Source organism: Neobacillus sp. 204 (assembly GCF_046562815.1).
Classification (GTDB): Bacteria; Bacillota; Bacilli; order Bacillales; family Cytobacillaceae; genus Neobacillus.
Genome location: NZ_JBJORY010000002.1, coordinates 576,716 through 634,386 on the forward strand (window position 1 = coordinate 576,716; position 57,671 = coordinate 634,386).

The following is a 57,671-nucleotide window of genomic DNA, read 5'->3' on the forward strand; positions in this document are numbered from 1 at the left end:
TTCAAAAACTAGAGGAAGCAACGTGCCACGAAGAAAGATTATATAAAATTCTTGAGGTTTACATGGACCTTTACCCTGTCATGAATACCTATTTGTTTAGATTTTCCCCCTTAGGGTTTCTTGGGGAAGGTATTATCTTATTGAACACAGATGGGATGATGCATATTGGGGATATTCGGGATGATATCCGTTCCCTGCCAATCATTTACTCAGCAATTAATGAAAGAAAGCAAAGTATTGTACCGGAATTGAGTACCTGAAGCAAACAAGTAGTAAATACATAACCTCTTCGAGTGTACATTCGCTTGTGGTTGTACCTATCTGTTTTCGATCTGTGATTATCGGCTATATTTGCTCCAATGAGTTCGTGAAAGAATCTACGATTGATGAAAAACTTCTTTCCTCGTTTACCCTTTATGGCAAAGAAATTGGAAAATTCTTAGAGAAATCCAATAGTGTTGAGGATCCACAAGGATTAAGTAAGCGGGAACTAGAAGTCATGCGAAGAATTGCCTGGGGGAAAGAACAAGAGAAATGGCAGATTCGATGGGATCAGCGAATTAACGGTGAAACAATATGTAAAAACAGCTATAAAAAAACTGGGCGTTCAGAATCGTTCCCATGCGATTGGCGAACTTTTCCGAAGAGGAATTATTTCGTAGTAATTTGGAAGCGCTTTATTTTTTTAAGCACCTTCCCATGATTTGTTCATTGGAGAATCAGCACCCAAATGGGTGCTCTTTATTTTTTAATCATTAGGTGAGAGTGCTCCGGCTACTTCATAGCAACTTAAGTCTATCTCCGTTTGTTTTCCTAAAACAAGCTTGGCAAGTTCGGCACCAAGATATGGTCCACTTGTTAACCCTGATGCCCCTAAACCATTGGCTAAATAGATTCCTTGATAATCCGGCAACGCTCCGATTACAGGTAAAAAGCCTGGGGTGAATGGCCGAAAACCGACTCTTGTTTCAAGATAGGTGCATGCGGATAGGCCTGGTGCTACTTCTAGCGCTTTGGTTAATATCTCATTTATTCCACCAGCCGTAACACGAGTGTCAAATCCAGCCTCGTTTTCATGCGTCGAGCCCACAACGACACGGCCATTTTCAAAGGTAAGAATGTAATGATTTTGAGGAGGCATAACCACCGGCCATTGGCTTGTATCCGTGTCAGGCAATTCCAGATGGATGATTTGTGCCTTTTGCGGTTTAACTAAGAACTCAACGCCTAATGGCTGTAAAAGCTCTTTAGACCATGCTCCTGCGGTAACAATTACTTGATCTGCCCCGTATAGTTTATCTGTGGTCTTAATCCCAATTACTTGCTTTCCCTGCATCACGAGGGACGCATTTCCGTTTACAATCTTCACTCCATGTTTGCTGGAGGCGCGGAGTAACGACCCACGTAATGCTCTACCATTGACGCGTGCTCCTCCACTTACATGAACAGACCCATATTCCTCAGATAAAGGTGGGAATAGCAGTTTTGTTTCAGAAGGCGATAGAATGGAAATCTCACCGATTTCAGGTGCATCCTCGCGACGTTTTCGTGCTCGTTCCGCCATCTGTTCAAGTTTATTCATTTCTGTATGTAGACTGATGGCCCCAACCCGTTGATAGCCCGTCTCTTTCTCGCCATCAGCTTCCAATTGAGCAATTAATTCTGGATAGTAACGAGCTCCACCTTTGGCTAACTGATACCAGGCTTTGTTGCGCCGCTGTGAAAGCCAGGGACAAACAATCCCTGCCGCAGCATCAGTCGCCTGTCCAGTGTCGCTTCGATCCACTAATGTCACCTCTGCCCCTGATTTCGCAAGGTGATACGCTGTCGATGCACCCAGTATTCCTGCACCAATTACAACTATTTTCTGCATAAAACACCTATTTCTTTATTAATAACATATGATAGACAAATCTCTTTCTTCTTCGCTGAGTTTGGGTACTATAAACTGCTTTTTAAAAAAAAGACTTAATAATTTCTTGTTCATTATTACATAGCGTACAAATATATTCTATTTCTAAAGCATCCTCGCGTACCATATGCTCGGTTTCTTTGCCGCACTTATCACAATAAAGAGTTTTGGGGAATTCGATCACAACAACATCACTCACTTTTCTAAATAATGTTATAACCAACTTTTCATGAATAATATCCCCAATGATAAGTTCACTATTCGATTTTATATCCTGCCATTCTAGCCAACTCATTTATTTTAGCAAAAGTTGGCTTAATTTACTTTAGAAAACACATGAAATTTTTTGCTAATAACTAATACTACGGTTTTCAATGATAATGAAATGCACCAAAAACGGTTAAATTATATACGAGCAAGGACAACTTGCTCAAAAAACTTCGTCGGGAGTGATGTATCATGGCTAGAAACAAACTATTGGTTCCTGGAGCAGATAATGCTTTAGATCAAATGAAAGAAGAGATTGCCAACGAGTTTGGAGTTCAACTTGGTGCTGATACGACCGCACGAGCAAACGGTTCAGTCGGCGGCGAAATGACGAAGCGTCTAGTAGCTTATGCTGAACAAAACCTCCGAAATCATCAAAATCAATAACGGAGGATTTCAAAAAGAGGCTGTCCCAACAGATTTTGGGACAGCCTTTTTCCTTTTTGTGTATACAAACTTCTCCCTTTTACGTTTAAATAGAAGAAAAGATAGTCAAGGAGGAAATCATGAAGCAAAGAACAGCGATTGTTACAGGATCTTCTAGCGGCTTCGGAATGTTAACCGTGATTGAATTAGCATTAAAGGGTTTTACGGTTATCGCTACCATGAGAGATATTAATAAATCAGAGTCATTACTAACCCTTGCGAAAGAAAACACAGTCGAGGATTTCATTCATATTCAACCGCTCGATGTCACTTCTAGTGAATCCATCCATCTTTTTCAAGGCATTCTCGAGAATTATCCCCCTGTCGAGGTGTTAGTAAACAATGCAGGGTTTGCTCTTGGAGGTTTTAGTGAACAACTTTCCGTGGATGAATATCGACGACAATTCGAAACCAACTTTTTCGGAGTGATTGCTGTCACCCAGGCCGTTCTTCCATTAATACGGGCAAAAAAACTAGGCAGAATTATCAATATTAGCAGTATTAGCGGAAGACTCGGATTTCCTGGATTATCTGCTTATGTCGCATCCAAGCACGCTCTTGAGGGTTATAGCGAAAGCCTTCGCCTCGAGCTGAAACCCTTTGGGATCGATGTATCCATAATCGAGCCAGGTTCCTATCAAACCAATATTTGGGCTAGTGTGGACGGGATGGAAATCAACCCTGAATCCCCGTATACCTCTTATATGAAGAGTTTACTTGATGAAATTGAAGGAGGAAAGGCCAAGCATGGCAATCCAAGAGAAGTAGCTAAATTGGCTGCACAAATTGCCTCGCAGCAAAAATCACCCGACCTCAGGTATCCAATTGGGACGGGTGTAAAGACTATGCTAAGGTTAAGAAATTTGCTGCCGTGGAAACTGTTAGAATCAATCATTCTCAAGCGCCTAAAACCTTAATTATTCGTCGCATCAATCATAACTAAATTATTTTTACGAAGGGCTTGTTTATCGCGAATTCTGTTTAGCCTTTTTGTTTTTTCTTTTTCATAAAAATAATGAACAAGGAAGTACGAGATAATTCCAAAAATGATGCCAAAAATCGTCATTCCAATTAACACATGGACTCCTCCATGAAGGAGACTGACCACACCTCGGAAATCACCATGTATGATTTGTTCGAAAGAAAAAGGCGTCTTATGACCGATTCTTCCGTTAATAGGATAAATCAGTTTTCCAATGGTTTTGGCAAACGGCAGGAGTAGAACAGGTAAAAAGGATAGTTTTCCAATTACATTGCCGATAATGGCTGCGGGCAAGGACCCTCTCGCGATTCGAACCATTGGGAAAAACACGATATAAATAAGGGAAGCAGTTGAAAGAACAACCATTTCTAGGCCAAAGCCCATCGCAAATCCTAATGATACTTTCTTGGCACCACCTGGAGAACGAAGCAGTTTGATAAAATTCAATTTAAAAGCTCGGCCAATTCGTTGAAAAAAATGATGCTTTTTATGTTTAATGTTCATACGAATACTTCCTTTTATCGCAGATTTTCAAGACCAATTGCAGACCGATTAGCTTAGAGTTTAGTTCAATATAACCATTACCAATATCATAACACTATAAATAGAATAATTAAGCGTAAATTCATGAATTTTCAGGGAAATCATAAATTACCAAGGATAAATTTTCCTCTTTCCGACCTGTACAGGCTATAAAAAGGACTGATTCTTATTATTCCTTACTTCATAAAAATAAGCCGTGAAAGGTGATAAAAAATCACTGTTCACGGCTTTATTGTTTCCTTTATATAGGGAATATCTGATCAATTTTTTGAATCTCTTCAGCAGTTAATTGAATCTGTAACGTTTTTAGATTATGAAGTACTTGGTCAGCACGCTTAGCACCTGGAATGATCACGTCGATGCATGGACGGGACAGATACCAAGCAAGAATCACTTGGGAAACTTCCGCACCCTTTGTCGTTGCAATTTGACGAACCCGCTCAATCTTTTCCAAGTTTTTATCGTAAACGCCTTCCTGAAATTGCGGTCTTTTTCGATTCTTTTCACTAATTTCAGTTTCTTGATTATATTTACCTGTTAATAACCCTGAAGCTAACGGGTAAAAGGGGACAAAAGAAATTTGCTGTTCAGTTACGTATGGGAATAACTCCTTCTCTGCACCGCGGCTTAACAAGTTGTACTCCCCTTGGTAGACATCCACGTAGCCATCTTTATTGGCTTCTTTTAATTGATTAAGGGAAAAATTAGACACTCCGATGGCTCTAATCTTCCCTTCATCCTTTAAATGCTTTAACGCTCCAACCGCTTCGTCTTTTGGTGTATCAAGGTCGGGAAAATGAATATAGAATAAATCTATGTAATCCGTTTGAAGTCGTTTTAAACTCTCTTCAACGGCTTGTTTTAAAAAAGCAGGTGAATTATCTAAGACCATATCATTACCATTTAATTGATGTGCTGCTTTGGATGCAATGACAATTTCCGAACGATTTCCGCTTTCTTTAACAACTTCCCCAATGATTTCTTCCGATCGCCCTAAACCGTAGACATAGGCTGTGTCTAGAAAATTAATCCCTTGAGCCAGACCTGTTCGAACCAACTCCCTCCCTGCTTCTTCATTCAGGTTTGGAAAAAGATTGTGTCCCCCAACGGCATTGGTTCCGAGACCAATCGGATTGACATATAATTCTGTTTTCCCAATTCGAGCATGTTTGGCCATTAACGTCCATCTCCCTTATTTTACTAATTTGATGATAGCAAATGTTTGGATGAGAAAACAAAGTTAATCCTTTTATTTTCTATAAAAATAAAAAACAAATTTAGGAAAGAATATGGGTAAGGAATCATCAGCTGCCCATGTTGGGGTTAAAAATCGGATTGCCGTAGCCATAGGTACCTAAATAATAAGGAGGACATGATGAAAATAACAGATGTACTTGTCCATTGTTTAGAAAACGAAGGGGTTGAATACGTGTTTGGGATTGTCGGCACGGAGATTCTGGACCTCGCTGAATCCTTGTCAAAATCAACACAGATCCAATACGTGAATGTCAGGCATGAGCAAGGGGCGGCTTTTATGGCCGATGTTTATGGAAGATTATCAAACAAAGTCGGTGTTTGTTTATCAACACTTGGCCCTGGAGCGACAAATCTCTTAACAGGAATTGCCAGCGCCCAGCTCGATCATTCCCCCGTGGTTGCCCTAATTGGACAGGCTGGCATGGAACGTCACCATAAGGAATCCCATCAATACATCGATATTGTTAAAATGTTCGAATCCGTAACCAAATGGAGCGCACAAATCAATGAGTCACAAACAGCTCCGGCGATGATTCGAAAAGCATTCAAGTTCGCAAAAATGGAGAAACCTGGTTCCGTCGCCATTACTTTACCAGAGAACTTTGCGACTCAAATGATTGCAGAGAAGGCCTTACCCGTTACTCCCTTGCCTGAAAGTGTTCCTGTTAACAAGATAATAGAAGCTGCAATTGCCCTGATTAAAAAGAGTCTAAAGCCATTTGTCATCGTCGGAAACGGGGTCATCAGACAGGAAGCAGCCCAAGAGCTTCTAACCTTTATTGAGTCCCTTCATTCGCCTGTTACGCATAGTTTTATGGCAAAAGGTGTGCTTCCAAAAGAACACCCGCTTAATTTCTATACCTTTGGATTTAAGGAAAACGATGTAGTGTTGCCAGGTTTGAAAGAGGCTGATCTCTTGATTGTCATAGGCTTTGACTTTGTTGAAAAACTGCCAAAGGATTGGAATAATAAGAAACTTCCTGTTTTACACATTGATACATTACCGGCAGAAATCAATGAATATTATCCTATTGAGGTAGAATTAGTTGGGAACTTGAAGAAAACATTGCAGCTCCTAAATCAATCCGCCCTTCCGACGAAATCCTGGGTTCCCAAAGGTGAACTCAAGGAACAAATAAAGAATGTTTATCAAATGAGCCCATATCAACCCGGCACCTCTCTTCCCTTCTCGATTGAAAATATTCTCCACAGTCTTGAAGCTCACACAACAGAGGAGACGATTGTAATATCCGATGTCGGTTCCCATAAGGATTCAATTGCCCGCACCTATCAACCGAAAGGTCCAAACCGGTTAATCATTTCCAACGGGCTCGCTTCAATGGGTATCGCCATACCAGGTGCCATCGGGGCGAAACTGGCTTGTCCTAATAACCCTGTTATTTGTATTACCGGCGATGGCGGCGCCCTAATGAATTTTGCAGAAATCGAGACAGCCAAACGGCTCGGACTTTCTTTCATTATTCTTGTTTTAAATGACTCGATGTTAAAACTTGAGGTCCAGCAAATGAACAAAAAGTTTGGCGAGAATTACGGAGCAACCTTTCAAAATCCTGATTTTGTCCAATTAGCTGCCAGTTTCGGAGTGACCGGAAATCGCGCTAGGGATCTCAGGGAATTTGATAACATTCTGAAAAAGTCGCTGCAATCTTTAAACGATATCGTCTTAATCGATGTTGTCTTGGGAAAATGACCCTAGCTTGCCACCAGATAAGAAATAGGCGCTGCTCAGCATACAGGTGTAATTTGGAAAATTACTTAGGTATAGTCTTTTTTAACCTTTTTAAAAGTATTAAACCGATATCGACCCAAATCCAGTTATAAATAAAAGAAAATAAAAAAATAGCACCGGCTGTTAACAAGGAAAAGGAACTTGATACGACGGGACCTAGAACTGGGAATGTGAAAACATATAACAGGCTAAGAATACCTAAGGATAAGAATGAAGCACCAACTGCGATAATGGTTAATCTCTTATTGAAAAAGTAAAAAGCTACTCCGGTACCAAGTCCTAGCAAGCCAGTTGTAAATGGGAAAACAATCAATTCACTAGGCTGAAGAATTAGAAGCATTAAATTAGTAAGAAAATAGGCCATTGCACCAAGAGGTAGTGATAGAATCGAACATAAAAGGATCGGTGCTGTTGCAAATGGACTAATTAAATACCCCAACACAGGTAAAAAACCACCCGCTGCTTGGAGAACAGCCGCAATGCTGGCAAAAAGGGCCGCTAATACCAGCCGTTTTGGTTTGGAATAATTATTAAAAACTAGCCTTGCTGATTTAATTTCATCCGTAATCGATTTGAATAAATACATCGGTTCCACCTCGGTCTTTACATTTCACACATTACAATATATTAACTAAGTATTCTTGGTGGAACCGTTTTGCGAACTAGGAGGCTATTACACAACAATCGGAAAAAACAACTACATCTGTCATAATGTAGTTGTTTTTCAATGAAGTGCTATTAATTAGGGTGCTTGACTCCCCATTTGGCTTTCGCTTCAATCCGGCGGCGATGCAAAATCGGTTCTGTATAGCCGTTTGGTTGATCATACCCTTTAAATACTAATTCGCTGGCAGCCTGAAATGCCACTGACTGATCAAAATCGACAGCCATTGGGCGGTACGCTGGATCTCCAGCATTTTGTTGGTCTACTACCTTGGCCATCCGCTTTAAGGTTTCCATTACCTGTTCCTTCGTGCAAATCCCATGGTGGAGCCAGTTCGCGATATGCTGACTCGAAATCCGAAGGGTCGCACGGTCTTCCATCAAGCCTACATGATTAATATCCGGTACCTTCGAGCAGCCAACACCCATTTCTACCCAGCGAACAACATATCCTAGGATGCCCTGTGCATTGTTATCAAGCTCTTGCTGAATTTCCTCCGCGGACCAGTTGGTATTTTCGGCAGCAGGGATCATTAAAATCTGGTCTCTAAGATCCTGGATTTCCATTGCAAGCTTATCCTGCACTTTTGAAACATCCAATTGATGATAATGCAGCGCATGCAATGTTGCTGCCGTTGGGGAAGGAACCCACGCCGTCGTCCCGCCCGCTTGCAAGTGGCCGATTTTTTGCTTGAGCATTTCGGCCATCAGGTCAGGCATCGCCCACATTCCTTTACCTATCTGGGCTCGGCCTTTTAGTCCAGTTGCAAGTCCAACAAACACATTTGATTTTTCATAGCTTTGCAGCCAGGTCGAAAACTTCATTTCGTTTTTCCGAATAAGCGCACCGATTTCCATTGAAGTATGGATTTCATCCCCAGTCCGATCCAAAAAACCAGTATTAATAAAAACAATTCGATCCTTTACTTCACGAATACAATTTTTCAAATTCAAAGACGTCCGGCGCTCCTCGTCCATGACACCAATCTTTAGTGTATTCCGCTCAAGTCCGAGCATATCTTCAACACGGTTAAACGTTTCGTTTGCAAAAGCCACCTCATCGGACCCATGCATTTTCGGCTTTACAATATAGATAGAGCCTTTTGAGGAGTTTTGATAGTGGCCATTTGCCAAAAGAGAATGCTTAGCTATTAAACTGGTCAGGACAGTATCCATTAATCCTTCTGGTACCTCGTTCCCATCTTTATCAAGGATCGCATGACTCTTCATTAAATGCCCAACAATACGGACAAACATAAGGGACCGCCCTTTTAAAGCAAACTCCTCACCTGCTGGGGATATATATTGTCGGTCAGGCTGAAGTGAGCGAGTAATTGTCTTATTACTTTTTGTAAAAGAAGCTGTCAAGTCGCCTTTCATCAAACCGAGCCAATTGGAGTAAACAAGAACCTTATCCTCTGCATCCACGGCAGCAACGGAGTCCTCACAATCCATAATCGTGGTTAATGCCGACTCTAGGAAAATATCTTTAACGCCAGCTAAATCGGTTTTGCCAATTGGATGGCTCCGGTCGATTTGAATTTCAAAATAGAGACCATTATTTCTCAGCAAAATGGCAGAAGGTTCTCCCGGATTCCCTTGATACCCATATAGTTTGGATTCATCTTGAAGCCCTACGGTTGTGCCGTTACGAAGTAAAACGGTTAGTTTCCCTTTTTCTATCGAATATTTGACAGCTTCCTTATGGGAAAATTGTTGCAACGGAACGGCTTGATCAAGAAACCCTCTTGCAAATTCAATCACTTTTTCTCCGCGATTCGGATTGTATCCCCCTGCCCGCTTTGCACCACCGTCTTCACTAATCACATCCGTTCCATATAAGGCATCATATAGACTTCCCCACCGGGCATTGGCTGCATTTAACGCATAGCGCGCATTATCGACTGGAACGACAAGTTGCGGTCCAGCTTTTAAGGCTACTTCTTCATCAACATTTTCCGTGCTAATTTGAAAATCGGCAGTCTTCGGTTCTAAGTAACCAATTTCTCGCAAAAATGATTTATAGTTTTCAAAGTTGAAGGTTTTATTTTTCCTGTGCCAGGCATTGAGTTGATGCTGAATGTTATCCCTTCGAGCAAGTAATTGATTATTAATTGGTGTCAAATCATCAAAGAGTGATTCAAAATCAGTCCAGAACTGCTCTCCGTCCAAGCCCGTTCCAGGTAAAGCGTTTTCGTTAATAAAATGATAAAGTACATCCGCTACTTGAAGATTACCTATTTTTACATAGTTTGACATCTTTCAATTTCCCCCTTATGTAGCTTAATCTTTTACACCCGCTAATATCTTATGAATCTTTAAATCTCTTTTCTATTTTTGCACCTACCCTCCCTTCACTTGCATGCTTGGCCAATGACAGAGTAACTATACTTTTATAAAAAGAATGAAGCGCTTCCTTTATTATACAATACTTAAAACGAGAAAAAACCTTGCAGTTTGCAAAGTTCATTCAAATCTTTTAAATAAGCTGTTTAAAGATCGTTATTATAAACCCGCAGCCCGAATACACTTCGCTTTCCGCGGGTGAGCTGTGAGCCTCCTCGCTCGTACCTCGCTGTGGGGTCTCACCTTGCTCACTACTCCCGCAGGAGTCTTCGTGTATTCGGGCTGCTCAGTACTTCTACCAAGTTTTTCATCTAATTTCAAGAACAACAAACTTTTAGAAAACTGCCTATAAATAAGTATAAGGCAGCAACCGCTGCCAATTGTCTAAACCCCTTCAAAAAATTATTTAGCCGAAAGGATTTTGATTTCATTTTCCGCCTCAACCATCCTGCCAAATCGATAGCCTTCAATAAGTACATGCCGCTCATGATCACTTAGTCGACGCTTCCATTTCGTTTCTAAAAAATAGATGACTTCATTATATAAAATTTCCTGGTATTCAAAAGGTTTATTCATAAATATGTCTCCTTCCTTATCTTAATCGCCCTCTGCTTATCAGTCTTGACAATTTACAGAGAAATTAAAAATAGGATTTTTATCAACAAATTTAAGCCATCAACTTACAAGACAAAGTCAAAGGATTGGGCATGTCACGGCATCCTTTCAAAATATATTTATGCTCATCCGCCAATGGGAGTTCCCATTGACCAAGCCAAAACAGGCGGATTGCTTATGTACTATGGCGGTGATGCCATCGACCTGATTTTGATTATTATCCTTTGTATTCAATGGTTCAAAGAATCCCGACCTCGAACAAATGAGGCTTATACGGAACTTGGTAAATAAAAAAGCTGTCCCAAATAAATTTTGGGGGCAGCCGGTTGCTTACATAAGCTTATCGTCTTCTAAACTAGTTAAATAATAATTTACTAACTCTGGATATTCCTTTAGTTCTTCTTTTCCCTTCTCCGATATTACATAGGTCCCTCGTTTGATTCTTTCAAACCAACCATAGTAGTTTTTCGAAAGGATCGATGGGGTATTTTTTCCCGTTCCTAATTGAATTAATTTCCTCGGGGATAAGGGGCCCAAATTTTCAAGATAACAAGCAATTCGGATACAATTTTCCTTATAAGCAGTCATAATCTTTGTTCGATTACTGCCGCCAACATTATAGTCCGCACTTCGACCGTTGATTTCCTTAAGAATTGCCTCACGCTTAAGTTTGTTTTTCCGGCGTTGAAAGGTAGTGGGTTCAAAGATAATTTCTGCTTTGCCACGTTTCCCAGGATTCGAAACAACGATTAATCCCAGCTCAAGCCTGCGAATTAAATGGCATTTCTCTGCCCATCGTTTCGAATTCAAACGATGTTTCGGTTTCGGGATTGCCACATATACTTTATCTGTTATCCGCTGCCGCTTAACCGCCTGGAGTAGTAATTCTACACTTAAGTTGAGCTTTAATTCGATAACAACTAACTCCTCAGCTTTGATGGCAACGATATCACAGTCTTTCACTTCACCGTAAACCTCATAACCTTCTCGGACAAAATAGGTCTGAATGGGTTTATATAAATCAATCTCTTGCAGCTTTTTTGTTTCCTTCACACATGATCACCAGCCCCCATACAAACCATTAGAATCAACCTAACCAATGTAACTCATTTTTTATTTTTCGAAAAGGATGTTTCACTCCTGAACGAACTTTATTTGAAACCATCTAATAAAAAATCATCAGGAAGTAGCTGGAAAAATAAAAAGCTAGGAGATTTCCCCTAGCTTGTTTATTATTAATTTTGTTCTATTTTTTTAATAACAAATACATAAAATAAGGTGCACCAATTAAGGCGACCATGATTCCAGCTGGAATACCATTGGGTTCAAGAAGATTCCGACCAATTGTGTCTGCAAACAATAGCAGCCAGCCCCCAATAAGAATCGCGACTGGAATAAAAAGTTGATTTCTCGGTCCAACTAACGCTTTTGCCATATGCGGTGCCATTAATCCAATAAAGGTAATTCCTCCCGTAACAGAAACGGCTGCAGCTGCCAGTGCAACTGCTGTTAATAGTAAAACAATTCGTTCCTTTTCAATCGATACACCCACACCGATGGCCACAGGTTCACTTAAACCAAGCAGATTCAAACGGTTGGCTTTGTATAGAGTGAAGGGGATTAAGATGACTAGCCAAGGAAGAATTGCCCAAATAAACAGCCAATCGGTTCCCCAAATATTTCCCGCTAACCATTTAGCAATAAAATCTACTTTTTCCCGTTCGGCAGATGAGATCAAAACAATCATTGCCCCAGATAAAGCCATTGAAAAACCGATACCAATTAATACTAATCGAATCGGTTGCAGACCTGTGTTTTTTTTATACGAGAAGATATAAATGAAGAACGCAGTTAGAATAGCACCGAAAAAAGCTACAACAGGAAGCAAATAAACAAAAGACCCTGCTTCGATTGGGAAAAACAAAAAGAACACAGCAATAGCCACACCTGCTCCAGCGTTAATCCCTATAATACCAGGATCAGCTAAATCATTACGCGTGATCCCCTGTAAAATTGCTCCTGATAAAGCCAGCGCCATCCCTGCTAACAACGTAATAATCAACCGTGGTAATCGCACGGAAAATAAAACGAATTCCTCTTTAAAGGAACCATTACCGAGAAGGGTTGGAATCAGTCTATCATAGGATAATGAAGAGTATCCCAATCCCATACCAATAACGGTTGTAATTGTGATAAGTACTAATAAAATACAAAGAAGCAATCGCTGCTTTTTAAGTAAAGAAGGCTGAATCATGAGAACGCATTGCCTCCTTTACGCACAATGATTAGGAAGAAGGGTAATCCTAAGGTTGCCATAATTGCAGCCACTGGTGTTTCATAAGGCGCATTAATGGTTCGTCCAAGTGTATCGGCAATAAGCATGAACGTGGCACCGAAAATACAACTCATTGGCAGGATAAAACGGTAATCCCTTCCCACGACTGCACGAACTACGTGTGGGACCATTAATCCGATGAATGCCATGTTCCCTACTAGAGCAACGGATGATCCAGCTAGTAGAATAATAACAATAAATAGAATCGCCTTTATTTGCGTTGTTTTTTGTCCTAATCCCACAGCAACCTCTTCATTTAAACTAAGAATGGTGAGCTGTCTTGAGAGCAGAAGTGAAACTAGCAGACCAATAATAATAAATGGAACGATAACTTGGAGCTGGCCCCAAGTGGTTCCAATCATCCCTCCTGAAGTCCACATCGAAACATTTTTTGATATTTTGAAGTAAATCCCGATTCCCTCTGCGATTGCGTATAGGAAGGCTGAAACTGCTGCTCCAGCTAAGACAATTCGGAACGGAGAAAAGCCGCCCTTTTGAATGGCACCGATCCCAAAAACCATCAACGTTCCTATAGCCGCACCAATAAAACAAGCAATCGTGATTCCGAAATAATTCACAGAAGGGATAAATGCAATAGTCATGGCGAGTGCTGCATTTGCACCTGCTGTTAAACCAAGTAAGCCTGGATCAGCAAGTGGATTTCTCGTTACTCCCTGCATAATTGCCCCCGATACAGATAATGCTGCCCCCACAAAAATCGCTGCCACTTCTCTAGGAAAGCGGATTTCACGCAGCATTAAAGTGGCATCATTATTCAAGTTGGAAGTAAGTGCGAGCCATACATCATTGACCGTCGTATTTGCAGCCCCAAATACCATGGCAGCAATAAACATACCGATAAAAACTAGCAAACTAGCGAATATTTTATAGACAAATAGTATCGGACGCTGATATTTTTTCGTCATCTGTATCTCATCTTTCCATTGATAGAATAAGGGAGAGAGATTTTTAATCTTAGCCGCTCCCTTGGAAGTGTATTAATTACCGAGAAATGATTTTTTGAAAAATTCCAGTTGATTTTCCAGTGTGACTGGATCACTGAAGGAGGCGCCATTTCCATTTAGTTCAAAGACACGTTTGTTTTTAACGGCTGGAATATTCTTGTAAGTTTCTGTTTCTTGGAATGAAGAATCAGCATCTGCATATTTACTTAATATCACATAATCCCCTGCATACTCCGGAAGTACCTCCGCTGAGATCGTATAATAGCCCGATTTTAACGCCATTTCCTTTACTTTTTCCGGCATTTTCAAGTTCATGGCTTGATATAAAATTTCTGTCCCTCTCGCCCAGTTATCACCGAATACATAAAGATCCTTATCATAAGCTTCGAGGACAGATACGGTGGCATCTTCACCAATTTTTGCGCGAATTTCTTCTCCAGCGGTTTGTGCCCGTGATTTAAAGTCATCAATCCATGCTTGAGCTTCTTTCTCTTTGTTCAATAGCTTGCCAATTTCTAAGTGTTGGGTTAAATAGTCCACCTTGCCCCATGTGTACGTGACAGTTGGTGCAATTTCTTTTAATTTATCCAGGTTTTTAATATTAGATAAACCAATAATTAAATCTGGTTCTAATTCAATAATTTTTTCTAAGTTTTCATCTGATACTTCTTCCACATCTTTTAATTCATCCTTAAACGTGGGGTTATTCTTAGACCACACATCGACACCCACGATATTTACACCTAAATCAATCACATTCCCTGTGAAACCAGAGAGCAAAATAACTCTTTTCGGATTGGCGGGTACCTCAATGGGTCCAGTTTCTGATTGGTATGTAATCGTTTTAGGTTGTTCTTCTTTTTTAGTGGTTGTATCTACCTTACCAGATGATTCGTTACTGCAAGCGCTAATTACTAACGCTAAGAGCAGGATAAATGGGAATAACAGCTTTTTCATTTTTCGTTTCTCCTTTTAATAGGTTATAAGTAATGCACATTGGTTTATGAGTCCAAGGATCTCTTCCAATTTGAGCATCAATCTGGAAAACTTGTTTTAGCACATCATGAGTTATTACTTCCTCACACTCTCCAGCCTTTACGATATGCCCCTCTTTTAAAGCAATTATGTAGTCCGCAAATCGAGCTGCTTGGTTCAAATCATGAAGGACCATGACAATGGTCCGCCCTTGTTCGATATTCAGTTTTTGCAAAAGCTCAAGTACCTCTAACTGATGAGCCATATCTAAATAAGTGGTTGGCTCGTCAAGAAAGATAATCTCCGTTTCTTGAGCAAGAGCCATAGCAATCCAAACTCGTTGACGCTGCCCGCCGGATAAGGAATCTACTGGACGAAACTTAAAGTCTATTATTCCAGTGACTTCAAGGGCCCAATCAATAACTTGATAATCTTTTTTCGTTAAACGTCCGAAACCCTTTTGATAAGGGAATCTTCCATAGGAAACGAGCTCACCCACTGTTAGTCCACTCGCGCTTTCAGGTGTTTGCGGCAGAATGGCCATTTTTTTGGCGAGACTCTTTGTGTTTTCTTTTGAGATGTTTTTCCCATCTAACACGACCATACCTGATTGCTGTGAAATAATTCGTGTAATCGCTTTTAATAATGTGGACTTCCCACAGCCATTTGAACCGATGATGGTCGTAATTTTGCGATCGGGAATTTTCACACTAAGATTTTTAACAATTAACCGTTCATCATATCCAATGTTTAGATCCTCTGTATAAAGCCGAACCATAAGGAACCTCCTTTTTAACAAGATTAGTTATTTTTATTCTTAGTGATAATGATTATCATTTTCAAGATAACCATATGTTGGAAGTTTATATGTTGTCAACAACTATTTTTTTTCTTTTCAAAAAACGATCTAAAATTAGGCACGTAAAGGTATAGATTTCCATGGGTCTCTGAATGAATTTAAGAAAAATTTTAAAAAAAATAAAAAAACATTTGATATTGATAATCATTATCAATTAAAATGGTATTAACTGATAATATTTATCATTTATAGAACGATTAAATAAACATAATTTTATGAGGAACTATTCTACCCGAGTTGGTTCAGGAACAGTGTGGAAGGAAACTTTTAGGAGGGATTTATGACATGAAACACCATCTGAACATTATGAAATCAATGACTGAAGAAAATTTAAAAGATTTCATTACCTGTCCTTATAAATTCTATTATGAGTATATTGAAAAGAAAAAGCGTCCCTTGGATTGGAGACAGGTGGTTCAGCACGTCGTAAATCAAGTGGTCTATTCCTATTTTCAACTCCCAATCGAACAGCGCCATTCAACAAAGGTTCTTGCTTTAGTTGAACGATATTGGAGTAAAGTACCTCCTCACATTTTTGAGTCACGGATTCAATATTATACGGAGGCAGCTAAGATTACGGATTATTTAATGCAGAACCTAACGACTGAAACAGATACCGCTCCCCCTATGCTATTATTTGAAAAATTTAAAACACATGTTCATGAATTAGATGTGGATCTCTCTTTAATTTTGATGTGGCTGAATGGTCCAGTTCTTCCTTTGTTGTTAAAAAGTATTTAGTGGAAGCAAATGCAGAAATGCTAAAGCTCTATTTTTATATAACCATCGTTTTTTCAGAAAAAGTGTTTCAGAAAATTCCTAAAAGAATTGAAGTGGTTACCTTATTAAATGGGAAGAAACATTTCTTTTATCCTACACCTGAAAATATCCATGAAGGCATCAGTTATCTGCAATTAATGAAACATTTGCTAGGGGAATCTTCACGTTTCAATGGAGTTTACAATGAAGAGGAATGCCCAACATGTCCTTTTCAAAATGTATGTAACCGTGAAACACAAAATGGAACGCAAAATAGGTATTTATCATAAAGATTTTATGGCTGGGAGTGTGCGGAAATGGAGAAACAAGAATTATTTGATGTGACGATAATTGGCGGAGGTCCAGCAGGCCTTTACTCCACTTTTTATAGTGGACTAAGAGAAATGAAAACGAAGCTTATTGAATTTCAACCACAGTTGGGTGGAAAAATCCATGTATATCCAGAGAAAATGATTTGGGATGTTGGTGGGATGACCCCCATTCCAGGAGCAAAATTAATTGAACAGCTTGTAGAGCAAGGATTAACGTTTAACCCTACAGTGGTTTTAAACGAAAAAGTAGAGTCCATCATACGTAATGACGAAGGTATTTTTGTATTACACGGCTCTTCCGGACAAAGGCATTTTTCAAAAACAGTCATTGTAGCAATTGGCAGTGGAATCTTAAATCCTCAAAAGTTAGCAATCGAAGGCGCAGAGCGGTTTGAAGTGTCTAATTTAAATTATACCGTGAAGTCCCTCAAACATTTCAAAGATAAAAAAGTAATCATTTCCGGTGGAGGCAATGCTGCCTTAGATTGGGCAAATGAATTAGAGCCGATTGCCCAAAATGTTTATTTAACCTATCGAAAAGATGCTTTAAAAGGCCATGAAGCTCAAGTAACTCAACTAATGAACAGTAATGTAGTTTGTTTCTTTAATACGTCGATTACAAAACTAATTGCCAGCAGCAACCATGAAGAAATAGAGGGAGTTGAACTAACCAATCATGATACCGGCGAGGTTTCCTGCTTGCCTATTGATGAAGTGATTATTAATCATGGATATGAACGTGATTCGACATTACTTGATAATAGTGACTTAAATATTTCCTTATCAGAGGAGTACTATATTGCTGGAAATGCTGTTAGTGAATCTTCGGTACCTGGCCTTTACGCAGCTGGAGATATTTTAATGTACGATGGGAAAGTAAATTTAATTGCGGGTGCTTTCCAAGATGCTGCAAATGCAGTAAATAAAGCAAAACAATTTATCCAGCCTGACGCAAGTAACATCGGAATGGTCTCTTCGCATAACAAACTCTTTAAAAAACGAAATAAAGAATTAGTGAAAGAAATGATAAAATAATCCATTAGAAAAATTTAATAAATACATATAGGTGATTCTAAGAATACTGATCCAGCTAAAATAATAAAAGCGAAGAGATTTTCCTCTCCTCGCTTTTATTTATGTTTTTCCAAATATTCATAGATCATTTCTTGAAAAATTTCATTTAACGTTTTCTTCTTTTGCTTTTTTAGCCATTCCACTTGGTCGATTGGCAAGTTTAATTTTATACTAACATCCTCATTAGGCATTTCGACTTTTCGTATTTCTTCTATTGTAATGCCATCTTCTATATTCGGAAACCAAGAATCATTTTCATTTACACGATTGAAATCTTCATATTCTTGGGGATCATCAATTTCACAAAATAAATTGAGTTGTGGCAATCCGCCAGATAGTATTTTTACATGCATAATAGAATTGATGATTCTACCATCTTCTAATTCTATTTCAACAATTAGGTTGTCCACGTTCTTATATTTTTTAACAACAACCTCACTGACAATCAGATCCACTTCTAAGGTAAAGCCCGAACTCGATTCAAAGATATAGACTGCGTTTCTAAAAACATGAATACTTTCTCCATCGATTGTGACTGATTTTACAACTACCATAAAACTATCCTCCATACATTTGTTTCATCTATTGTAAGGCATCTATTTTTTCTCGTTTATTTTGATGTTCACTCTTTAAATTTACCATAGAAATCGGTAGACCGTTGAATTTTTCATATAAGTTTTAATTCACAATAATTTTTAGGCCTATTGGGAATATTAGAAGTGGCAATATATTGGAAAGAGGTGAACGAGTGAATGAATCAAGATTATTCGATTGATCCTAATCAGATGCCAAAATTCACTAGTCATGAGGAAGCAAGAGAATGGTTTAAAGGACAATTTGGCGATCGGTTTTTACTGAGAATGACGGATATGAAAGATGGAAGAAGAGTAAATTTCTATCATCTTGTAAAAGATCCTGAGGTGTACAAGCCATACATGGAGAGCTTTGCCAGCGTGGTTCAACATGAAATCACCAACACGGACGTCTTTAAAAGTTATACAACTATCGAAATTGATGAGCAGGGGAATGTTGAAATCAAGGATTAATAGAGGGTATGCCCCCACTGCATTAATTGGATAAAATGATAAAGGCTGTTTTGACAAAAAGTGGATTATGACCAACCTTTAGAGACAGCCTTTTCTTTTTTTTAGTTCTTACGTTCCTGTCATTTTGCTCCCCTAACTCTACTTATGATTCTCAGCTTCTGCAAATACAAATAAATCACGATAATATGTATGTACCTTACATATAGAGATATCTTTACTTCTCATCAAGTCTAAGGTGTTCCTGTTTAAACAGCAGCCATCGCAGATTTTTTTCCAAACAGGAGTTAGCCAGTCTTGTAGTGAAGCTAGAAACCGATTTTGCATCTGAACATGCTCAAATAGAAGGATTTTTCCACCTGGCTTACATACTCTTTTCATTTCTAAGATGGCTTTATCCGGTTTTGGAATGGTACAAAATACAAGTGTAGCCACAACCGTGTCAAACGTATCCGCGGCAAATGGAAGTTCTTCTGCACTTGCCTGAATCACTTCAATTGGGACTACAGCTTGCTTACGTTTGACTGATGAACGATCTATCATGTACTCACTTGGTTCAATCGCAGTCACTGTTGCTGCGGTCTCATATAAAGGAAAATTAATTCCTGTACCCGATCCTAATTCAAGAACATTTCCTGTTGCTTTAGCAAGAAGCTCCTTACGAATCTTCTTAAACTTCTTGTTCTCCAACGGCTTCATAAAAAAATCATACCAATTGGCAAATACACGACTCAAAATTTATCAACTCCACACAGTCAGACTTAGGTTAGTTTACATAATATTATTATGAGTAACTAATTACATCTATCTAATTAGCACTTTCATCTTACGTTTCTGGCAAAATATCGTTTGCCGGCCCTCTAGTTCATTTTCTTCAAACAAGAGAATATTCCAATCAGCAAATTCATTCAATAACTCCTTCGGCTGGAGTTTATATTGACTCGAAACACCTTGATTCTCCGTTTTCGATGAATGATAGAAGGTTTCCATAAAAAAATATCCCCCCTCTTTAATAATACTCTTCACTATAGGAAAAAGCGCGCGATCAAGGTAATAGGAAATGACAACTATGTCATAAGTTTGATTGGCCCAACTAGGATTATTCAATGCTGTTAGATCACTTACTTGAGCTTCAATCCTAAGATGATCCTGTGTAGCTCCTTCATTAAGATAATTGATTGCTACATCTGAAATATCAACCGCCTGGACTTGATAATTCCTTCGTGCAAGGAACAAACTGTTCCCGCCCAGTCCACACGCTAAATCAAGGGCAGTTCCTCCATTAAGATAGATTGTCAGGTTTTTTAAGCTGGGATTTGGGACAGGATCCAACTTATTATTCATGCGTTCTTTATACTTCGTATTCCATTTAGTTTTACTGTCCATTTGGAAACTCCTCAAAATAACATTCTAGTATACCTTTAAGAGCAATAACTTCATCTAAAACCTACAACATCAAACCGAAAATGTCCATTCTAGTCTTTTCGAATGAATAGGAAATATCATCCGAGCAAAAAAATAGGTCACCACTTGAATAAAATGGTGACTGATCCTGCAATGCTTATTTAACTGGCTGCATCAAGGTTGCTTCATATTCCGTTAATGCTTCATCAAACATACGAAGACCTTCATCAATTTGTTCCTGTGTAACTATTAATGGTGGAATCATCCGAATGACTTCGCCATGATTTCCGCAGAGATAGAATAACACACCTTTTTCTAGGGCAAGATCAAGAATTTTTAACAATCCTGCTCCATTCGGTCCCCCTGTCACTGGATCAATGATTTCAATCCCAATCATTAAGCCCACCGCACGGATACTCCCAATAACAGAGTGTCGTTCCTTGATTTTTTCCAGTTGTTGAACGGCGTAACTCCCCATATTCCTAGTGTTTTCAAGAAGGTTTTCCTCTTTCATCACTGCCAATGTCGCTAGGGCCACTGAACAAGCAATCGGGTTGCCACCAAACGTCGTCCCATGACTTCCTAGTGGCCATTGTTTCATTAATTCACTAGATGCAACCGTCGCACTTAGCGGAAGACCATTCGCTATTCCTTTCGCAATGGCTATAATATCTGGAGTAACGTCAAAAGTTTGGGCCGCAAACCATTGACCTGTACGACCGAATCCCGTTTGAACTTCATCAAAAATCAGTAAAATATTATGACGATCACAAATTTCACGAACCTTTTTTAACCAGCCCTTCGGCGGAACAACATAACCGCCTTCACCGAGAACAGGTTCTAAGATTACACAGGCGACCTCTTCAGGTGTTACTTGATGACTAAATAATGAGGAGAAATCTTTTTCTAATTTATCAATCACATAGGCTTCAGGATCCAACCCTTCTGGACATTCTTTTACATTCGCGTAAGGAACTTGGTAGGTAAGACCTGATGGCTGGATAAATTTTCGGTACTTGCTTTTAGATGTGGTTACACTTAAAGCACCTAACGAACGACCATGGAAACAACCGGTAAAGGAAATAACATACGGACGCTTTGTTACATATTTTGCTAGTTTAAGAGCTCCTTCGATTGCTTCCGTCCCACTATTGGCAAAGAAAAAGCAATCAAGGTCTCCAGGTAAAATATCGGCAAGGTCATCAGCTAAACGCAAAATGGACTCATACATAATCACCCCAGAAGGACCGTGCATCAATCCATCTGCGGCATCTTTTATGGCTTGGACAACCTTCGGATGACGATGGCCAACATTTGTTACAGCAATCCCGGATGTAAAATCAAGATATTTTTTTCCATCCACACCAAAGTAATAGCAGCCTTCTTCTTTAACCACTGGTAGATTAGGATGATCCTTTGCCATGCTTGGTGCAAGTCGATTCGGCATATTTTTCACCAGGTGATCCCATTTGTTCTCCATACTTTGACCTCCGTAATCGTAATACATAACCTTTGTTTTTATCTCAACACCCTTTATTTAATCGCTTTTAAACTTTCATCTCGAATGAGCGACAATAATTCATCTTTGTATTCGGCAAACTCGACTGTGGCTTTGACACTGAAATCCCTTGGTCTTTCCAATGTAATCGGGATCTTTTTCTTTAAACGCCCTGGCCTAGCGGTCATGACATAAACCGAATCGGCTAAAAAGATTGATTCATCGACATCATGCGTTATAAATAAAATCGTCTTTTTGGATTCTTCCCATGCTTTCAGGAGCACTTCTTGCATTATGTTCCGTGTTTGAGCATCCAATGCTCCAAATGGTTCATCCATTAATAATATTTTCGGATCATTTGCTAATGCCCGAGCAATCGCGACCCGCTGTTTCATTCCGCCAGATAATTGAATCGGGAAATGGTTTTCAAAACCTTCTAAACCGATTAATTGCAAGTAGTGCCTGGAGATATCGTCTCTTTCTTTTTGAGAAACTCCCTTTAGCTTTAAGCCAAAGGTAATATTGTCTTTCACAGATAACCATGGAAATAATGTATACGATTGAAAGACCATACCGCGATCAGGTCCAGGTCCATGGATTTCCTGCCCATCAAGAAGCACTTGGCCGGAATTTGCTTCTTCTAAACCAGCGACAATCCGCAAAACGGTAGATTTTCCACAGCCTGATGGTCCTAAAATCGTGACAAACTCCCCTTCCTCAATCGAAAAGGAGGTTTTTTCTAAGGCAGTCGTTTCCCCTTTTTTTGTTCTAAAGACTTTTCCGACCTCTTTAATTTCTAACTTTGGACTACCCGTTATTTTAACAAGAGATTCATTCTGTTTTGGTACAACTATTTTTTCTCTTTCTTTCACTTTCAATTGAGGTGTTACCATCTAGAAACCATCCTTTCTCATCCAAGAAAACGAAGCCTTGTATATGGCTTTAAAGAGAATATCTGTAATCAGCCCCAATATACCAATAATCAAGATTCCAACGATGATTTTATCTGGCTGCAGAAAACGGGAAGCCTGCATGATCATATACCCTAAACCACTAGAGGCACCAACAATTTCAGCAACCACTAAATACGTCCAGGCCCAGCCGAAGGTAATCCGAAGCGTATCAACGATTCCCGGTAAAGAAGCAGGCAGAATAACCTTTGTAAACACTTGTGCCTTCTTTGCACCCAAGGTGTAGGAAACATCAACCAAATCATTTTGAACATTCTTGGTGACGTCCATAATCATCAACGTCAATTGAAAAAACGTTCCAAGGAAAATAACACTCATTTTTTCTGTCTCACCGAGACCAATCCAAAGAATAAGTAATGGAATGAAAGCAGATGCAGGCATATAGCGAATGAATCCAATAATCGGTTCAAATGCCCCCTCCATAATCCTTAGTGATCCCATTAAGATCCCTAAAGGGATGCCAATAATGGCCGCGGCAAGAAAACCGAAAAGAACCCTGGTAAAACTGATCCCAATATCAGAAAGAATTTCACCATTTACGAACATATCAACGGCTGTAGCTAATACAGCAGTCGGAGTTGGCAAGAATAAAGGATTGACGAACTGCCCGTAACTGAGTAGAGACCAAATCAATAGAAAAATAATAAATGTTAAAAAGCCAGCCGACGTATAGAACATTTTTGGTATTTCTTTATTAGGAGTAAACAATTTTGCTATCATTTTTTCTCACCTATTTTCTTAAACGTTCTATTTTGTAAAAAAGCCTAACTGATGAGGGTAAATAAACAACTCATGAGTCAGGCTATTCTTCGTGAATCCAAAATTAGTTTCGCTAGTAAACTTCTTACTTTTGGAAACTCGGATTAATGACATCTTCTGCTTTTGGCTCGGTTTTCAGTAGTTTTTGTTCCTTATAAAAAGCAATCGCATTTTCAGTTGATTGATAAATCGACCCTTTTGCGCTTTCTGTCCCAAATAACTTTTCGTTATCCTCTTTGGAAAAGAATTTCAAACCAGTAACTGTACCTTCAAATTCTTTAACATCAATATTTAAACCTTTAGCCATAATTTCATTGGCTTCTTTTTCATGTTCTTTCCAGTACGTCATCGCTTCGCCCATCGCCTTAACAAAGGCTTCGACATCTTTCGGACGATTTTTGATAACATCCTCTTTAAAGCTGACCGTATCCACAATGATTCCAGATAAATCTTTGGTTGTTAACAAAACTTTCCCGTTTGCTTGTGCCCCTTTTGATAACCAAGGCTCCCATGTAACAGCTGCATCCACTTTACCAGCTGCAAAAGCAGCACCTGCATCGCCTGCAGACATTTGCACCACTTGTACATCTTTTTCCGTTAATCCGCCTTGTTTTAAGGCTTGTAATGCTAACATATGGCTTGTTGAACCAACTTCAAATGCTACTTGCTTCCCTTTTAAATCTTTGACACTATTAATTCCTTTTTTCACGAGGATCCCATCCCCGCCGTAAGAATCATCCAATAACCAAACCACTTGGACAGGTATTTCAGAAGCCGCTAAGGACACTTGGACATCCAGCGCAGTTGCCATCCCATCGATTTTCCCACTGGCTAACGCTTGTTTCCGTTCACCTAATCCTTCAACAATGGAAAGCTCAACATCAATTCCATTCTTTTTGAAAAAGCCCTTTTCTTTTGCTAAAAATAACGGACCATATCCTGTCCAGGTAGGCAGTGTTACTTTCAATGGGTCAGACGATTTCCCATCTTGCGCACTACTTGCCGCATCCTTTTTTCCACATGCTGCTAGTGCGAATAACAACATTAGCGAACAAACAATCAATAACCATTTTTTCATTCAAAATTCCCCCTTGTTTTTCATAAAAAGTTTATCTAGTTTGATAGAATTACAATTTTTATAGGTGCTGTTCCTTAAAAGGAAACTTACTGCCACGTCGGAAGAACAGCGGGTAACATCCCTTTTCCAATTTTGTCGGCTTGGCGAACGGCTTCAATTACCATTTCAGGTGTGACTTCAAAAGGCATATTCGCCATGTCTTCGATGGTAACGGTAATTTCACCAAGTTTCTGCCACTGACTATCTGTTAAGCTCCTAACCCCCATTTGCTTCAAAGAATATGGAAGTCCGATTTCCTGGTAAAAGTTGATTAACGGTTTCAATTCATCCTCACTCGTTTTCTCCATACACAACTGAGCAAGAATCCCAAAGGCAACAATTTCCCCATGATAGGTTTGGTGAACCTCGGGAAAAATCGTTAACCCTGAATAAATTGCATGGGCCCCAGCTGTTCTGCAGTCATCTCCGCCGTACCCGCTGACACTGCCACTGACTAAAATAATGGTATCGATAATATCTTCAAACTCTTTTGTCACTTTACGGGTTCGAACAGAATTGACAGCCTCTTTCCCAATTTGGAGTAAGGTTTGATAAACTTGACCTGCTATCGCAACGGCTGTCTGATTGAATACAGTTGGTACCGCTTTTTTCACAGAGGTTTTCGTCTCAAACCATTTTGCCAATGTATCCCCAATACCAGCAATTAAATAACGAACCGGTGCGTTCATGATGATTTCCGAATCGACTAAGACTAGTTCAGGAGCTTTTGCCCTTCGTTCAATCCCAATAAATTCCCCTTCATTACTGTAAAGAATGGTAATTGGCGTGGCAGCGGCACAGGTAGCCGCAATGGTTGGGATGGCAACTAAAGGCTTGTTTAGTCGGTATGCGACCGCCTTGACCGTATCAATGGCTTTGCCTCCTCCAGTTGCAATAAGAACATCGATATTTTTATCGGTTAATTCAGCGACTAATCGATCGATATTCGCTCGAGAAGATTCCCCACCATACCAAAGGGTCTGTTTTAATAAAATCCCATTCTCTAGCAAACTATTTCTTAATGAAACTTCTACAATTTCACTACTGTTATGTCCTCCAATTAGAGCGGCTGTTTTTCCGAAATTTTTTATGTATGTTCCCGCCTCTTTTAGTAAACCAATATTTCTAATATACTGACCTGGTCCAACTGTTACTTTCATATTCCACCTCGTTTTCCACTATCTTCATATAAAACCGAATAACATTCTTTAAATATAAATATTCACTTATTTTACGTCAATATATTTTCTTAATATTCTATAATTAACTGAATATGCAATGGAATAAATAAAAATACACACAAAACGTTATTTAGAGATAGTATCCTCAATTATTTCTGTATAAATATTATTAGCGAACTCTCTCTTTGCCTTTATATTTCCCCCTTTCATTAACGATTTCGATACCAATGCTAAATCCTAAATTTATAGTCTATTACTTAAATATAGTGCAAGTTTCGTGCCAATTTTAATCTATTCCATATTTTCTGATTTTTCTAAATACAGAAGGTTGACTTATTCCTAAGGCTTTTGCCATGTCTATTGTAGTTTTGTATTGTTTCCTAGCTTTTATTAACACTTGCTTTTCAACGCTTTCAAGAATTTCATTTAAAGAACGAATTCTATCATCTCCAGACGTCTCATCCGTATAAGACTTTCGAAAATGAGAAGGTAAGTTTTCAATTTCAATCAGCTGTTTTGGTGAAGTGACCACTAGTCTTTCAATTAAATTGATTAGTTCACGCACATTACCTTTCCACTCTTGAGTAAATAATAGATGCAATACACCTTCATCAAGACTTCGTTCACGGTCATACTTTTTCGAAAAATACGTTAAAAAGTGTTCAATTAGCGGAATAATATCAGTTGAACGCTTCCTTAATGGCGGTATGGTGATGGGTACAACATTTAAACGGAAGAAGAGGTCATGTCTAAAGGTTTTTTCTTCGACCGCTTTCTCTAAGTCTATATTTGTCGCCGCAAGGATACGGAAATCAACGGTTCGAAGCTTGGTGCCACCGACACGATAAAATTGCTTTTCCTGGATAAATTTGAGGATTTTCACTTGATTAGCCAACGATAACTCACCAATTTCATCTAAAAATAATGTCCCGCCTTCTGCAAGTTCCGCTAACCCTACCTTCCCTTTTGAATTGGCCCCTGTAAATGCACCTGATTCATAACCAAAAAACTCTGCCTCAAACAGGGATTCGGGGATCGCACCGCAGTTCACCTCAATAAAAGGGCCATCTTTCCGCGAACTTTTTTTATGAATGAATTTAGCAATGTGGGATTTCCCCACTCCTGTTTCGCCCAGGAGCAACACATTGACATCGATTTCTGCAACTTGTAAAGCGAGCTGGAGTACTTTCTTCATTTCCATACTTGTTGTGATCATTCCATCTGAATCAAGTTGAAGATTTCTAAGCATTTCAAGTTCACTTTTCACTCGTTCCATTTCGTCTTCGATGTCTGTTAAGTATTTTTTCATGTTAAGTAACTCAGTAACATTATGAGAATAACTAACGATCCGCACTAAATCATTGTTAGGATCGAATACAGGAATGCCCGTGACAAGTAACTTTTCTCCATTATTGGTTGTTTGGACAAGGGTAATCTTCTTTTTCTCTTTAATGACCAGGGGTGTCAAAATCGGTGTAAATACACCCTCTTTTTCAAGTTCATAAACGGACCGGCCGACCATTTCATTTGACTTCATATTATAAATTCCTTCAGTTGCTTCACTCACCTTCAGAATAATTCCATCTGTATCGGTGACTAAAATGTCGTCCTGTAATGAATGAAGAATGGCTTCACTTTCATTCCAAACTTTTTTTTCATCATTCACAAATAACCCTCCCTTCTCAAACTCCACCAAATCACAAATTATTCATTTCTGAATAGAAAACGAGGTAAACTTCTTGATAATACAGTTATATCAGATAATTCATAAGATTTATACTTTTTCGAATAATTTATTCATATTTGGATAAAGCAAACCTATTTCATAATTTTTGTTCCTATCTCACCAGTACCAACACCTTGGTTATATCTTTATGATAAACTATCAATATTACAGAAAATGAAAATACCTTATATGAGGATGATGTATCTTGAATAAAAGAATTGCTTTATCTTGGAGTGGCGGTAAGGATTGTTGCATGGCGTTGGATACTTTACAATCGCAGGGATACGAGGTTGTTTGCTTGGTTACAACTGTACCTAAAGAACTGGGGCGAACATTTGGACATGGAGAGCGAACAGAAATGATTAAACTACAAGGGGAAGCTTTAAGATTACCTGTTCATTTTATCGAATGTACATACGAAAACTATACAAGTCAATTTGTTAAAGCCGTACAATCCTTGAAAAAGCAATATAATGTTACGGGAATAGCCTACGGAGATCTATATTTAGATGAACACAGGGATTGGGGAGAAAAAGTTGCTAGCGCATCAGATGTTGAGGCCTTGTATCCACTATGGATGAAAAAGGAGGAAGCCCTACACTCTCTGGATAAGTTTGTCCAGTCTGGCTATAATGCAATCGTGATTCGTGTACGGGAAGATCTATTAGATGACACGTGGCTTGGTAGAATCGTCGATGAATCGTTCCTTCAAGATGTCCAAAAGACCACCATTTGTCCTATGGGTGAAGCAGGTGAATATCATACCTTTGTTTATGATGGACCACTATTCTCAAAAAGAATTGTTTTGGAACATGGAGAATTAATTCAGTTAGAAACGACAAAGAAACTAGAATTTAAGAGTTACCGTCTTATTGAGAATCTGGAGTTGTGAGGATAGAATTATAGGCGGGAGTGACTACCCCCGCCTTTTTTCCATCTATCTTTTTTAATACGGGTCAGACGATTACTGGGTGTCCCTGTCGGTTGGTCAGTATTTCTTCTGAATAATCGTGTTCTCCATTTATTTGATTATCCATATTACAAACCTGCTTTACAAACCTTTGTAAGTATTTCCAAATGCATATGGGATATGCATAAAATACGAATGCCTATAAAAAAAGGAGAAAATCAGCCATGAACTGATTTTCTCCTTTATCCATTTGATTATTACTCGGCATATTTTTTAAAGTTATCTAAAATTGCCTGCCAACCTGCTTGTTGCATCTCAACCGGATTGGTGGTTTCCGCATCAAAAGTTTCGATTACCTCGGTTTCGTTTCCTTGACCTTTAAAAGTAATGGTAACTTTTCTACCATCCCCCATGGTATATGAAATAACCTCATTTAATTTTACTTCATCATAAATTCCCCCAAAATCAAAGCCAAAACTTCCATCTTTCGCTTCCATTCTTGTAAGAAATTTCCCGCCAACTGTTAAATCATTTTCAGCCACCGGCGTATGCCAGTCATCCGAAGCATTGTTCCATTGAGTTATATGCTGTGGCTCTGTCCAATATTCCCACACCTTCTCAACTGGTGCATTAACGGAAGTTTTTACCGTTATTTTCACATTATTACCTGTTGTCATTTTAGTTACCGCCTCTCTTCATACACTTAGTTTTATAAACCGTAATTTAAGTTGCATTTCCTTCATGACGATATTCTCTTGTTAATATATTATCAACTGTTCACCTCGTCTTCAATAAGAGACTTGGATAAGGAAGCACATTAATATAAAACGGCCAGGATGGTTTGCCCATTCCTGGCCGCACGTAAAATCTAAAAATACTACAATACTAAGCATAACAGCAGACACATATTACAAGGGTGGTGCCTGACACCTTGCTTAAATCCTTCTTTTATTCAGTGGCCCTTGGACTGCTTTCAAATCCACCTTTTTTATGTGAACCATCACAGAACGGCTTTTTGTTGGAAAAGCCGCAACGGCAAAGATACACTTTTGCTTTCTTCGGATATTCCTTTCCCTCTGAATCAAAAATCTGAAAATCTCCACTTACCTGCAATGGCCCATTATCATTAATCTTAATTTGATTTTCCATTCTTATCACAATCCTTACCCTTTTTTAGACTACAAAACTCTTTCTTAAATGTATATTCGCGGTCTTTTCGTATAGTACAGGTTTTTATTGAGATATTTTTTATAGGGAAATAGATTGCCCACTGACTAAATAAGTGGTTCCTCAAACAGAGAAGGATGGTGCCTTTATTAAAATAACTCAAAAAAAAATCCCTATCAAAGGGATTTACTAGAAAACAATCGTTTTATTTTGATGGACGATAATCCGGTTTTCAATATGCCATTTCACGGCTCGAGCTAGTACGCTTCTTTCGATTCTTCGGCCAATCTTCTTAAGGCTGTCGACATTATCATGATGACCGACCCGACTGATATCCTGTTCGATAATTGGTCCCTCATCTAGGTCATTGGTTACATAATGAGAGGTCGCACCAATCAATTTCACTCCTCGGTCAAAAGCCCGTTCATAGGGTCTTGCACCCACAAAGGCGGGTAAGAAGGAATGGTGAATATTAATAATCTTATTTGGATTTTCTTCGACAAATTTTGGCGACAAGATTTGCATATAACGAGCCAATACCACGAAATCAATCTCATACTCTTTTAGTAGTTTAAGTTGTGTGGCTTCAGCTTGTCCACGAATATCTTTGTTGGCTGGAACGTAATAAAATGGGATATTCAGTCCTTCGACGACCTCTCTTGCGGTTTCATGATTACTGATAACAAGGGCAATGTTGGTCATTAGATCTCCACTTTGCCATTCCCATAAAAGCTCTAGCAAACAATGAAGCTCTTTCGAAACAAAGATTGCCGCTTTTTTCACATGATAGGCGTGCGTAAAGTTCCACTCCATTGAAAACTGTTCAACAATTTCAGCAAATCTATTCTCCATGTCTTTCGCTTTATCCTTAAGACCAGGACATTCAAATTCAATCCGGATGAAAAAGATACCACCCTCAGGATTGGTAGAATATTGACTAGATTCGATAATATTTGCATTGTAGGAAAATAAAAATTTTGAAATCGCAGCAACAATACCTGGTTGGTCGGGGCAACTAACTAATAGGCATCCACGATTCTTATTCTTTTCTTGAAATAATTCAATTTGATCTTTTATATATGAGTTCATGTCCACAAAACCTCTCAATCATTGTTGAAAACATTATACATTAGTTGTTCGCAATAGTTAAACATTATTTTGAAAATTCCTAACTGCGTCAACATTTAGTATACATAAACAACGACTTTCGTGACGTTTTTTTTACATTTGGTAAATTAACCTGTATTGACTACCGCTCTTTTATTTTTTTTTACATCTTCGGTCGTCAATAACCCCTATTGACACCCTTCCTTCAGCCTTTTCACGATTTAGGTCATCAATACCCCCAGTGCCCATTATTAAAAACCTGGGCCCCTATTACTATCGGATCCAGGTTTTTACTTGACAGACACTTCAGCTTTTTTTATTAAAATTAACAGACAGGGCGCCGATTTCTGTTGTGGCGGCAGCTCCAACTTTATTTGCAAATTGAAGATACTCATTGATTTGAGATAAATTAGTCGGCAGCCCTTTTTCATGAAAGCAATACAGAAGGGCTGACATGAAGGCATCACCTGCACCGGTTGTATCGATGGCATTGACGGTCGGAGCAGGTGCGAAAACTTGTTTCCCATTAATCACTGCACATGCACCCTTGCTCCCCATCGTGATAAACAGATAGGGAATCCTCCATTTTGATAGTTGGTCGATGCCAGCATCCAATGAATCGGTTCCTGTTAAAAAATGCAGCTCATCTTCAGCGAGTTTCACGATTTGTGCATGTGGAAGGAAGGCAGAAACTGTTTGGCGGCAATGAGCCTCACTTTCCCAACGCTTAAGTCGAAGGTTAGCGTCAAAGGCGATGACATTGCCAGCATCCTTGGCATATCTTAGTGCCCTTTCAGTTGTTTTCTTTGTTTTCTCATGAAAAAGAGTTCCAGAACCAAAATAAAAAATCTTTGCCCGATCAAAAACTTCCTTTCGCAATTCATTTTCAGACAATACTTCATCCGGAGTAGGATTCACGTAAGTATGAAAATATCGCTCACCGTTTTCATTTATATGAACATAAACCCCACAAATTTTCTTGCTCAACGAGTGAACTGAAAATGAAGTATCAATCCGTTCTTTCTTGAATTCCTGCTCTACAAATTGACTAACTTCATCCGTCCCAAGTTTACATAAATAATAAGCCGGTATCCCTAGTCTGCTTGTCCCCACCACTAAGTTTACGGTAGCCCCACCCAACAGCGGCTGGTATTTGGTATTCGTTTTGTCGATTGAAATAAAGTCTACAAATGCTTCCCCTAGTGAAATGACTCCTTTTTGCTCCAAGATGGTCCTCCTTCAATGATGTATCTACGATGATTATATGAAAAAACCTCCTCAATTGAAAATGTTTGAGGAGGAATCTAAATGATATTATACAAGCTTGTGTGCATACCACTTTTTTCCTTTGAACCGCCATCCAAAGATGAGTCCGCGAGTCCCCCATTCCACAATCATGGCGACCCAGACGCCGATAATTCCAAAACCTAAGGTAATCCCTAAAACATAACCTAGAATGACACGTAACAACCACATTGACAGCAATGAGGCAACCGAAGTAAAGTTCGAATCCCCCGCTGCCCGTAACGCTGATGGCAGGATAAAGCTTGGTGACCACAGAATAGGCTGGGCAATAGCACCGATTAAAATAAGGGTAAAAATCGTTGGAACAATTTCTGCCGGTGGATTGAACATTTTAATCAACACTGGAAACAACGGCAATAATAAGAAATCCGCGATAACAAAAATAATTGAAGAAAGGCCGATTAATGAGAAGATAAATTTCTTCGCGTCGGCAATATTCCTTCGTCCAATACACTGCCCCACGATGGTAACGATAGCGATACCAATGGAATTAGGTCCAATTTGATATAACAACATCAAGGCATTTCCGATCGCATATACAGTCATTGATAGGGTACCTAACTGGACAATAAACGTCTGTGTTAGAAGCTTTCCACCATTGAAAAAGATCTGTTCCGCAGCGAAAGGCAATCCGATAAACATGACCTTCTTTAATATAGATAAGTCGATTCGTACTGCATTTTTTATTTTGAAACGAATCGACTCATTGTATTTTAAAACATAGACTAAGGAAGCGGCCATTCCCAAAAATCTCGCCAGAAGCGTAGAAATCACAAGCCCTTCCACACCCATTTTAAAAATAGTAATCAATAAAACATTTAAAATAGTATTGGTTAAATTCATTAATAACGATAAATTTAAGCATGGTTTGGTCTCTCCCACACCTCTCAGTGAGCCAGTCACCGCTTGAAAGATGGCGATGAATGGATAAGAAAGACAGCTGCCGATAAGATAAATTCGTGCGTTTTGAAAAACATCTGCTTCCGCTTTACCGAATAGGATGTTTAAGGTTGGCGTATGAAAAATGATGACTAGAGAGCTAATAAGGACTGAAAATATGGTAACGGCCGTTATCGCTTGAGTGGCAGTTTTGGACACCATCTCAGCGTTTCCGCTCCCTTTATACTGAGCTACGATCACGGTCCCGCCTGTTGCAACAGCAATAAAGACATTGACTAAGAAAATATTCAATGAATCTACCAAACTCACCGCACTAACCGCTGCCACCCCGGCTGAACTTATCATTGCTGTATTTAATAAACTCATGATGATTAAAAAGGCCTGATCTACGAAAATCGGAAGAATAATCGCAAATATTTTCTTGTAATCTATCGATTCGCCAGAAAAATACTTATCTAACAAAGAAACAGTTCTGTGCCTGATATTCAATTCTATTTTATTCATTACGCAACACTTCTTTGATGGATTTTTGGACATTCACCGACAAAATTTGTAAATTTTAATACGGCTTATTATACCACGATTTGAAAAGGAGTAAAGTGTTTTATATTCTGCCGGAATCGTCCATTTCCGTTTATCCATCTAATGTTGTGTTCTCAGTTCAATCCGACGAATTTTTCCTGAATCTGTTTTAGGTAGTGCCTCGATATATTCAATGACCCGTGGATACTTATAAGGCGCTGTTAAGTTTTTAACAAAGCTCTGCAATTCCTTAGTTAACTCCACTTTACCTAGAATTCCTTCCTTCAACACAACAAATGCTTTGACAACGTTTCCTCTGACTGGATCCGGTAAAGCGACTACCGCACATTCTTTTACCGATTTATGTTTCATTAAGGCATCTTCTACTTCAAAAGGTCCAATCGTATAACCAGAACTAATGATGACGTCATCTTTCCTACCCTGGAACCAATAGTAGTTATCCTCGTCCTTCATCGCACGATCCCCAGTTAAAAAATATTGACCCTGATAGGAAGCAGAGGTGGTCACTGGATTTTTATAATATTGTTTAAATAATGCGGGAAAATCACTTTTAATCGCTATTGTACCGACTTGATTGATTTCCGCAGGATTGCCATTTTCATCGATTACATCAATAAATTCTTGTAACAACGGCTGCCCCATTGATCCTAATTTTTCCTCATTGGTATTTAAATTAGCAATCAATAACGTACTTTCCGTCTGGCCGTATCCATCGCGAATCAGAATCTTAAAATGCTCTTTAAACACATCAATGACTTCCCGATTTAGAGCCTCACCTGCTGAAACAGCAGTATGTAAATGGGCGAGATTAAAAGTGGAAAGATCATCTATTTTAGCCATCATTCGGTATTCAGTAGGTGTGCAGCATAAAACATTTACTTGGTGATCTTGAAGCAGGCGTAAATATTTTTGTGGATTGAATCTGCCATGATAGATAAAACCTGTTGCTCCTGAACCTAAAATCGATAAGAATGGACTCCAGACCCATTTTTGCCACCCCGGAGAAGCAGTGGCCCACACCAGATCGTTTTCACTAATATTCAGCCATTTGGAAGCAGCAATTCTTAAATGAGCATAGCCCCAGCCGTGGCTGTGAACAACCCCTTTGGGCTGGCCGGTTGTACCGGATGTATAAGCTAAAAAGGCAAAATCCTCACTCAGTGTATCTACATCGTTAAAGCTGTCTGATTCCTCTTCCATTAATGTTTCTAACGAAAGCCAATTTGGTACTTCCTGACCAAAGGCAATCTTATATTGTAAAAATGGTGTTTCCTTGCTTATATTTTCAAATTCTTTAATTAATTCGGAATATGAAATGACAGCTTTCGCTTCTGAATGATTCAAGCGATATAATAAATCCTTTGCCCGTAGAAGTTCTGAAGTTGGACTAATAATTAATCCAGCTTTTAAACATGCTAAATAGATCACATAAGATTCAATGAGTCGTGTGCTCATTACTATAACCCGGTCACCTTTCTCCAATCCTAATTTAGTTAACCCATTGGCAAGTTTATTTGCCTTTGTGATTAACTGAGCATAAGAGATCGTTTTCGTTTCTCCATGTTCATTTTCCCATCGCAAGGCGATTTTTTTGGAGTAATGCTTAGAAATTTCACTTGCTAAATTAAAGTGCACTGGTGCGATCAATGTTTTTAAATCCACAATTGTCAAGCTCCATTCTTGGTAATTTAGAATTTGGGTTCCTTGTGTAAATTAGCTTGCTTCTAGATAGTTAGGACCTGGTGGTAACACAAGATATTAAATGAATATTTACTCTTACAATAATATCACTTTCAAAAACTATGTAAATTATTTAGACTCGACTACTACCAAGATCTATAATCTGGTCCTAAGCCAATTCAACATTTTCTAACGAAAAAAGCCAACTATAAAAAATAGTTGGCTTCGCAAGGTAACTTATTCAAATAAAGGACTTACCGCTTTTTCATTATGAATTCGGTCGATTGCCTCTACAAGCAGTGGGGCAACAGAGATCGATTTAATTTTATTGATTATTTTCTCATCTGGTAACTGGATAGTATTTGTCACCACTAATTCTTTAATCGGTGACAATTCAATTTTTTCAATCGCATTGTCTGTAAATACAGGATGAGTGCAACCGGCATAAATTGCTTTTGCTCCGTTTTCTTCCAAAGCCTTTGCTGCTAAAGTGATCGTGTCACCTGTATCGATTAAATCATCAATAATAATCACATTTTTTCCATCGACATTACCAATCACATCAATGGATTCAGGACCATTTTCTTCAAATTTTCGTTTATCAATCAAAGCAATTGGAGCGTGTAGAAGGTTGGCCACTTTTCTTGCTCTACCAATGCTGCCATTATGAGCCGCCACAATAACAATATCTTCTAAGCCTTTATCCTGAAAATACTGGCCAAGAATTGGAACACCATATAGATGTTCAACAGGTATATCAAAGAAACCTTGAATTTGGGAAGTATGGAGGTCCATTGTAAGAATTCTACTTGCTCCAGTAGTTTCTAAAAGGTTTGCGACTAGTTTCGCAGTAATTGGCTCCCGCGAACGTGCCTTTCGATCTTGTCGTCCATAGCCATAGTAAGGAATGACCACATTAATGATGCTTGCAGAAGCTCTTTTTAGAGCATCAATCATGATAAGCAGCTCTAAAATATTATCATTTACTGGGTAAGAAGTGGATTGAACAACAAACACCTCACTGCCCCGTACACTTTCTTCAATGTGAATTTGAATCTCCCCATCACTAAAATGAGATACAGAACATTTACCTAACTCGCTGCCCAAAAGATCCGCCATCTCTGTTGCTAGCTTTTGATTGGAATTCAATGAAAACAGTTTAAATCGTTTGTTTTGTTGATATGTCACCTTAGATCCTCCACACGTTTGAATTTCTACTATTAAAATTACCGACTCCATCTTATTTTACTATATTAATCAACATAGTGGTAGGAAATACACCGAAGAAGTAACTTTTATGAAGGAAGAGGAACAGCAGCCCATATTGAATCGAATATTCACCTCCCACATCCATCCCTGAATATACTGTATGAGCCATTAGGAGGTGATTAAAATTAAAACACTCTATCACGATACCCCCTTACTCCGCCCACAACTCCAACAATGGGAAAGAACAGCTCTGGAGAAATTCAAAGCGAAACTAAAGGATCAAGAACAGCCCTTCCCTTGTATCCCCGCGACGATAGGTTTTACAAAGAACCACGTCCGTTTCGGATTTACAGGCGATCCGAGGCTTCCATCTACCATAGATGAGGTTGCTTCGTTACTTAGTGATTACACGAATACATCTAAAGAATTTGGGAACTATACCTCACTTATTATTTTTTATGAAACACCACCAGACTTGAAAGACACGCATACAGTAGAAATGTTTGAGCAATTATTCTGGAAGCAGTTAAGTGGACTAAGTAAAAAGGACAGAATGGATTGGCCTAACCACTTACCGCCAGACCCTCACAATCCGATTTGGGAGTTCTGTTTTCAGGGTGCGCCGTACTTTATGTATTGCGCAACTCCTGCCCATCAAAATAGAAAAAGCAGACACTTTGACTTCTTTATGCTAGCCATCACACCTAGATGGGTTTTACAAGAATTCAATAAAAATGAAACTTTCGCCAAAAGTATCAAAGCACAAATTAGGAATAGACTGGAAACGTACGATTCAATCCGTATTCATCCTGATTTAAATAGTTATGGAAATAAAGACAATTTCGAGTGGAAGCAATATTTTTTACGCGATGATGAAAGTTCATTATCAAAGTGTCCATTTCATCGATTACTTAATAAGAATATTGAATAGAAAAAAGCAAAAAAGCGCAGGATTCCTTGCGCTTTTCAGTTAACCTTTAGCTACCAAATGAGATAATTTTGAATACAGCCGTTGTCAAAATGGTCACCTCTTGGTTAATTTATAGTGTATATTCAGGATTATTTGGTGGATAGCAACTGTTTTGCACCTGCAACTAAATCAAGGACAAGTTTGCGTGCTGGTACTTCGTTTGATAAGAGTCTTGTTGCCTGCCCAGCCCAAAGTGACATATATTCTGGATTATTTTGCTTCGCTGCATGTCTGCGGATATCAGTTGTCATCGTATTTTGTGTCGGGAAATCGGCTGGGGAGATATTAGCGTCAAAGTAGGATTGGATAAAAGTATTATGAATTCCCCTTGCCGGACGGCCGGAAAAGACCTTCGTAATGACCGTACTTTCTTCCGTACTATTCAATAGTGCTTGTTTATATACGGGATGAGCACCAGACTCCGTCGTCGTTAAGAAAGCGGTCCCCATTTGTACACCTTGTGCACCTAAAGCTAAGGCAGCAACTAGGCCGCGACTATCCATGATGCCTCCTGCGGCAACAACTGGCACAGAAACAGCATCCACAACTTGAGGGACGAGAGAAAATGTACCTACTGTAGCTCCATTGGTATTTTTTTCTATTTCGAATGTCCCGCGATGACCTCCTGCGTCACTCCCTTGAGCTATGATAATATCTGCTCCATTCTCCTCAGCGATCAGCGCTTCCTGAACCGTTGTTACCATAGTAGTAATGATAATGTTATGTTGCTTAGCGATTGCCATTTTATCTTTGGGAAGGACACCAAATGCTGTAGAAATGACGTGTACTTTTTCTTCGATTAGTATTTCAAACTGTTCCTCAAAAAAGTTGTTCGTGACCACATGACGTTCCGACGTTTCCATCCCTAGTTTATCTCTAATGTCATTAAGCACTTTCTGTGACTCTTCTACTCCATCATATTGATCGTTCCCATTGGTACAAAACAAATTAACAGCAAAAGGTTTCGTTGTCCGCTCGTTAATCTTTCTGATAGCCCCTCTAATTTCCTCAGGTTTCATATAAGCCGCACCCAAAGTTCCTAAAGCGCCCGCGTTCGATACATTGGCAACAAGATCTACGGTAGTAGGTCCTCCAGCCATCCCTGCTTGAATAATGGGATGGACAATATTTAGTATTTCACATAAATGCGTATTTAATTTCATAGAAACCCTCCATTCTAATATAAGATTAACAAAAAATGTTATTCTATAAAACATATTTGCCATGATTCTATGAAAAAACGATACTTCACTATTTGAAGTATCGTTAATGGAAAAATTAAATGCGCTAATATTTTAAGCAAAACGGTAGTAAATTAATAAAAAAGTTGCAAGAACAAAAATGAAGTTTAAAAATACAAAAATAAATTGATCTGTTTTTGTTTTATGCATTTTAATTGGCGGGTTATAGAATGAAACACCTTCAATAATGAAAATAATCAACACAATATGAATCATGAAATGGCCGATGACTTCTGTCATTCCAAAGAGCATCGTAGTTGAGATGAAAATGCCTGTAACAACAAAACCCAACACTCGATTTAAGATACCAACAACTAACAAATAACCTACCACAAATTCGATAAATGCTGCCATCACCACAAACAAACTTGGTTCGAAGCCAAATGTTGGCACATGATGGTTTGTGACAATATCTAATGCCATTCCAGGATAAACCCATTTTTCAACAGCTACCCAGCTAAGTGATAACCCCGTTCCTAAATAAAGAAATGGAAACCCTGTCTTCTCTAGCTTTGTATTTCCTACCAATAAAACACCTATAATGGCTAGATAAAATCCGTAATCTAACATATAAAAAATACCATGATGAATCGTTACATAAATAAATAATCCTAGTAAAATAGATGCACCAATTTTAGTTGAGATATGATGCGGAATTAATAAAAATCCAATGGTAACCCAAGTTAATACAGTAATGAACATGCTACTAACATGGAACTCGGGAGCGAATAAAGTGCCATTCATCATTTGAATCATCAGAGCAATGGCGGTCCCATACTTTATTAAATATCTAGAATACTTTCTTAAACCGGAAAGACGATTCTCCATTTTTTTCACAGGTTCCCATTCAGCCATTTTTGGAATGATCAATGTTAATGTAGCTAATACAATGGCTGCAACCAGAGTTAAAAATATAAACATCGGTGATAATATATGTTCAATAGACACCTTGTGCGGCACTACTTTTGTGAACCATTTCACATGTGCTTGTGCAAAAAAAGGTGTCATGATAAGCCCTAAAGTTAATAGTATCTGAAATATCTTTTTCATAAGTAATCCCCCCAGTAATATAAACAACGTATCTATAGTGTTAATATACAACGATTTGATTATCTGTTACCAACTTAATCTTGAACATTTTGTGAAATATTTCACAATAATATTTCCTTGATTTCCCTTTGCCTAAGTCACGTAAATATTCATGTAAGGAGTATCGATGAAATACTGTTCTTTACCACTATTTACTTATTGACAATTCAATCTACAAAAATAGTATGCTATCATATTTAAGTAAAAATTATTATAGGAGGTGTTTCACCCTTTGTCCCGAAACGAAAGAGCAATTATTATTGGTGGAGGCGTCTCTGGGAAATTAGCAGCACGCGTTGTTTCAGATTTTTTCAAAGAGGTAATTATTATAGAACGGGATCAAGAACCGCAGGGGCCATTCCCAAGAAAAGGTGCCCCACAAGGTCAGCATTTACATGCGCTTCTCCATGCTGGTGAGAATGGTCTCGAAATTCTGTTTCCGGGTATCACAAAGAAATTCCACTCCAGTGGCGCAGTAAAAATAAATTCCACTCAGGATCTAGCATGGTTCCACCATGGTGTGTGGAAAGTACGTTTTGATGGAGGGTACACGACCACACTTCAAACCCGCCCACATTTAGAGTGGCATATAGAACAATACATGAAATGTATTCCGAACGTAACATTTCTTTACAACCACGATGTCCAAAACTACATATATAATGAAGAAAAAAATCAAATTATTGGAATTGACGTATTCGATGGAAGTGACACCGTAAAAAGCCTATTTGCAGACCTTGTTGTAGATGCCAGTGGTGTGAGTAGCCTTTCCAGTAGTTGGCTGAATAAACGAGGGATTTCTATCCCTGAACAAAAGGTTAATATTGGATTAAGTTACCTTAGTAAATCCTTTCAACTGCCTGAAAGTCCAAAAAGGGACTGGGCAATTAAACTAGTCTACCCTAACCCTCCACAGGAAAAAATAGGCGGGACCATCTCAAAGGTAGAGGGAAATCGTTATATTGTCACACTCATTGGCTATCATAACGAAGTAAACGCAAAAGAGGTATTAAAAAATGACAGCAGCTTTATTGAACTATCGAAAAAATTACCAAAGTTAGATATCTATCATGAAATAAAGGATGTGGCCCCATTATCTAACACCTCAATCTACCGTGTACCGCATATTGTTTGGAGACAATTTTATAAAGTACGCAGTCTGCCAGATGGACTCTTATTGATCGGTGATACGGTTTGTAGGATAGATCCTGTTTTTGGTCAAGGAATGAGTATTGCCGTGTTAGAGGCACTTACACTTCAAAAACTCCTTCAGAACAGAAGCCATAATCTTCAAAAAACCTTTCATAAAAAAGTAGCGAAAATCATCTCCCCTATTTGGAATATGGTGATTATTGAAGATTTTCGATATCCTGAAACAACAGGGAAAAAGCCGGCAGGTCTTTCCTTCCAGCAATGGTATGCAAAAAATATCTTTCTTTTATCCTCGCAAAATCAATACATATATAACTCGTTTGTCAAAGTAATGAATCTTGTTCGTCCGATTACTATTCTGATGCACCCTCGGATTATCAAACAAGTATTGAAAAAGACCTACACAACTTTATTGAAAGGACCTGATTCTAAGTGATAGAATCAGGTCCTATTTTTCTCTATCTTTTGTATGGAGTTTCATTTATATTTTCAAAACCACCATCCATGGATTCACCTATCTGAAGAACGCAATAGTTAAAACAAGCTTTTTCGGAAAATCACGCCTTTTAGAGCCCTCTTTTTGTTATTCCATAAACAAGTTCTCAAGCAACTGCATATATTAATATTGAACAACCATTGACAGGCAGGGGGTGAAATACTATGGGTCATAATCATTCTTCTTGGGGTATTTTTGGGGTTTTTCTTGGATTTTTAACAGGTGTCATTTGGTTATTGTTTGTAGTTTTGGGCTGGGTGACTCTTTTGCTTGGAGTAATCGGCCTTAGTGGTTTATTTGTTACGGTTCTAAACTTCCTTATCGCTTTAATTGGATTCCTTGCATTCCTTATCTTCGGATTATGTATATTCAAGAAGGCGTGGCATCACTGTAAGTGAAATAGAATTCAGGATTAATCAAGCTTGGAATTATAAATTTTGTGCAAGGAACGATTACTAGATTACAGTCTCATATTAGAGGCTGTCCTATTCAAATAAAAAAAGCGGGCAACTAGGGCTGTAATCAGCCCAGTTCTACCGCTTTTTTTTGGTACATTCTTTTCTATTAGAAAAATTTCTATTTAGATGACATCTCTTCAAAAGAACATTCCTTTAATGGAACGACCTTTGTTTTATGAACGAGTTTATAACCGAGCCACAAGGCCAAAAAGATTGGTAAACCTATATAGGACACCGCTACACCATACCAATCAATCTCATTAGTTAAAAAAGCTTGATAATTTTGGCCGATAATGACAAAGACACACATTGCAAAAGCGAGAATCGGACCGAGAGGGAACCATTTCGCTTTAAATTTTAAATCCTTCAGGTCCCTGCCTTGTGCCATATATGCTTTTCTAAAACGATAGTGGCTGACTGCAATTCCAAGCCATGCAATAAATCCTGTTAAGCCTGAAGCATTTAGTAACCATGTATAAACTTGATCTCCAAAAATAGACGTTAAAAAGGCTAAGCCTCCAATAATGGTCGTAATGACAAGAGCATTCATCGGAATCCCGCGATGATTTACATTTTGTAAAAATTTAGGTGCCTGTCCGTCCTTTGCCATGGACCAAAGCATGCGTGTCGATGCATATAAACCGGAACTCCCTGCCGATAAGACCGATGTCAAAATAACTGCATTCATTACAGATGCCGCAAATGCAATGCCCACTTTCTCAAATACAAGGGTAAAAGGGCTGACAGCGATACTGTCGACATCCCTGCCTAACAGGTTTGGACTTGTAAAAGGAATGATAAGGCCAATGACTGCAATGGCAACGATATAGAATAGAAGAATACGCCAAAATACTTGTCGAATCGCCTTTGGTACGTTTTTCTCCGGCTCTTCACTTTCTCCTGCAGCTATCCCCACGAGTTCCGTTCCTTGGAAAGAAAAACCTGCGATGAAAAAAATACTTAAAATGGATAAAAGACCGCCATGAACCGGAGCATCGCCTAAAGTAAAGTTTTTAAACCCGATAAACTGCCCGCCCAGAATACCAAAAATGGTGAGCAAACCAACACCAATAAAAACTATGATTGTCACTACTTTAATTAAGGAGAACCAATACTCGGATTCTCCGTAACTTTTAACCGACAATGCATTCAATAAAAAGATAAGACCTAAAAACAGTGTACTCCACACGATGCTCGGTACATCTGGAAACCAGAACTTCATAATAATCGCAGATGCAGCTATTTCAACCGCCAGTGTAACTGCCCAGTTGAACCAATAATTCCAACCAAGTGCAAAACCAAATGCCGGATCAACAAAACGGCTGCCATATGTTGAAAAGGATCCCGAAACCGGCATTAAGGTAGCCATTTCTCCGAGACTTGTCATCAAAAAGTAGACCATAATGCCGATAGCCCCATAAGCTATAATTGCTCCACCAGGTCCAGCTGTTTGAATGGACGCTCCTGTCGCTAAAAATAAACCTGTCCCGATTGACCCTCCAATGGCAATCATCGTCATGTGACGTGCCTTTAGATTACGTTTAATATGCTCTTTACCTCTCTTGTCGTTCTGACTATTCTGATTATTTTGGGTATTATTATAGCTTTTGAGTGCTTCCATTCTTGTCCTCCCGACTCCCGTCTTTAATTAAGGCTATCTTCGCATAGATTGTTGTTTTTCGTATAAGTTCATCAACCCGTATAACTTTATGCTTCGTGGCATCTTTTCGTAAGTACATTTGCAAAAATTGCCTAGAAACTTAGTAAATGACCCTTTTAAAGTTCCAAAAGCAACAAAGTTTACGAAAAGAGCCTTATTAATGAAGACTAAAATTCATCTCCCATTTAATATTGAAAAATGGGAGACGGCTTGCTAATTATTTCGAAAAATCAAAGTAGTTTCGCTTTAATAAGCGTGGAACGGCCATAAGTGTTTCATACGTCATACTTTTTTCGAGCTTTGAGGAGTCAATTAAATATAGCTGATCCTCAATTTCTTTCACCGTATGATCTGTTTGATAGATCATTCCGCATTCCATGCAATGAACGGTTGGTGTGTTCTGAATTTCTAGCACTTTTGTTCCGTCTGGAAGTTCCCAATACACCGTGTCCTTCGTTTCACGTACTGTATCAGATTCGCACCATTGACAATTCATTACTATTCCTCCCTTGCTCCTACTGTTTCATACTTGCCCAGTTGCGATTGGAATTTTTTCTCTTTTAATTCGTCCCGTTTGTCCCGTTTATCCTTTAAAGAGCTATGCTCAGGGTTTTCATTATATGTTTTGCGGCGATCTAAACGTTTTAAGCCTTCAGGAGTAAGGTTAAATTTCGTGTCATCAATAATAGATAGAACTCCATTACTTTCAAACTTTTCAAACACTTCAGGATATACCTTTTTGTAGTAGTCCTCTGCACTGCCTGACTGATAATTTTCTGGCTCTGGATAGGAGGTAATCACACCTTCAAAGTTACGCAATACAACTTTATTAGCACTTTGAGAAATGATATAGTTTGGCTGCAATGGAATTTTGCCGCCTCCTCCTGGAGCATCCACAATAAATGTCGGAACTGCATAGCCCGATGTATGACCCCGGAGTCCTTCCATAATTTCTAATCCTTTGCTAATCGGTGCACGGAAATGGCCAATTCCTTCTGATAAATCGCATTGGTAAATATAATATGGACGAACGCGAATTTTAACAAGATCATGCATAAGCTGTTTCATGATCGGCACACTGTCGTTAATGCCTGCTAAAATAACCGATTGGTTCCCGAGTGGTACCCCCACATTTGCAAGCATTTCACATGCACGTTTTGATTCTTCGGTAATTTCAATGGATGTATTAAAATGTGTATTTAACCAAACTGGATGATACTTTTTCAAGATATTGCAAAGATTTTCGGTAATGCGCTGCGGAAATACGACAGGTGCTCTTGTACCGATACGAATAATTTCTACATGCGGAATCTCTCGTAAATTCTTTAAAATGTATTCTAAAATGTTGTCATTAATAAGGAGCCCGTCCCCTCCGGAAATTAACACATCACGAATTTGAGGGTTAGATGCGATATAATTAATGGCTGTGTCTAACTGTTTCTTTGGTACACCCATTCCGATTTGACCGGAGAAACGTCTTCTTGTGCAATATCGGCAGTACATGGAGCATTGGTTTGTTACTAAGAACAACACGCGATCGGGATACCGATGCGTTAAGCCCGGTACTGGTGAATCTTCATCTTCATGCAGGGGATCCTCTAAATCATATCTTGTTTTATACATTTCCTGCGCAATTGGAACAGACTGCATACGTACTGGACACCTTGGATCGTCTTTATCCATCAGCGATGCATAATAGGGCGTGATGTTTAATGGGATTGTTTTCGTTGCAATTTTAACTCCTTCTTCTTCCTCTGGTGTTAAGTTGACTACTTTCTTTAAGTCTTCTAAACTTTTGATCGTATTTGTCAGTTGCCATACCCAATCGTTCCATTGCTCATCAGTTACATCGTTCCAAAGCTCGATTTCTCTCCAATGTCTTTTCGGTTTGAATAAATTGTTTCTCATCATAACCCCTCCAAAAATTAAAATATTTTTTATTGACCGTTTTTAATGAATTTTCCCCTGTTCATTAATTACTTTCTTAAGAAATGAAGTACTCCATATAATAGCGATTTTCTCCTTTACCAAATTCATCGAATCTCGTCTCTTTTATGACAAACCCTAATTTTTCATATAACTTGACTGCTGCCTCGTTTTTAATGCTGACCGTTAAGCAAACCTTATGAAAACCTTCTTGCTTTAGAATCGGATAAATTTCCTGTAAAAATAATTTCCCTACTCCTTTCCCTTGCTGGTCGGAACGGACATAAAACCCAAAAATGTAGGCTTTATGAATATCGTGGTAATCTCTCATCAATTCACAAATTGCAACAGGTCTTGGATCGTTATGCTGCCTATATTGAATCAGTTTCCCGTATCGTGTAAGCGGAATAAGCGTTTGTTCATCTACAGCTCCCAATCCTGGAAAGGCATCTTTTTCAAGCTCTATCATCATTTTTAGCTGTTCCGGATTTAATGAAACCGGTGTTTCGACGTAATAGGATTTGTTTATTGTTTCCACTTTTCTTTCCTCCTCAGTTCCACTTCATACTGGATATCATCCAAAGGCCATATTGAGTTTGGAATGTGACGATACGTAAAAGTTGTTAAACGATTAGAAGCAACACCAGGTGCATCCACATAAATGATTCGGCCAACAATCGGCTCAAACGCTGCCCGGAAATGATTTTTAGCTTTTAATCCAAGAATTCTCTTTGCCTGCGGCTCAAGGCCAATATGACGAAACATTTCTGGATCATTCGCTGACATCGGTCTTCCAATCAATAGGACATCCATCTCACCAACGCGAATGTGTGCCGTTCCCTTTAAATCCACTTTTAAATGCTGATTGAAGGGCCCAGAATTGTGAAATATACCGTCTGATAGAGCCACGACCGTAGCTTCGACCTGAACGGGTTCCCCAAATTCTGGTGATACTTTTCCACCAAGGTATAACGATACCTTGTTTCCGACTCCAGCCTTTCGGCAAGCCTCAATGGATTCGGGATCGTAGAGTCCTCCAAACAATGTGTCGGGAATATTCATGTGTACCATTTTTCGAAGCAGCTCGGTTGTATCCCCGCTCCCGCAGCTTAAAGGATTATCCGAGATGTCCACCAGCACAATTGGTTTATCCTCGTCTATTGATATCGCCAAATCGAGCCCTTCTTTTACTCCAGGCAAATCTATGATAAATTCTTCTCTTACACTCCAGAACAAGGAAGCCATCTTTTTAGCAGTCTCTTTTCCTTTTTGTGGATCGAGCGAAACAACGAGTACACTTGCACCCACCATGGGAATATCCGAGTAAGGAAAACCGCCAAATACGGAAACATTATAAATTCCTTCTTCCTCTTCGGCTTGTTTCGCCCACTCGATCATTTTGTGCATCGGCCCTTCTGCTGTTCTCATATTGATAGAGGGAGGCATCATCGGCAATTTTTCAAAAGAGGCATAAAAAATTACACCTTCCTTGATTTGCTTCAATAAAGCAATTGCCGCATGAACGCCTTGTTCATACATATCAACATGTGGATACGTTTTAAATCCAAAATGAAGTGGTGTGTAATGAACCATTTTTTCACTTAAATTGGCGTGCATATCCAGGGTTGTTGCAATCGGAACATACGGTCCGATAAGCTCACAAATTTTTCCTAGTAAATGCTCTTCCGGATCAAAGAGATCCTCCACGACCATTGCCCCATGCAGTGCCAGCAATAAACCATCCAGCCTTCCCGCCTGCTGAATAGATTCCAGCATTTGATTTTCGATGATGGAGTACGCTTCTGTGGATACCACCCCTGAAGGAACCGCAGCTGCACAAAGTAGCGGTACGATTTCCACATCTTTTTCTTGTTTCAATACATCCAAAAACCCGCCCACTTCCGTTTTCGTACCCATATAGGCATCATAAATTTCATCGCCGATAAAGTAGCCTTCGTTTCGAAACTGTTCGATTTCTGTTTTCATCGGGCTAAAACTATGGGATTCATGGTAAAAGAATGCAATTCCGATACGATGTTTTCGCATGTTCTCCCCCCTTCGTGTTTTACATTGGTTTATCAATAGTTTGTATAGATTGACTTCCACTCTGTCATGACATCAAATGCATGATGGGAAACTTCACGATGACCGTTTCCGGACATTTTCATACCCCCAAACGCCACACCCATTTCGGCATTAGACGTACCATTATTAATATAGACAAGTCCGCTTACCGCTTCCTTTGCACCACGGTTTGCATAATGAAGGCTCTCTGTATAAATGGAAGTCGATAACCCATAAATCGTCCCGTTATTTACCTCCATGGCTTCTTCATATGAATCTACTTCAATGATGGCAAGAACAGGACCAAATATTTCTTCCTGGGCAATGGTATCATTCGGTTTCACATTTTCAATGATTGTCGGCTCATAATAATAGCCGCCCAATTCTTTGACTCGCTGACCACCTGTTACAATTTTGCCGCCTTCCTCAATCGCTGTTTTTACATATTTTTCGACTGTATGGAGCTGGTCTTCATTTACGAGAGGGCCTACCTGTTTCCCCTCTTCAAGTCCATTTCCTATTTTCATAGACTTTGTTAATTCTTCTACTTTTTGAACGAGCCGTTCCTTAACTGAACGTTCGACGATGACTCGGCTTGCTGCTGTACAGCGCTGACCAGTTGTCGTAAAAGCTGATTTTACGATTCCGTCTGCAGCCTTGTCCAAATCCGCATCCTTCAAGACAATCACTGCATTTTTTCCACCTAATTCCAATGAAATACGCTTTAAGGTTGTACTGCTCATTTCAGCCAGCTTTTGTCCGACTTCGGTCGAGCCCGTAAATGATATGACTTTAACATCCGAATGCTCTGCGAGTGTTTGCCCGACGGTTCTTCCTGAACCAGTAATTAAGTTCACAACCCCTGCTGGAAATCCGGCTTCAGCTAACACTTCCACGAAAATCTTTGCCGATAGTGCAACCTCTGAAGCAGGCTTCCATACTACGGTATTACCAGTAATCAGGGCTGCAAAGATTTTGTAGGAAGCAAGGGCAACTGGGAAGTTCCAGGGGGTAATACACGCCGCAACACCAAGAGGTTCACGGACCATTCTTACATTCCTGTCCGCGAAGCCCGCAGGGACCGTTTCTCCAAAGAGGCGTCGTCCCTCGCCTGCCATATAGTGAGCTGTCGCAATAACTACTCCAACTTCTCCTAAAGACTCAGGTAGTACTTTGCCCATTTCCTTTGTCATGATAGAAGCAAGTTCCTCTTTTCGTCTTTCAAACAATTGAGCCGCTTTCGTTAAATATGCCGCTCGTTCTGGAATCGGGGTATTCTTCCAAAGTGAGTACGCTTCGTTCGCTTTTGTTACAGCCTCATCCACTTGCTCAGAACTGGCTGCCGCACAGATACCCACAAGTTCCCCGGTTGCCGGATTTAAGCTTTCAAAGTAGGACTGATCTGGGGCACTCACCCATTTTCCGTTTATATAAAGATCTCCTTGAAGAAAATCTGTTTTCGTTTGACTAGACATATACTTAACCTCCTGTTCGTGATATTTCGAGGAAATGAAAATTAGTTTCCTGAAATTGTTTCTGTTATCACGTCTTCTAAAATCGTTAATCCTATATCAAGTACATCTTCTTGAATATTAAGAGGCAGCATTAATCGGATCGTTTGCCCGCTTACACCGCAGTTCATAATGAGCAGGCCATTTTCCAGTGCTTTCGATTTAATTTTCGGTACAAAGAGAGCAGCAGATTGCGAATCAAATTCAATACCTATCATCATGCCGACACCTCGGACTTCAACAATACCGGGTAAATGTCCAACCGAATTGTGAAGTCGTCCGACAATCTCGGCACCGAGTTTAGCACTGCGTTCTACTAACTTCTCTTCCTCAATGACCTCAATGTTTGCCAATGCCGCAGCACAAGAAATTGGATTTCCTCCAAAGGTCGAACCATGACCGGCCGTCGGCCATTTTTCATGAAGTTCACGACTTGCTACAATGGCACCAAGGGGCATGCCTCCAGAAAGGGCTTTTGCCAGTACTAAAATATCAGGAGTCACATTCGCATGCTCTGCCGCGAACATTTTGCCTGTCCGGCCAAATCCTGTTTGTACTTCGTCAAAGATAAGCAAAATGCCGTGTTCCTCTGTAATCTTTCTTAACGCCTGTAAAAAGCTTGGCGGTGCCGGATAATAGCCACCTTCCCCCATTACCGGTTCAATGATGATGGCCGCTACACGTGAAGGATCTACGCGTAAATCAAACAATTTTTGAAGCTGATTCAAGCAATAAGCTTCTACTTCTTCTTCTCTAATGTGTTTCAGCTGGCTTGGGTACGGATATGGAACGTGGTACACCTCGCCTAAAATCGGTTCATAATAACGACGGTATTTAGAGCTTGATGCCGTAATAGCTGTTGCACCTAATGTACGGCCATGAAATGATCCTTCAAAAGCAATAATGGCAGGTCTGCCTGTGGCTGCCTTTGCTAGTTTTAGCGCACCATCAATGGCTTCAGCTCCCGAATTGGAGAAAAAGACCGTGTCTAGATTTCCTGGTGTGATATGAGCAAGCTTTTCCGCCAAATTCGCTGCGGTTTCATAATAACCATAGTTCAATCCAAGATGAATTAAGGCTTCAGCTTGCTTTTTAATGGCTTCCACCATTTTTCCGTTCGTATGCCCGACTGCATTGACGGCAACGCCTGAAACGAAATCGATATATTCTTTTCCGTCAGTCGTCCAAAATTTGGCGCCATGTGCTTTTTCAATGACAAGGTCAGTCACCCTTGTCATAACCGGTGATAAATGTTTTTTTGCTTTTTCTTGAATTTCTTCTGTTTTATTTTGTAATTTCATATAATTCATCCTTTCTTACTTGACCTTTGAATATCGTGAATGCTTCATCTAAAATTCTCACAATCTCATCTATTTCTGTTTTCGTAACATTTAAAGGAGGGCTGACGATGAGGTGCTCCCCCTTTGTGCCGTCAATCGAACCAGAACCGGGATAAAAAACCGCACCGAGTTCCATCGCAATTCCATTCAATCTTTCAGAAGCTTTTTCAGATGGATTAAACAACAGATCCTGTTCACGATCCTTCACAAGCTCCATACCGATTAATAGCCCTCTGCCCCGAACATCTGATATATAAGAATGCTTTTTTTTCAGCTCCATAAGTTGATTGACAAGGTAGTGGCCTTGTTTTTTGACATTTTCCAGCACCCTGTCTTGTTCATATATTTCCAATGCAGCAAGTCCGGCTGCAACCGCCACAGGATGCCCACTATATGTGTAACCATGAATGAATTTCCCGTCGCTGTTTTGTATGAGACCATCGATTAACCGATCATGAACAATCATTCCGGCAAGTGGAGCATATCCCGCTGATACCCCTTTTCCAAATGTGATGATATCAGGCTTGATTCCAATCTGTTCTGTCGCGAAGTTGGTACCAGTACGCCCGAATCCGGTCATCACTTCATCGATAATTAAGACGATTTCGTATCGGTCACACAGCTCTCGAACTTTCTCAAAATATCCTGGCGGTGGTGGTACAGCACCTTGCTGGCTTCCGACAATCGGTTCGGCGATAAATGCCGACACGTTCTCAGGACCAAGCTCTAAAATCGTTCTTTCAATATCTGTTACACACGTCCAGTTTTGTTTGGAGAGACAATCATCTTTTTGACGGTCGTATGGACACCGATGACAGTATGGTGAATAGACATGGGCATAATTTAAAAGATTAGGAGTGTATGCATGTCTTCTTTTAATGTCTCCTCCTGCTGATAAAGATCCAATGGTGTTGCCATGATACGACTGCCATCGCCCGATTACCATGTGTTTTTGGGATCTGCCAGCATCCCGATGATATTGCCTTGCAAGCTTCAAAGCACTTTCATTTGCTTCTGAGCCGCCGGTTGTAAAATACACTCTATTTAAATTGTCTGGGGCCATTTTTCCGATTATTTCAGCCAGTTCATGCAACACTTTCGTCTCGAAGCGCATAGTATGGACGAAAGCTGCTTTTTTTGCTTGTTCTGCCATGGCCTCTCCTATAGAAGTAATCCCATGGCCTAAGTTGGCTGCAACAGCTCCCGAGCATGCATCCAAATATTTTTTCCCGTTCTCATCAATAAGATAGGAACCTACACCGTGGGTAATAATCGGGTACTCCTTTTTTAAATCACGGTGAAACACATAATCTTTTTTTATTCCATCCATCTTTCCACCACCATTGCCATTCCTAATCCCCCCGCTACACAAATCGTCGCAAGGCCATATTGCCGTTTTTGTTTTTCAAGCTCATGACATAATGTAGTGACGATTCTTGCGCCGGAGCACCCAAGAGGATGGCCTAAGGCAATCGCCCCTCCATTTACATTCACGTTGTCTCCTTTTAAGTCCCATTCTTTTAAACAAGCAAGACTTTGAGCAGCGAATGCTTCATTTAATTCAATTAAATCGATATCTTCTAAGCGAAGACCTGCCTTTTTCAATGCGATTTGGGATGCAGGAACCGGACCGATTCCCATTTCTTTTGGTGATACTCCCGTTGCAGCAAAAGAACGAATCCTTGCCATCGGGACCACTCCAAGCTGTTTCGCTTTTTCTTCTGACATTAATAGCAGCATCGAGGCCCCATCATTTCTGCCGGAGGAGTTTCCGGCTGTTACCGTACCATCCTTTTGAAACACAGGACGCAATGTTCCTAACTTTTCAATTTCCGTCAACCTTGGGTACTCATCTGTCGCAAAGTGTCTGATTCCCTTTTTTCCTTCCTTTACCGGGACAGGAATTATTTCTTCTTCAAAATGACCCATTTCAATTGCACGTTTCGTTTTCTGCTGACTCGCGAAGGCAAATTCGTCTTGTTCACGGCGGCTAATGTTATATTTTTCAGCCAGCCACTCGGCTGTTTGTCCCATCGTGAAATGACCGTAGATCTCCTCTGGCTGTGATTTTGGCTGACTCTCCGTATTTGAATCATACAGTGTCATATCTCCCATCTTAAGTCCAAATCGAGTACCAACCATATAGTGAGGAGCTTGAGACATGCTTTCGACACCACCTGCTAATACAACGTCCGCCTGACCGGTCATAATCGACATTGCCCCATTAATGACGGCCTGCATTCCCGAGCCGCACTGACGATGTACTGTATAAGCAGGAATTGATTCTGGAAAATGGGCCTGTAATGCCGCTACTCTTGCAATATTCGGAGCATGCGCACTCTGCTTTGTTTGCCCAACGATGACTTCATCGACAATATTGGCGCTGTAACCGGAAGCCGAAAGATTATTTTTCATGATGAGAGATACTAGCTCTTCCGGGCGCGTACCCGCCAGTGATCCGCCGAACTTTCCGATTGCAGTCCGAAATGCATTTACGATTACAACCACTACGCGGTCACCTCTTTGCCTTTATTGAAAGATTCAGCAATTTGAAAAGGTGCGTCCGTTTTCTGTTGAATTTCTTCAAGTGAAACTCCAGGGGACAGCTCAATAAGATGAAGTCCATCTTCCTTCACAGCAAAAACCGCCAAATCGGTAATAATTATATCCACTTTACGTTCCGAAGTGATTGGATAGGTTAATTCTTTGACGATTTTTGACTCTCCCTGGTTAGACGTATGCACCGTTGTTACGATTACCTTTTTGGAACCTTCCAATAAATCCATCGCCCCGCCTACACCAAGAACACTTTTTCCTGGTACGGCCCAGTTGGCGATCCGCCCAAATGCATCGATCTGCAGCACACCGAGAATTGAAACGCTTACATGCCCTCCGCGAATCATCGCAAAAGAGGAAGCACTATCAAAAAAGGATGACCCTTCCATTACTGTGACAGGCAGTTTCCCTGCATTGACAAGATTTTGGTCAGTATGTTCTGGATCAGGGGTAGGACCTACACCAAGGATGCCGTTTTCCGAGTGTAAAAAAACTTTTACATCGGATGGAATATAATCAGCTACCAGTGTTGGAATCCCTATGCCCAAATTGACGATATCGCCATCCTTCAATTCTTTCGCGGCTCTTGCAGCAATGTATTGTTTCACGTTCAAGCTAGTTCCCTCCCTTCACTACAATAAAATCAACGTATAAATGAGGGGTCACAATTTCTTCAGGAGAAATTTGACCTACCTCCACAATCTCGTCCACCTCTGCAATAACCACATCCGCTGCTGTTGCCATCATTGGATTGAAGTTTCTTGCCGATTTGTTGTAGATGAGATTTCCTAATTGATCCGCTTTTTTCGCTTTAATTAATGCAAAATTGGCTTTAAGAGGCTCTTGGAACACATATTTTTTACCGTTAATGATCCGCTCTTCTTTGTTTTCAGCGATTTTTGTTCCTACGCTGACCGGTGTATAAAACCCTCCCAGTCCCGCACCACCTGCTCGAATAGCTTCAGACATCGTTCCTTGGGGGAGAAGCTCTACTTCCATTTCCTTCTCCTGATAAGATTTAACAACCTCCGGGTTAGATGTAAAATAAGAACCTATCGCTTTTTTTACTTGTTTTTGCCGTACTAAAACTCCAAGACCTCTTCCTGGTTCACCAAGGTTATTACTAATAATCTCTAAGTCCTTCACTTCCGACTGAGCCAAAGCGGCTATTAAACTAAGTGGACTTCCTACAAGTCCAAATCCACCTACCATAATTCGTGAGCCGCTTTTAACCTTTTTTACAGCATCCTCGCATGTAATCAGCTTGCTCATCCTTTTTTCCTTCCTCTCCATAGACTTTAGTGGGTTTTAACAATTCGGAAATATAAAAAACCGAGCAAAACATAGATCTTCCGTAAAGAATGTCGTTCCAACGAACATTCCTCACAAAGAGTCCATGTTTGCCCGGTTTTAATAAGACCATGGGAAGAGGTCATCTTCCCACTTTATTATAACCAAACGTTATGTATTCATTTGCTTCACGTTATCCCAGTAACGTTGATTTGCAGCTTGTAGAGCCACAATGATCGCTTGCTGGGATGGAGCAAAATAAAAGCTTTGAATTCGTTCAATCAGCTGCTCAACACCGTCTTGAAGACAGTACCCTATCAACAGTTTTTGAAAATAATTTTTCGTTAGTTCTGTTACGAAGGTGAATTCGGCGCCGATAATCTTATGTTCTTTCAGATCCACTTCGAGGACAATTCCTGCATGCTTATACATTTCATACATGGAAGTTCCCTGTGGAGCTTTTGCATATCCTGTAACAATAACTGTTTCCAGTGTTTGCATGCCCCTAAACCCCCTTTTCAAAAACTAACTGATCATTTTCTTTTTCTAACACGAGTATATGGGTCAGAAAAAATAATGTCAATGAGAAAATTCAAAATTTTCCGAAATAGTCATTTGTTCTCATATTTTACTAGTAAGCGCTTACGGTTATCTCACATAAAATTAATTCTCGCTTGGATTTCAAAATCCTTCTAGAAAGATAAGAATTTTTTTGCTACTTGTAATGGGAGTACTCCCAACTTAAGCATTAGAAAAAACTCCTTACCAACCACGATCCTGCATACGTGCTTCAGGAGACAATGTTGAAATTTCAATACCTTTCATTGCAATTCCAAGGTTTTTTGAAATCTCTGCAATTAGTTTATAGTCCTGGTAGTGGGTTGTTGCTTCGACGATTGCTCTAGCGAATTTTGCTGGGTTATCAGATTTGAAGATCCCTGAACCAACAAATACTCCATCAGCCCCTAACTGCATCATAAGTGCAGCATCAGCAGGCGTTGCGACTCCACCAGCTGCAAAATTTACTACTGGTAGGCGTCCTTGATGCTTTATCTCAAGAAGAAGTTCATATGGAGCTCCAAGTAGCTTAGCCTCTGTCATCAATTCATCTTCACTCATTGTAACAACTTTACGTACTTGTGCATTTACCTTACGGATATGACGAACAGCTTCTACAATATTACCAGTGCCCGGCTCTCCTTTTGTACGCAGCATGGATGCACCTTCACCAATACGGCGTGCTGCTTCGCCAAGATCACGGCAACCACAAACAAATGGAACAGTGTAATCTCTTTTATTTAGATGGTACTCTTCATCAGCTGGTGTTAAAACTTCACTCTCATCAATATAATCAACGCCCATTGCTTCAAGTATACGGGCTTCTACAATGTGTCCAATACGTGCTTTTGCCATAACTGGAATGGAAACCGCATTCATGACTTCTTCAGTAATTCGTGGATCTGCCATTCTAGCTACTCCGCCCGCCGCACGGATATCCGATGGAACGCGCTCCAATGCCATTACTGCTACCGCTCCTGCTTCCTCTGCTATTTTTGCTTGCTCAGCATTCACAACGTCCATAATGACGCCGCCCTTTTGCATCTCAGCCATCCCTCTTTTTACACGATCCGTACCTGTTTTCAATGTATAAGCCTCCTTTGATGATTATGAAAGTATCAAATACTTTTTATCACCCAAAATTTTTAAAATTATCACTATTTTCACTTTATAAACATGCAATTTGTGTGCCAATATGAAAAACGCCTATTTGTTCACTATTTGTGGAAGTAATGCGCCAAATTTCTTGGCACTATTTCATTTTTTTTGCACTTTCACTGCAAAAAAGATCAATTACTCTTTTTTGTTTCAAATTGTTGGAACAAAAGAAAAAACGCTAAACTCATCAAAAGATTTCAAGACCTAAATTAAAAAATCCTAAATACGTAAAAAGTGGCCGAAATTACTGGATACACCCAAACGCCTTCCAGACGTCCTTGAAAACAAGGAAATGCAAGATATTCTCTCACAACCAGATACTACGACAATTCTTGGACGGCGTGATCGGGTTATTCTTACGTTGATGTATTCCGCTGGTTTGCGCGTTAGTGAAATCTACTCTTTAAGATTAATAGATATCAGTTTCACTGAAAAACGGATTCTTATTTGTGGAAAAGGAGGTCGTGAACGGTACGTCCCACTTGATTCCATTGTGGAGGAAGCCCTTGAAGAGTACTTGGTTTCTAGAACTAGTGGGATTTCAGAACTCTTTGTAAGCAAAAAAGGAGGGGCACTTACTCCACGCGCAATTCAATACATGGTCAAAAAATATGCAGAAACAGCTAAAATCCAAAAAAAAGTGACTCCACATAAATTGCGGCATACTTGTGCTACGCATCTTCTTCAAGAGGGGGCTCATTTGGTGTCCATTCAAAAGTTACTAGGGCATAAAAGTTTATCCACAACTCAAATTTATTTCCACATTACAATTACAGACTTAAAAGAACTTTCAAAGCAGCACCCAATGCGTAAAATGCGGACTATCATGGGATTAAAGGGAGATTCCATCAGTTCTTTTCAGACACCTTACGGTGCTCGAACAGGATAATAACGAAATAAACAGAAATACTGCGAATAAGCTAGCATATAGAAGGATTTTAGTTATTTACTTACCTAAACGGCTTTATTCCGTCCTAAATTAATGTCGCTAAATCCTTGAATATCAATATCGACGACGTAATGAAGTGATGCCTGGTTGATGAGGGATTGAGCTCTTGCCATTGCATGGTGAGTAGATCGAAGAGGTCTAAATCCATAACTGTGTTTGTAGAATTGTGCTTCCGCAATGGGCTCAAGAACTTGTTTAAAACTCTGTTGTATAATTCGGTCGAAGCGTTTATAACAGAACTTGTCAAGCGCGCCTGATTGTTGAAGATCTTAATTATTATGTCTTGTTTCACTAATGCACCCAGTTTGTTTAAGGACAATCATTCACAATCTTTTTATCGGGTAAACTGACACTGTAAATAAAAAACGAATATCAAACACTACTTTTAGGTAGTATCTGATATTCGAATTACAGTTCAATATGATATTTGATTATTTTCTTAAGGTTTTTAATGCACCGCTCCAAGCAACAACTTGGTCAAGCTTATGGAATTTCTGCTTGGTAACCACAAATTTCTCTGCCAAAAGAGCTAGGTTCATTTTATCCATGAACCTGGCTCCTTTTTGTTGAAAATGTATAGCTTAAAATTCCTCAATCCTAAAACCCTAACATCACCCCGATGAAGCATGGGATTTCATTCGAATTTCGTAGGTGCTGAAGACTTTTCCATATA

Annotated in this window: 57 protein-coding genes and 2 pseudogenes (1 of these 59 cut by a window edge); 14 read left to right on the top strand and 45 right to left on the bottom strand. The window is 39.5% G+C overall.

Annotated features, from left to right (window positions below; all coding sequences use genetic code 11):
* Positions 1-334: 334 nt before the first annotated feature.
* Positions 335-703: a hypothetical protein gene (locus ACJ004_RS30205; protein WP_486348385.1), complete on the top strand. Its 369-nt coding sequence runs from the start codon at positions 335-337 to the stop codon at positions 701-703.
* A 45-nt stretch (positions 704-748) separates the two neighbouring features.
* Here the strand turns inward: ACJ004_RS30205 and ACJ004_RS06910 are convergent, their stop codons facing one another.
* Positions 749-1,873, bottom strand: coding sequence for an NAD(P)/FAD-dependent oxidoreductase (locus ACJ004_RS06910; protein ID WP_410892028.1), 1,125 nt, complete (start codon positions 1,871-1,873; stop codon positions 749-751).
* A gap of 82 nt (positions 1,874-1,955) precedes the next feature.
* Positions 1,956-2,207, bottom strand: coding sequence for a hypothetical protein (locus tag ACJ004_RS06915; RefSeq protein ID WP_410892029.1), 252 nt, complete (start codon positions 2,205-2,207; stop codon positions 1,956-1,958).
* Positions 2,208-2,371: 164 nt separating this feature from the next.
* Here ACJ004_RS06915 and ACJ004_RS06920 point away from each other — a divergent pair, with 164 nt between their 5' ends.
* Complete coding sequence (locus ACJ004_RS06920) at positions 2,372-2,566, top strand: alpha/beta-type small acid-soluble spore protein (protein WP_410892030.1); 195 nt, start codon at positions 2,372-2,374, stop codon at positions 2,564-2,566.
* 119 nt (positions 2,567-2,685) lie between these two features.
* Positions 2,686-3,522, top strand: a complete 837-nt coding sequence (locus ACJ004_RS06925) for an SDR family oxidoreductase (RefSeq protein WP_410892032.1) — start codon at positions 2,686-2,688, stop codon at positions 3,520-3,522.
* Here the strand turns inward: ACJ004_RS06925 and ACJ004_RS06930 are convergent.
* Together ACJ004_RS06930 and ACJ004_RS06935 are read right to left on the bottom strand one after the other, a co-directional pair.
* On the bottom strand, positions 3,519-4,091 hold the full coding sequence (locus ACJ004_RS06930) for a DUF2062 domain-containing protein (RefSeq protein WP_410892034.1): 573 nt from the start codon (positions 4,089-4,091) through the stop codon (positions 3,519-3,521). The genes ACJ004_RS06925 and ACJ004_RS06930 overlap by 4 nt on opposite strands.
* A 280-nt stretch (positions 4,092-4,371) precedes the next feature.
* Positions 4,372-5,307 (bottom strand): aldo/keto reductase, encoded by a 936-nt coding sequence (locus ACJ004_RS06935; protein WP_410892035.1) that lies wholly within the window; start codon positions 5,305-5,307, stop codon positions 4,372-4,374.
* A 198-nt stretch (positions 5,308-5,505) separates the two neighbouring features.
* On the opposite strand from ACJ004_RS06935, the gene ACJ004_RS06940 reads away from it, so the two are divergent.
* Positions 5,506-7,098, top strand: coding sequence for an acetolactate synthase large subunit (locus tag ACJ004_RS06940; RefSeq protein WP_410892036.1), 1,593 nt, complete (start codon positions 5,506-5,508; stop codon positions 7,096-7,098).
* A 61-nt stretch (positions 7,099-7,159) separates the two neighbouring features.
* Here ACJ004_RS06940 and ACJ004_RS06945 read toward each other — a convergent pair whose 3' ends face one another.
* The 3 genes from ACJ004_RS06945 to ACJ004_RS06955 all read right to left on the bottom strand — a co-directional run bounded on the left by ACJ004_RS06945 (position 7,160) and on the right by ACJ004_RS06955 (position 10,722).
* Positions 7,160-7,723 carry a hypothetical protein gene (locus tag ACJ004_RS06945; protein WP_410892038.1) on the bottom strand — a complete coding sequence of 188 codons (564 nt, stop codon included), beginning with the start codon at positions 7,721-7,723 and terminating at the stop codon, positions 7,160-7,162.
* A 152-nt stretch (positions 7,724-7,875) separates the two neighbouring features.
* Positions 7,876-10,059 carry a malate synthase G gene (locus ACJ004_RS06950; RefSeq protein WP_410892040.1) on the bottom strand — a complete coding sequence of 728 codons (2,184 nt, stop codon included), beginning with the start codon at positions 10,057-10,059 and terminating at the stop codon, positions 7,876-7,878.
* A gap of 489 nt (positions 10,060-10,548) precedes the next feature.
* Entirely contained in the window at positions 10,549-10,722 is a 174-nt protein-coding gene (locus ACJ004_RS06955) for a hypothetical protein (protein WP_214718169.1), read from the bottom strand.
* A 129-nt stretch (positions 10,723-10,851) separates the two neighbouring features.
* Here ACJ004_RS06955 and ACJ004_RS06960 point away from each other — a divergent pair.
* A pseudogene (locus ACJ004_RS06960) lies at positions 10,852-11,052 on the top strand (cytochrome c oxidase assembly protein); the annotation flags it as partial.
* 39 nt (positions 11,053-11,091) lie between these two features.
* Here ACJ004_RS06960 and ACJ004_RS06965 read toward each other — a convergent pair.
* The 5 genes from ACJ004_RS06965 to ACJ004_RS06985 form a co-directional block, all read right to left on the bottom strand.
* A complete protein-coding gene (locus ACJ004_RS06965; protein ID WP_410892042.1) occupies positions 11,092-11,814 on the bottom strand; it encodes a DUF2161 domain-containing phosphodiesterase in 723 nt (240 codons plus the stop codon).
* A 193-nt stretch (positions 11,815-12,007) separates the two neighbouring features.
* Entirely contained in the window at positions 12,008-13,015 is a 1,008-nt protein-coding gene (locus tag ACJ004_RS06970) for a FecCD family ABC transporter permease (protein ID WP_410892044.1), read from the bottom strand.
* The gene (locus ACJ004_RS06975) at positions 13,012-14,022 is read right to left on the bottom strand and encodes a FecCD family ABC transporter permease (RefSeq protein WP_410892046.1); all 1,011 of its coding nucleotides are present in this window, start codon (positions 14,020-14,022) and stop codon (positions 13,012-13,014) included. Before ACJ004_RS06975 ends, ACJ004_RS06970 begins: the two co-directional genes overlap by 4 nt.
* A 72-nt stretch (positions 14,023-14,094) precedes the next feature.
* On the bottom strand, positions 14,095-15,018 hold the full coding sequence (locus tag ACJ004_RS06980) for an iron-hydroxamate ABC transporter substrate-binding protein (RefSeq protein WP_410892047.1): 924 nt from the start codon (positions 15,016-15,018) through the stop codon (positions 14,095-14,097).
* Positions 14,969-15,814, bottom strand: a complete 846-nt coding sequence (locus ACJ004_RS06985; RefSeq protein ID WP_410892048.1) for an ABC transporter ATP-binding protein — start codon at positions 15,812-15,814, stop codon at positions 14,969-14,971. Before ACJ004_RS06985 ends, ACJ004_RS06980 begins: the two co-directional genes overlap by 50 nt.
* A 366-nt stretch (positions 15,815-16,180) precedes the next feature.
* Between ACJ004_RS06985 and ACJ004_RS06990 the strand changes: the two genes are divergently transcribed.
* Genes ACJ004_RS06990 through ACJ004_RS07000 form a run of 3 tightly spaced genes read left to right on the top strand, consistent with a single transcriptional unit; the run spans position 16,181 to position 18,021 of the window.
* Positions 16,181-16,636, top strand: a complete 456-nt coding sequence (locus tag ACJ004_RS06990; RefSeq protein ID WP_410892050.1) for a PD-(D/E)XK nuclease family protein — start codon at positions 16,181-16,183, stop codon at positions 16,634-16,636.
* On the top strand, positions 16,636-16,944 hold the full coding sequence (locus ACJ004_RS06995; protein ID WP_410892051.1) for a hypothetical protein: 309 nt from the start codon (positions 16,636-16,638) through the stop codon (positions 16,942-16,944). The genes ACJ004_RS06990 and ACJ004_RS06995 overlap by 1 nt, the downstream gene beginning before the upstream one ends.
* 27 nt (positions 16,945-16,971) lie before the next feature.
* Positions 16,972-18,021, top strand: a complete 1,050-nt coding sequence (locus ACJ004_RS07000; RefSeq protein WP_410892052.1) for an NAD(P)/FAD-dependent oxidoreductase — start codon at positions 16,972-16,974, stop codon at positions 18,019-18,021.
* Positions 18,022-18,116: 95 nt separating this feature from the next.
* Here the strand turns inward: ACJ004_RS07000 and ACJ004_RS07005 are convergent, their stop codons facing one another.
* Positions 18,117-18,614: a hypothetical protein gene (locus ACJ004_RS07005; protein ID WP_410892053.1), complete on the bottom strand. Its 498-nt coding sequence runs from the start codon at positions 18,612-18,614 to the stop codon at positions 18,117-18,119.
* 198 nt (positions 18,615-18,812) lie between these two features.
* On the opposite strand from ACJ004_RS07005, the gene ACJ004_RS07010 reads away from it, so the two are divergent.
* Entirely contained in the window at positions 18,813-19,106 is a 294-nt protein-coding gene (locus tag ACJ004_RS07010) for a hypothetical protein (RefSeq protein ID WP_410892054.1), read from the top strand.
* A gap of 138 nt (positions 19,107-19,244) precedes the next feature.
* On the opposite strand, the gene ACJ004_RS07015 is transcribed toward ACJ004_RS07010, so the two are convergent.
* The 8 genes from ACJ004_RS07015 to ACJ004_RS07050 all read right to left on the bottom strand — a co-directional run bounded on the left by ACJ004_RS07015 (position 19,245) and on the right by ACJ004_RS07050 (position 27,699).
* Complete coding sequence (locus tag ACJ004_RS07015; RefSeq protein WP_410892056.1) at positions 19,245-19,838, bottom strand: class I SAM-dependent methyltransferase; 594 nt, start codon at positions 19,836-19,838, stop codon at positions 19,245-19,247.
* A 69-nt stretch (positions 19,839-19,907) separates the two neighbouring features.
* Positions 19,908-20,489: a class I SAM-dependent methyltransferase gene (locus tag ACJ004_RS07020; protein WP_410892057.1), complete on the bottom strand. Its 582-nt coding sequence runs from the start codon at positions 20,487-20,489 to the stop codon at positions 19,908-19,910.
* Between the two features lie 175 nt (positions 20,490-20,664).
* Positions 20,665-21,987, bottom strand: a complete 1,323-nt coding sequence (locus ACJ004_RS07025; RefSeq protein ID WP_410892058.1) for an aspartate aminotransferase family protein — start codon at positions 21,985-21,987, stop codon at positions 20,665-20,667.
* Between the two features lie 53 nt (positions 21,988-22,040).
* Entirely contained in the window at positions 22,041-22,898 is an 858-nt protein-coding gene (locus ACJ004_RS07030; protein WP_410892059.1) for an ABC transporter ATP-binding protein, read from the bottom strand.
* Complete coding sequence (locus tag ACJ004_RS07035; protein ID WP_410892060.1) at positions 22,899-23,696, bottom strand: ABC transporter permease; 798 nt, start codon at positions 23,694-23,696, stop codon at positions 22,899-22,901.
* 124 nt (positions 23,697-23,820) lie between these two features.
* Entirely contained in the window at positions 23,821-24,813 is a 993-nt protein-coding gene (locus tag ACJ004_RS07040) for an aliphatic sulfonate ABC transporter substrate-binding protein (protein ID WP_410892062.1), read from the bottom strand.
* An 86-nt stretch (positions 24,814-24,899) separates the two neighbouring features.
* The gene (locus ACJ004_RS07045) at positions 24,900-26,012 is read right to left on the bottom strand and encodes an iron-containing alcohol dehydrogenase family protein (RefSeq protein ID WP_410892063.1); all 1,113 of its coding nucleotides are present in this window, start codon (positions 26,010-26,012) and stop codon (positions 24,900-24,902) included.
* A 307-nt stretch (positions 26,013-26,319) separates the two neighbouring features.
* A complete protein-coding gene (locus ACJ004_RS07050; RefSeq protein WP_410892065.1) occupies positions 26,320-27,699 on the bottom strand; it encodes a sigma-54 interaction domain-containing protein in 1,380 nt (459 codons plus the stop codon).
* A gap of 265 nt (positions 27,700-27,964) precedes the next feature.
* Between ACJ004_RS07050 and ACJ004_RS07055 the strand changes: the two genes are divergently transcribed.
* Positions 27,965-28,651, top strand: coding sequence for a Dph6-related ATP pyrophosphatase (locus ACJ004_RS07055; RefSeq protein ID WP_410892067.1), 687 nt, complete (start codon positions 27,965-27,967; stop codon positions 28,649-28,651).
* A 275-nt stretch (positions 28,652-28,926) separates the two neighbouring features.
* Here the strand turns inward: ACJ004_RS07055 and ACJ004_RS07060 are convergent, their stop codons facing one another.
* The 7 genes from ACJ004_RS07060 to ACJ004_RS07090 form a co-directional block, all read right to left on the bottom strand.
* Positions 28,927-29,346: an SRPBCC family protein gene (locus ACJ004_RS07060; protein ID WP_410892069.1), complete on the bottom strand. Its 420-nt coding sequence runs from the start codon at positions 29,344-29,346 to the stop codon at positions 28,927-28,929.
* Positions 29,347-29,617: 271 nt separating this feature from the next.
* On the bottom strand, positions 29,618-29,818 hold the full coding sequence (locus tag ACJ004_RS07065) for a CDGSH iron-sulfur domain-containing protein (protein WP_410892070.1): 201 nt from the start codon (positions 29,816-29,818) through the stop codon (positions 29,618-29,620).
* 207 nt (positions 29,819-30,025) lie between these two features.
* Entirely contained in the window at positions 30,026-30,925 is a 900-nt protein-coding gene (gene purU / locus ACJ004_RS07070; RefSeq protein WP_410892071.1) for a formyltetrahydrofolate deformylase, read from the bottom strand.
* Between the two features lie 324 nt (positions 30,926-31,249).
* Positions 31,250-32,170, bottom strand: a complete 921-nt coding sequence (locus tag ACJ004_RS07075) for a carbohydrate kinase family protein (RefSeq protein ID WP_410892072.1) — start codon at positions 32,168-32,170, stop codon at positions 31,250-31,252.
* 87 nt (positions 32,171-32,257) lie between these two features.
* Complete coding sequence (locus ACJ004_RS07080; protein ID WP_410892073.1) at positions 32,258-33,652, bottom strand: MATE family efflux transporter; 1,395 nt, start codon at positions 33,650-33,652, stop codon at positions 32,258-32,260.
* Positions 33,653-33,790: 138 nt separating this feature from the next.
* Positions 33,791-35,353: an acetate--CoA ligase gene (locus tag ACJ004_RS07085; RefSeq protein ID WP_410892075.1), complete on the bottom strand. Its 1,563-nt coding sequence runs from the start codon at positions 35,351-35,353 to the stop codon at positions 33,791-33,793.
* A 255-nt stretch (positions 35,354-35,608) separates the two neighbouring features.
* Positions 35,609-36,610, bottom strand: a complete 1,002-nt coding sequence (locus ACJ004_RS07090) for a ribose-phosphate diphosphokinase (protein WP_410892077.1) — start codon at positions 36,608-36,610, stop codon at positions 35,609-35,611.
* Positions 36,611-36,764: 154 nt separating this feature from the next.
* On the opposite strand from ACJ004_RS07090, the gene ACJ004_RS07095 reads away from it, so the two are divergent.
* Positions 36,765-37,511 carry a YqcI/YcgG family protein gene (locus ACJ004_RS07095; protein ID WP_410892141.1) on the top strand — a complete coding sequence of 249 codons (747 nt, stop codon included), beginning with the start codon at positions 36,765-36,767 and terminating at the stop codon, positions 37,509-37,511.
* Positions 37,512-37,639: 128 nt separating this feature from the next.
* Here the strand turns inward: ACJ004_RS07095 and ACJ004_RS07100 are convergent, their stop codons facing one another.
* The gene (locus tag ACJ004_RS07100) at positions 37,640-38,713 is read right to left on the bottom strand and encodes an NAD(P)H-dependent flavin oxidoreductase (RefSeq protein ID WP_410892079.1); all 1,074 of its coding nucleotides are present in this window, start codon (positions 38,711-38,713) and stop codon (positions 37,640-37,642) included.
* Between the two features lie 132 nt (positions 38,714-38,845).
* Positions 38,846-39,841 carry a hypothetical protein gene (locus ACJ004_RS07105; protein WP_410892081.1) on the bottom strand — a complete coding sequence of 332 codons (996 nt, stop codon included), beginning with the start codon at positions 39,839-39,841 and terminating at the stop codon, positions 38,846-38,848.
* Between the two features lie 271 nt (positions 39,842-40,112).
* Here ACJ004_RS07105 and ACJ004_RS07110 point away from each other — a divergent pair, with 271 nt between their 5' ends.
* Both ACJ004_RS07110 and ACJ004_RS07115 read left to right on the top strand, forming a co-directional pair.
* Positions 40,113-41,468 carry an FAD-dependent monooxygenase gene (locus ACJ004_RS07110; protein WP_410892082.1) on the top strand — a complete coding sequence of 452 codons (1,356 nt, stop codon included), beginning with the start codon at positions 40,113-40,115 and terminating at the stop codon, positions 41,466-41,468.
* A gap of 224 nt (positions 41,469-41,692) precedes the next feature.
* The gene (locus ACJ004_RS07115) at positions 41,693-41,926 is read left to right on the top strand and encodes an ABC transporter (protein ID WP_410892083.1); all 234 of its coding nucleotides are present in this window, start codon (positions 41,693-41,695) and stop codon (positions 41,924-41,926) included.
* Positions 41,927-42,104: 178 nt separating this feature from the next.
* Here ACJ004_RS07115 and ACJ004_RS07120 read toward each other — a convergent pair whose 3' ends face one another.
* From ACJ004_RS07120 to pdxS, 13 genes are all read right to left on the bottom strand, one after another.
* Positions 42,105-43,607, bottom strand: coding sequence for an amino acid permease (locus ACJ004_RS07120; RefSeq protein ID WP_410892084.1), 1,503 nt, complete (start codon positions 43,605-43,607; stop codon positions 42,105-42,107).
* 256 nt (positions 43,608-43,863) lie between these two features.
* Positions 43,864-44,142 carry a YokU family protein gene (locus ACJ004_RS07125; RefSeq protein ID WP_410892085.1) on the bottom strand — a complete coding sequence of 93 codons (279 nt, stop codon included), beginning with the start codon at positions 44,140-44,142 and terminating at the stop codon, positions 43,864-43,866.
* Positions 44,143-44,144: 2 nt separating this feature from the next.
* Positions 44,145-45,554 carry a lysine 2,3-aminomutase gene (gene kamA / locus ACJ004_RS07130; protein WP_410892086.1) on the bottom strand — a complete coding sequence of 470 codons (1,410 nt, stop codon included), beginning with the start codon at positions 45,552-45,554 and terminating at the stop codon, positions 44,145-44,147.
* Between the two features lie 76 nt (positions 45,555-45,630).
* A complete protein-coding gene (locus ACJ004_RS07135; RefSeq protein WP_410892087.1) occupies positions 45,631-46,110 on the bottom strand; it encodes a GNAT family N-acetyltransferase in 480 nt (159 codons plus the stop codon).
* Entirely contained in the window at positions 46,098-47,618 is a 1,521-nt protein-coding gene (locus tag ACJ004_RS07140) for a M81 family metallopeptidase (RefSeq protein WP_410892088.1), read from the bottom strand. The genes ACJ004_RS07135 and ACJ004_RS07140 overlap by 13 nt, the downstream gene beginning before the upstream one ends.
* 32 nt (positions 47,619-47,650) lie before the next feature.
* The gene (locus tag ACJ004_RS07145) at positions 47,651-49,111 is read right to left on the bottom strand and encodes an aldehyde dehydrogenase family protein (RefSeq protein ID WP_410892090.1); all 1,461 of its coding nucleotides are present in this window, start codon (positions 49,109-49,111) and stop codon (positions 47,651-47,653) included.
* 41 nt (positions 49,112-49,152) lie between these two features.
* Complete coding sequence (locus ACJ004_RS07150; RefSeq protein WP_410892091.1) at positions 49,153-50,448, bottom strand: aminotransferase class III-fold pyridoxal phosphate-dependent enzyme; 1,296 nt, start codon at positions 50,446-50,448, stop codon at positions 49,153-49,155.
* Positions 50,432-51,817: an aspartate aminotransferase family protein gene (locus tag ACJ004_RS07155; RefSeq protein ID WP_410892093.1), complete on the bottom strand. Its 1,386-nt coding sequence runs from the start codon at positions 51,815-51,817 to the stop codon at positions 50,432-50,434. The genes ACJ004_RS07150 and ACJ004_RS07155 overlap by 17 nt, the downstream gene beginning before the upstream one ends.
* The gene (locus ACJ004_RS07160) at positions 51,805-52,995 is read right to left on the bottom strand and encodes a thiolase family protein (protein ID WP_410892095.1); all 1,191 of its coding nucleotides are present in this window, start codon (positions 52,993-52,995) and stop codon (positions 51,805-51,807) included. The genes ACJ004_RS07155 and ACJ004_RS07160 overlap by 13 nt, the downstream gene beginning before the upstream one ends.
* Positions 52,995-53,657, bottom strand: coding sequence for a 3-oxoacid CoA-transferase subunit B (locus tag ACJ004_RS07165; protein ID WP_410892096.1), 663 nt, complete (start codon positions 53,655-53,657; stop codon positions 52,995-52,997). Before ACJ004_RS07165 ends, ACJ004_RS07160 begins: the two co-directional genes overlap by 1 nt.
* 1 nt (position 53,658) lies before the next feature.
* Entirely contained in the window at positions 53,659-54,315 is a 657-nt protein-coding gene (locus tag ACJ004_RS07170) for a CoA transferase subunit A (RefSeq protein ID WP_410892097.1), read from the bottom strand.
* 189 nt (positions 54,316-54,504) lie between these two features.
* Positions 54,505-54,834, bottom strand: a complete 330-nt coding sequence (locus ACJ004_RS07175) for a DUF3870 domain-containing protein (RefSeq protein ID WP_410892099.1) — start codon at positions 54,832-54,834, stop codon at positions 54,505-54,507.
* 261 nt (positions 54,835-55,095) lie between these two features.
* Complete coding sequence (gene pdxS, locus ACJ004_RS07180; RefSeq protein ID WP_410892101.1) at positions 55,096-55,977, bottom strand: pyridoxal 5'-phosphate synthase lyase subunit PdxS; 882 nt, start codon at positions 55,975-55,977, stop codon at positions 55,096-55,098.
* 319 nt (positions 55,978-56,296) lie between these two features.
* On the opposite strand from pdxS, the gene ACJ004_RS07185 reads away from it, so the two are divergent.
* Positions 56,297-56,938, top strand: a complete 642-nt coding sequence (locus ACJ004_RS07185; RefSeq protein WP_410892143.1) for a tyrosine-type recombinase/integrase — start codon at positions 56,297-56,299, stop codon at positions 56,936-56,938.
* Between the two features lie 95 nt (positions 56,939-57,033).
* Here ACJ004_RS07185 and ACJ004_RS07190 read toward each other — a convergent pair.
* A pseudogene (locus ACJ004_RS07190) lies at positions 57,034-57,219 on the bottom strand (hypothetical protein); the annotation flags it as partial.
* A 390-nt stretch (positions 57,220-57,609) separates the two neighbouring features.
* Positions 57,610-57,671 carry the 3' portion of an MFS transporter gene (locus ACJ004_RS07195; protein ID WP_410892102.1) on the bottom strand. It continues 1,204 nt past the right edge of the window, so only the last 62 of its 1,266 coding nucleotides appear in the window; the start codon falls outside the window, past its right edge — the gene reads right to left on this strand; the stop codon is at positions 57,610-57,612.

Bases quoted from the DNA above. Each gene is read 5' to 3' on its own strand.
- ACJ004_RS06950 (WP_410892040.1), bottom strand. From the start codon at position 10,059: ATGTCAAACTATGTAAAAATAGGTAATCTTCAAGTAGCGGATGTACTT.
- ACJ004_RS06945 (WP_410892038.1), bottom strand. From the start codon at position 7,723: ATGTATTTATTCAAATCGATTACGGATGAAATTAAATCAGCAAGGCTA.
- purU (WP_410892071.1), bottom strand. From the start codon at position 30,925: ATGAACTCATATATAAAAGATCAAATTGAATTATTTCAAGAAAAGAAT.
- ACJ004_RS07065 (WP_410892070.1), bottom strand. From the start codon at position 29,818: ATGGAAAATCAAATTAAGATTAATGATAATGGGCCATTGCAGGTAAGT.
- ACJ004_RS06975 (WP_410892046.1), bottom strand. From the start codon at position 14,022: ATGACGAAAAAATATCAGCGTCCGATACTATTTGTCTATAAAATATTC.
- ACJ004_RS07000 (WP_410892052.1), top strand. From the start codon at position 16,972: ATGGAGAAACAAGAATTATTTGATGTGACGATAATTGGCGGAGGTCCA.
- ACJ004_RS06970 (WP_410892044.1), bottom strand. From the start codon at position 13,015: ATGATTCAGCCTTCTTTACTTAAAAAGCAGCGATTGCTTCTTTGTATT.
- ACJ004_RS07010 (WP_410892054.1), top strand. From the start codon at position 18,813: ATGAATCAAGATTATTCGATTGATCCTAATCAGATGCCAAAATTCACT.
- ACJ004_RS07080 (WP_410892073.1), bottom strand. From the start codon at position 33,652: ATGAATAAAATAGAATTGAATATCAGGCACAGAACTGTTTCTTTGTTA.
- ACJ004_RS07175 (WP_410892099.1), bottom strand. From the start codon at position 54,834: ATGCAAACACTGGAAACAGTTATTGTTACAGGATATGCAAAAGCTCCA.
- ACJ004_RS06935 (WP_410892035.1), bottom strand. From the start codon at position 5,307: ATGGCCAAACATGCTCGAATTGGGAAAACAGAATTATATGTCAATCCG.
- ACJ004_RS06985 (WP_410892048.1), bottom strand. From the start codon at position 15,814: ATGGTTCGGCTTTATACAGAGGATCTAAACATTGGATATGATGAACGG.
- ACJ004_RS07030 (WP_410892059.1), bottom strand. From the start codon at position 22,898: ATGGTAACACCTCAATTGAAAGTGAAAGAAAGAGAAAAAATAGTTGTA.
- ACJ004_RS07155 (WP_410892093.1), bottom strand. From the start codon at position 51,817: ATGGATGGAATAAAAAAAGATTATGTGTTTCACCGTGATTTAAAAAAG.
- ACJ004_RS07045 (WP_410892063.1), bottom strand. From the start codon at position 26,012: ATGAAAGTAACAGTTGGACCAGGTCAGTATATTAGAAATATTGGTTTA.
- ACJ004_RS07145 (WP_410892090.1), bottom strand. From the start codon at position 49,111: ATGTCTAGTCAAACGAAAACAGATTTTCTTCAAGGAGATCTTTATATA.
- ACJ004_RS06940 (WP_410892036.1), top strand. From the start codon at position 5,506: ATGAAAATAACAGATGTACTTGTCCATTGTTTAGAAAACGAAGGGGTT.
- ACJ004_RS07140 (WP_410892088.1), bottom strand. From the start codon at position 47,618: ATGCGAAAACATCGTATCGGAATTGCATTCTTTTACCATGAATCCCAT.
- ACJ004_RS07125 (WP_410892085.1), bottom strand. From the start codon at position 44,142: ATGAATTGTCAATGGTGCGAATCTGATACAGTACGTGAAACGAAGGAC.
- ACJ004_RS06955 (WP_214718169.1), bottom strand. From the start codon at position 10,722: ATGAATAAACCTTTTGAATACCAGGAAATTTTATATAATGAAGTCATC.
- ACJ004_RS06910 (WP_410892028.1), bottom strand. From the start codon at position 1,873: ATGCAGAAAATAGTTGTAATTGGTGCAGGAATACTGGGTGCATCGACA.
- ACJ004_RS07150 (WP_410892091.1), bottom strand. From the start codon at position 50,448: ATGAAATTACAAAATAAAACAGAAGAAATTCAAGAAAAAGCAAAAAAA.
- ACJ004_RS07170 (WP_410892097.1), bottom strand. From the start codon at position 54,315: ATGAGCAAGCTGATTACATGCGAGGATGCTGTAAAAAAGGTTAAAAGC.
- ACJ004_RS06990 (WP_410892050.1), top strand. From the start codon at position 16,181: ATGAAACACCATCTGAACATTATGAAATCAATGACTGAAGAAAATTTA.
- ACJ004_RS06920 (WP_410892030.1), top strand. From the start codon at position 2,372: ATGGCTAGAAACAAACTATTGGTTCCTGGAGCAGATAATGCTTTAGAT.
- ACJ004_RS07115 (WP_410892083.1), top strand. From the start codon at position 41,693: ATGGGTCATAATCATTCTTCTTGGGGTATTTTTGGGGTTTTTCTTGGA.
- ACJ004_RS07105 (WP_410892081.1), bottom strand. From the start codon at position 39,841: ATGAAAAAGATATTTCAGATACTATTAACTTTAGGGCTTATCATGACA.
- ACJ004_RS07100 (WP_410892079.1), bottom strand. From the start codon at position 38,713: ATGAAATTAAATACGCATTTATGTGAAATACTAAATATTGTCCATCCC.
- ACJ004_RS07120 (WP_410892084.1), bottom strand. From the start codon at position 43,607: ATGGAAGCACTCAAAAGCTATAATAATACCCAAAATAATCAGAATAGT.
- ACJ004_RS06930 (WP_410892034.1), bottom strand. From the start codon at position 4,091: ATGAACATTAAACATAAAAAGCATCATTTTTTTCAACGAATTGGCCGA.
- ACJ004_RS07020 (WP_410892057.1), bottom strand. From the start codon at position 20,489: ATGGACAGTAAAACTAAATGGAATACGAAGTATAAAGAACGCATGAAT.
- ACJ004_RS07090 (WP_410892077.1), bottom strand. From the start codon at position 36,610: ATGGAGTCGGTAATTTTAATAGTAGAAATTCAAACGTGTGGAGGATCT.
- ACJ004_RS07040 (WP_410892062.1), bottom strand. From the start codon at position 24,813: ATGAAAAAATGGTTATTGATTGTTTGTTCGCTAATGTTGTTATTCGCA.
- kamA (WP_410892086.1), bottom strand. From the start codon at position 45,554: ATGAGAAACAATTTATTCAAACCGAAAAGACATTGGAGAGAAATCGAG.
- ACJ004_RS07025 (WP_410892058.1), bottom strand. From the start codon at position 21,987: ATGGAGAACAAATGGGATCACCTGGTGAAAAATATGCCGAATCGACTT.
- ACJ004_RS06915 (WP_410892029.1), bottom strand. From the start codon at position 2,207: ATGAGTTGGCTAGAATGGCAGGATATAAAATCGAATAGTGAACTTATC.
- ACJ004_RS07005 (WP_410892053.1), bottom strand. From the start codon at position 18,614: ATGGTAGTTGTAAAATCAGTCACAATCGATGGAGAAAGTATTCATGTT.
- ACJ004_RS06925 (WP_410892032.1), top strand. From the start codon at position 2,686: ATGAAGCAAAGAACAGCGATTGTTACAGGATCTTCTAGCGGCTTCGGA.
- ACJ004_RS07035 (WP_410892060.1), bottom strand. From the start codon at position 23,696: ATGATAGCAAAATTGTTTACTCCTAATAAAGAAATACCAAAAATGTTC.
- ACJ004_RS07060 (WP_410892069.1), bottom strand. From the start codon at position 29,346: ATGACAACAGGTAATAATGTGAAAATAACGGTAAAAACTTCCGTTAAT.
- ACJ004_RS06980 (WP_410892047.1), bottom strand. From the start codon at position 15,018: ATGAAAAAGCTGTTATTCCCATTTATCCTGCTCTTAGCGTTAGTAATT.